At 62.7% G+C, this 44480-nt stretch carries 43 protein-coding genes and 1 tRNA gene; 20 read left to right on the plus strand and 24 right to left on the minus strand.

The annotated features are described in order from the left end of the window. A partial coding sequence (locus tag LVY65_RS12915; protein ID WP_235068681.1) for a hypothetical protein occupies positions 1–498 on the minus strand: 498 nt, incomplete at its 3' end. 307 nt (positions 499–805) lie between these two features. Between LVY65_RS12915 and zwf the strand changes: the two genes are divergently transcribed. From zwf to pgl, 4 genes are all read left to right on the plus strand, one after another. Then, on the plus strand, positions 806–2263 hold the full coding sequence (zwf, locus tag LVY65_RS12920) for a glucose-6-phosphate dehydrogenase (RefSeq protein WP_235068682.1): 1458 nt from the start codon (positions 806–808) through the stop codon (positions 2261–2263). A gap of 69 nt (positions 2264–2332) precedes the next feature. Then, positions 2333–3301: a glucokinase gene (locus tag LVY65_RS12925; protein WP_235068683.1), complete on the plus strand. Its 969-nt coding sequence runs from the start codon at positions 2333–2335 to the stop codon at positions 3299–3301. Positions 3302–3405: 104 nt separating this feature from the next. Then, on the plus strand, positions 3406–4161 hold the full coding sequence (locus LVY65_RS12930; protein ID WP_235068684.1) for an energy transducer TonB: 756 nt from the start codon (positions 3406–3408) through the stop codon (positions 4159–4161). Between the two features lie 57 nt (positions 4162–4218). Next, positions 4219–4920, plus strand: a complete 702-nt coding sequence (gene pgl, locus LVY65_RS12935; protein ID WP_235068685.1) for a 6-phosphogluconolactonase — start codon at positions 4219–4221, stop codon at positions 4918–4920. Between the two features lie 58 nt (positions 4921–4978). On the opposite strand, the gene LVY65_RS12940 is transcribed toward pgl, so the two are convergent. From LVY65_RS12940 to LVY65_RS12975, 8 genes are all read right to left on the minus strand, one after another. Next, positions 4979–6619 carry an MFS transporter gene (locus tag LVY65_RS12940; RefSeq protein WP_235068686.1) on the minus strand — a complete coding sequence of 547 codons (1641 nt, stop codon included), beginning with the start codon at positions 6617–6619 and terminating at the stop codon, positions 4979–4981. 76 nt (positions 6620–6695) lie between these two features. Continuing rightward, on the minus strand, positions 6696–7196 hold the full coding sequence (locus LVY65_RS12945) for a DUF3833 family protein (RefSeq protein WP_235068687.1): 501 nt from the start codon (positions 7194–7196) through the stop codon (positions 6696–6698). Continuing rightward, positions 7193–8248 (minus strand): NAD(P)-dependent alcohol dehydrogenase, encoded by a 1056-nt coding sequence (locus LVY65_RS12950; RefSeq protein WP_235068688.1) that lies wholly within the window; start codon positions 8246–8248, stop codon positions 7193–7195. The genes LVY65_RS12945 and LVY65_RS12950 overlap by 4 nt, the downstream gene beginning before the upstream one ends. 17 nt (positions 8249–8265) lie before the next feature. Beyond that, entirely contained in the window at positions 8266–9153 is an 888-nt protein-coding gene (locus LVY65_RS12955) for an HpcH/HpaI aldolase/citrate lyase family protein (protein WP_235068689.1), read from the minus strand. Continuing rightward, positions 9114–9566 (minus strand): MaoC family dehydratase, encoded by a 453-nt coding sequence (locus tag LVY65_RS12960; RefSeq protein ID WP_235068690.1) that lies wholly within the window; start codon positions 9564–9566, stop codon positions 9114–9116. Before LVY65_RS12960 ends, LVY65_RS12955 begins: the two co-directional genes overlap by 40 nt. 31 nt (positions 9567–9597) lie before the next feature. Beyond that, positions 9598–9855 carry a hypothetical protein gene (locus LVY65_RS12965; RefSeq protein WP_235068691.1) on the minus strand — a complete coding sequence of 86 codons (258 nt, stop codon included), beginning with the start codon at positions 9853–9855 and terminating at the stop codon, positions 9598–9600. Between the two features lie 24 nt (positions 9856–9879). Further along, positions 9880–12201 carry a transketolase gene (locus LVY65_RS12970; protein WP_235068692.1) on the minus strand — a complete coding sequence of 774 codons (2322 nt, stop codon included), beginning with the start codon at positions 12199–12201 and terminating at the stop codon, positions 9880–9882. Positions 12202–12239: 38 nt separating this feature from the next. Continuing rightward, a complete protein-coding gene (locus LVY65_RS12975; RefSeq protein ID WP_235068693.1) occupies positions 12240–12611 on the minus strand; it encodes a winged helix-turn-helix transcriptional regulator in 372 nt (123 codons plus the stop codon). A gap of 134 nt (positions 12612–12745) precedes the next feature. On the opposite strand from LVY65_RS12975, the gene LVY65_RS12980 reads away from it, so the two are divergent. Then, on the plus strand, positions 12746–13285 hold the full coding sequence (locus LVY65_RS12980) for an FMN-dependent NADH-azoreductase (RefSeq protein ID WP_235068694.1): 540 nt from the start codon (positions 12746–12748) through the stop codon (positions 13283–13285). On the opposite strand, the gene LVY65_RS12985 is transcribed toward LVY65_RS12980, so the two are convergent. From LVY65_RS12985 to LVY65_RS13000, 4 genes are all read right to left on the minus strand, one after another. Beyond that, a complete protein-coding gene (locus LVY65_RS12985) occupies positions 13282–14586 on the minus strand; it encodes a dihydrolipoamide acetyltransferase family protein (protein WP_235068695.1) in 1305 nt (434 codons plus the stop codon). The genes LVY65_RS12980 and LVY65_RS12985 overlap by 4 nt on opposite strands. Then, the gene (locus tag LVY65_RS12990; protein WP_235068696.1) at positions 14583–15596 is read right to left on the minus strand and encodes an alpha-ketoacid dehydrogenase subunit beta; all 1014 of its coding nucleotides are present in this window, start codon (positions 15594–15596) and stop codon (positions 14583–14585) included. The genes LVY65_RS12985 and LVY65_RS12990 overlap by 4 nt, the downstream gene beginning before the upstream one ends. Continuing rightward, positions 15593–16879: a 3-methyl-2-oxobutanoate dehydrogenase (2-methylpropanoyl-transferring) subunit alpha gene (locus LVY65_RS12995; RefSeq protein ID WP_235068697.1), complete on the minus strand. Its 1287-nt coding sequence runs from the start codon at positions 16877–16879 to the stop codon at positions 15593–15595. The genes LVY65_RS12990 and LVY65_RS12995 overlap by 4 nt, the downstream gene beginning before the upstream one ends. A gap of 64 nt (positions 16880–16943) precedes the next feature. After that, the gene (locus LVY65_RS13000; protein WP_235068698.1) at positions 16944–20162 is read right to left on the minus strand and encodes an amidohydrolase family protein; all 3219 of its coding nucleotides are present in this window, start codon (positions 20160–20162) and stop codon (positions 16944–16946) included. Here LVY65_RS13000 and LVY65_RS13005 point away from each other — a divergent pair. Both LVY65_RS13005 and LVY65_RS13010 read left to right on the plus strand, forming a co-directional pair. After that, positions 20140–20391 carry a hypothetical protein gene (locus LVY65_RS13005; protein ID WP_235068699.1) on the plus strand — a complete coding sequence of 84 codons (252 nt, stop codon included), beginning with the start codon at positions 20140–20142 and terminating at the stop codon, positions 20389–20391. The two genes, LVY65_RS13000 and LVY65_RS13005, sit on opposite strands and share 23 nt — an antisense overlap. Positions 20392–20401: 10 nt before the next feature. Continuing rightward, positions 20402–20677, plus strand: a complete 276-nt coding sequence (locus LVY65_RS13010; protein WP_235068700.1) for a DUF3297 family protein — start codon at positions 20402–20404, stop codon at positions 20675–20677. Here LVY65_RS13010 and LVY65_RS13015 read toward each other — a convergent pair whose 3' ends face one another. Beyond that, positions 20678–20878, minus strand: coding sequence for a hypothetical protein (locus tag LVY65_RS13015; protein ID WP_235068701.1), 201 nt, complete (start codon positions 20876–20878; stop codon positions 20678–20680). A 236-nt stretch (positions 20879–21114) separates the two neighbouring features. Here LVY65_RS13015 and LVY65_RS13300 point away from each other — a divergent pair, with 236 nt between their 5' ends. The 5 genes from LVY65_RS13300 (at position 21115) to LVY65_RS13035 (ending at position 23802) form a co-directional block, all read left to right on the plus strand. Beyond that, complete coding sequence (locus LVY65_RS13300) at positions 21115–21249, plus strand: hypothetical protein (protein WP_268828792.1); 135 nt, start codon at positions 21115–21117, stop codon at positions 21247–21249. Continuing rightward, positions 21242–22018 carry a phage shock protein PspA gene (pspA, locus tag LVY65_RS13020; protein ID WP_268828793.1) on the plus strand — a complete coding sequence of 259 codons (777 nt, stop codon included), beginning with the start codon at positions 21242–21244 and terminating at the stop codon, positions 22016–22018. Before LVY65_RS13300 ends, pspA begins: the two co-directional genes overlap by 8 nt. 19 nt (positions 22019–22037) lie before the next feature. Then, positions 22038–22430: a PspC domain-containing protein gene (locus LVY65_RS13025; RefSeq protein ID WP_235068702.1), complete on the plus strand. Its 393-nt coding sequence runs from the start codon at positions 22038–22040 to the stop codon at positions 22428–22430. A 2-nt stretch (positions 22431–22432) separates the two neighbouring features. Then, positions 22433–22663, plus strand: coding sequence for a hypothetical protein (locus LVY65_RS13030; protein ID WP_235068703.1), 231 nt, complete (start codon positions 22433–22435; stop codon positions 22661–22663). A 167-nt stretch (positions 22664–22830) separates the two neighbouring features. Beyond that, positions 22831–23802, plus strand: coding sequence for an alpha/beta hydrolase (locus LVY65_RS13035; protein ID WP_235068704.1), 972 nt, complete (start codon positions 22831–22833; stop codon positions 23800–23802). A gap of 55 nt (positions 23803–23857) precedes the next feature. On the opposite strand, the gene LVY65_RS13040 is transcribed toward LVY65_RS13035, so the two are convergent. Both LVY65_RS13040 and LVY65_RS13045 read right to left on the minus strand, forming a co-directional pair. After that, the gene (locus tag LVY65_RS13040; protein ID WP_235068705.1) at positions 23858–25468 is read right to left on the minus strand and encodes a S10 family peptidase; all 1611 of its coding nucleotides are present in this window, start codon (positions 25466–25468) and stop codon (positions 23858–23860) included. Positions 25469–25547: 79 nt separating this feature from the next. Further along, the gene (locus LVY65_RS13045; protein WP_328282529.1) at positions 25548–27689 is read right to left on the minus strand and encodes a TonB-dependent receptor; all 2142 of its coding nucleotides are present in this window, start codon (positions 27687–27689) and stop codon (positions 25548–25550) included. Between the two features lie 114 nt (positions 27690–27803). Here LVY65_RS13045 and LVY65_RS13050 point away from each other — a divergent pair, with 114 nt between their 5' ends. Continuing rightward, positions 27804–29006: a threonine synthase gene (locus LVY65_RS13050; protein ID WP_235068706.1), complete on the plus strand. Its 1203-nt coding sequence runs from the start codon at positions 27804–27806 to the stop codon at positions 29004–29006. Between the two features lie 21 nt (positions 29007–29027). Here the strand turns inward: LVY65_RS13050 and LVY65_RS13055 are convergent, their stop codons facing one another. Further along, the gene (locus LVY65_RS13055) at positions 29028–30251 is read right to left on the minus strand and encodes a glycosyltransferase family 4 protein (protein ID WP_235068707.1); all 1224 of its coding nucleotides are present in this window, start codon (positions 30249–30251) and stop codon (positions 29028–29030) included. A 328-nt stretch (positions 30252–30579) separates the two neighbouring features. Here LVY65_RS13055 and LVY65_RS13060 point away from each other — a divergent pair, with 328 nt between their 5' ends. The 4 genes from LVY65_RS13060 to LVY65_RS13075 are packed head-to-tail and all read left to right on the plus strand — an operon-like array spanning position 30580 to position 36672. Further along, on the plus strand, positions 30580–34062 hold the full coding sequence (locus LVY65_RS13060; RefSeq protein ID WP_235068722.1) for a hydantoinase B/oxoprolinase family protein: 3483 nt from the start codon (positions 30580–30582) through the stop codon (positions 34060–34062). Further along, positions 34059–34733: a DUF969 domain-containing protein gene (locus tag LVY65_RS13065; RefSeq protein WP_235068708.1), complete on the plus strand. Its 675-nt coding sequence runs from the start codon at positions 34059–34061 to the stop codon at positions 34731–34733. Before LVY65_RS13060 ends, LVY65_RS13065 begins: the two co-directional genes overlap by 4 nt. Next, on the plus strand, positions 34730–35683 hold the full coding sequence (locus LVY65_RS13070; protein WP_235068709.1) for a DUF979 domain-containing protein: 954 nt from the start codon (positions 34730–34732) through the stop codon (positions 35681–35683). The genes LVY65_RS13065 and LVY65_RS13070 overlap by 4 nt, the downstream gene beginning before the upstream one ends. Then, positions 35680–36672 carry a DUF2891 domain-containing protein gene (locus LVY65_RS13075; RefSeq protein ID WP_235068710.1) on the plus strand — a complete coding sequence of 331 codons (993 nt, stop codon included), beginning with the start codon at positions 35680–35682 and terminating at the stop codon, positions 36670–36672. The genes LVY65_RS13070 and LVY65_RS13075 overlap by 4 nt, the downstream gene beginning before the upstream one ends. Before the next feature lie 42 nt (positions 36673–36714). On the opposite strand, the gene LVY65_RS13080 is transcribed toward LVY65_RS13075, so the two are convergent. From LVY65_RS13080 to LVY65_RS13100, 5 genes are all read right to left on the minus strand, one after another. Next, positions 36715–36790 (minus strand) — tRNA-Thr (locus LVY65_RS13080). A 46-nt stretch (positions 36791–36836) separates the two neighbouring features. After that, positions 36837–37556: a VIT1/CCC1 transporter family protein gene (locus tag LVY65_RS13085; protein WP_235068711.1), complete on the minus strand. Its 720-nt coding sequence runs from the start codon at positions 37554–37556 to the stop codon at positions 36837–36839. Between the two features lie 3 nt (positions 37557–37559). Next, positions 37560–38408, minus strand: a complete 849-nt coding sequence (locus LVY65_RS13090; protein WP_235068712.1) for a hypothetical protein — start codon at positions 38406–38408, stop codon at positions 37560–37562. Then, complete coding sequence (locus LVY65_RS13095) at positions 38405–39712, minus strand: mechanosensitive ion channel (RefSeq protein ID WP_235068713.1); 1308 nt, start codon at positions 39710–39712, stop codon at positions 38405–38407. Before LVY65_RS13095 ends, LVY65_RS13090 begins: the two co-directional genes overlap by 4 nt. Positions 39713–39730: 18 nt before the next feature. Continuing rightward, the gene (locus LVY65_RS13100) at positions 39731–41059 is read right to left on the minus strand and encodes a replication-associated recombination protein A (protein ID WP_235068714.1); all 1329 of its coding nucleotides are present in this window, start codon (positions 41057–41059) and stop codon (positions 39731–39733) included. Between the two features lie 94 nt (positions 41060–41153). Here LVY65_RS13100 and LVY65_RS13105 point away from each other — a divergent pair, with 94 nt between their 5' ends. Next, entirely contained in the window at positions 41154–41771 is a 618-nt protein-coding gene (locus LVY65_RS13105) for a PadR family transcriptional regulator (protein ID WP_235068715.1), read from the plus strand. On the opposite strand, the gene LVY65_RS13110 is transcribed toward LVY65_RS13105, so the two are convergent. Then, positions 41768–42922: a glycosyltransferase family 4 protein gene (locus tag LVY65_RS13110; protein ID WP_235068716.1), complete on the minus strand. Its 1155-nt coding sequence runs from the start codon at positions 42920–42922 to the stop codon at positions 41768–41770. The two genes, LVY65_RS13105 and LVY65_RS13110, sit on opposite strands and share 4 nt — an antisense overlap. Before the next feature lie 80 nt (positions 42923–43002). On the opposite strand from LVY65_RS13110, the gene LVY65_RS13115 reads away from it, so the two are divergent. Together LVY65_RS13115 and LVY65_RS13120 are read left to right on the plus strand one after the other, a co-directional pair. Then, entirely contained in the window at positions 43003–43479 is a 477-nt protein-coding gene (locus LVY65_RS13115) for a DNA-deoxyinosine glycosylase (protein ID WP_235068717.1), read from the plus strand. Positions 43480–43499: 20 nt separating this feature from the next. Next, positions 43500–43787: a hypothetical protein gene (locus LVY65_RS13120; protein WP_235068718.1), complete on the plus strand. Its 288-nt coding sequence runs from the start codon at positions 43500–43502 to the stop codon at positions 43785–43787. 7 nt (positions 43788–43794) lie between these two features. Here LVY65_RS13120 and LVY65_RS13125 read toward each other — a convergent pair. Next, positions 43795–44480: TolC family protein (locus LVY65_RS13125; protein ID WP_235068719.1), on the minus strand; the 686-nt coding region annotated here is incomplete at its 5' end.

Raw genomic sequence — 44480 nt, forward strand, 5'->3', positions numbered from 1 at the left:
ATGATTGGCAAGCGCCGCAAATGCCTGCGGCTGCCGCGCCATTGCGGCGAAAGCCTTGGACTGGGCCGCATCCGCGTTCCGCGCCACCGCGGAGACCGCTTGCGCGGAACTCAGGGTTGCTTGGAATGCCTGTGGGTTCTTGGCCAGGGCACTGAAGGCTTGTGGATTGGCCGCGATGGCCGCCATCGCCTGGCTGTTTTGCGCCAGTGCCGCGAAGCCCGGATCGCTCGCCAGAGTGCGGAAGCTCGGGTTCTTCGACATCACCTCAAAGGCGTCGGTCTGCATCAGCTTGGGTATGGACGTATCGCCCAGAGCGACGTCGCCTTCCCCGATCTGGGGCGAGACATAGCGTCCGGCAGCGGAAATCGTGCCCTCCGCTGGACCGAGCGGCGGATAGATTCGGCCGAGTCCATAAGCGCCCACGGCCACCGCAATGATAGCGGCGCCAGTGACGAAATATCGCTTGTTGCTAGATTGAGTCGCTTCGATCGTGGCCACGTCGCACCCCCTTGCTGCGTTGAAACCAATCCATGATGGTTTACGCAAATTTAACAAGAGTCAATAAAAGACCGGCTAAAAAGTGGGGAGAATTGCGACCAATTGAGTGTCCATGCGCCAGACCGGCGGGGCCAATATGCCAATCTGATTCACCAACTCATGTGATTAAAGCGTCAGACACCGCTCCCTCTAAGCCTGTTTAAGGCGGCCAAGACATCGCGAAGCGCAGGCTTGGCCCCGCCCGGAGTTGCGGACGTTATGCAATGATAATTTCGCCAGAACGCAAGCGAGCCGCTAGGGAGTGGGAATGACCGCGGACAAGATTTCAACCCTGCTGCTGTTCGGTGCGACCGGCGACCTGGCGCATCGAATGCTGCTGCCCTCGCTCTACGGCCTTCACGCCGATGGGCTGCTGCCGGAAAATTTCAGGGTCGTCTGTACGGCGCGTAGCGAGCTCGATGATGGGCAATTCCGGGCCAGCGCGGTCGACGCTCTCAAGCAATATGTGCCGCATAATTTCTACGACCCCAGGACCGCCTTGGTGTTTTCGCGCAGGCTTACCTACGTGGCGCTCGACGCGACCAATACCGAAGGATTCAAGGCGCTGGCCAGCAAAGTCGATCCCAAGGATGGCCTCGCTATCTTCCTGTCGACCGCGCCATCGCTATTCAAGCCGACGATCGACGGGCTCGATTCGGCCGGCTTGACCGGGCCAAGGGTCCGCCTTGCCCTGGAAAAGCCGCTGGGAAGCGATCTCAGTTCAAGCCGGGAGATCAATGACGCGGTTGCGGCCGCCTTCCCGGAGCAACGGACGTTCCGCATCGATCATTATCTGGGCAAGGAAACCGTCCAGAACCTGCTTGCCCTGCGCTTCGCCAATTCGACATTTGAGCCGCTGTGGAACTCGGCCCATATCGACCATGTCCAGATTACGGTTGCCGAAACTGTCGGGCTGGAGGATCGCGGCGGCTATTATGACAGTGCCGGGGCGCTGCGGGACATGGTGCAGAACCATATGCTGCAACTGGTCGCCCTTGTGGCGATGGAGCCGCCCGCCGACTTCGACGCGACGTCGGTGCGCGACGAGAAGGTCAAGGTCTTTCGTTCGCTACGGCCGATCCGGTCCGATGACGTCGCCGATCATGTCGTCACCGGACAATATGGTTCCGGCGCGGTCGGCGGGGAGCCGGTCAAGGGCTATGTCGAGGAACTGGGCAAGGAATCAGCGACCGAGACGTTCGTGGCCCTGAAGGCCCACGTCGATAATTGGCGCTGGGCCGGAGTGCCTTTCTACCTCCGCACCGGCAAGCGCATGGCGGACCGGAAGACCGAAATCTACATCCAGTTCAAATGCGTGCCCCATTCGATCTTTGCCGCGCGCGGGGCGAGAACCCAGCCGAACAAGCTGATCATTTCGATCCAGCCCGAAGAGAATATCCGCTTGCTGGTCATGGCCAAGACGCCGGGGCTCGATCGTGAAGGCATAAGGCTGCGCGAAGTGCCGCTTGATGTTGGGATGGCCAATGCGTTTGCCGATGCCCGCCGCCGCATCGCCTACGAGCGGCTTCTGCTGGACCTGATGGACGGGGATCCGACCTTGTTCGTTCGCCGCGACGAGGTGGAAGCGCAGTGGCAATGGATCGACCAGGTCCGCGCCGCCTGGACCGAATCGGGCCTAACGCCGAAACCCTATGGCGCCGGGAGTTGGGGACCGTCGGCGGCGATCGCACTCACCGAAAGGGACGGAGTCCACTGGCATGACTAGGATAGAGGCGCGGATTACCGCAGACGCCTTGCGCCACGGCATGTTCGAAGGCTCGATGGAACCCAATTTGTGAGAAGCATCGTGGCCGCGGACGTTGGCGGCACGCATGCTCGTTTCGCCTTGGCGGAGATCGAGGCGGGGCGGGTGGCAAGGCTTGGCGAACCGGTAACGTTGAAGACCGCCGATCATGCCAGCTTTGAAGATGCCTGGCAGGAATTCGGCCGTGCATTGGGGGCTCGTCTGCCCGATGCGCTTGGCATGGCCTTCGCTGGCCCTGTCGGTGACGGCGCGCTGAAGCTCACCAATAGTCCATGGGTGATCCGCCCGGCACTGTTGGAAGAACGCCTCGGCATCACCCAGTTCAAGATCGTCAACGATTTTGGAGCGGTCGCTCACGCTGTCGCTCAATTCGAGGACCAGCAATTCACGCACGTCTGCGGCCCGGAAGGACCGTTGCCGAAGCAGGGTGTCACCAGTGTCGTTGGGCCGGGCACTGGCCTTGGCGTGGCCCAGTTGCTGAAGGCCGCGGACGGCTATCATGTGATCGAGACCGAGGGCGGTCACATCGACTTCGCGCCGCTGGATGCGATCGAGGACAGGATATTAAGCCAGCTACGCCACAGCTTCCGCCGCGTGTCGGTCGAGCGGATCGCCAGCGGCACGGGCCTGTCGAACCTCTACGAAGTCATTGTCGCGATCGAGGGAACGGCTGTGCCGCGTCCAGACGACAAGGTGCTTTGGGCGGCAGCGTTGGAAGGATCCGACCCGTTGGCAAGAGCCGCGATCGACCGCTTTTTCCTGTCGCTGGGGGCAATCGCGGGCGATTTGGCATTGGCTCATGGCGCGAATGCTGTCGTCATCGCTGGCGGGCTTGGGTATCGGCTGAAGGACCGGTTCGCCGCCAGCGGCTTTGCCGAACGGTTCATCGCCAAGGGCCGCTTCCAGGGGCGCATGCAGAAGATTCCCGTCAAGCTGATCAGCCACCCGCAACCGGGCCTGTTCGGCGCCGCTGCTGCCTTCGCGACGGAGTTTCACTGACCGTCGTCGGAACCGCGCATATATTTGCCGCCGCGGCACGGGGAAAAGTCGCCTAATCCGCAGGCGTAACGAAACCCGTAGCCATGCGCTAACGTTGGGCACCCATGTACCAGCCACAGCTAACCCCCCGGGATCGTGCCGCCACCATCTTGATGGTCGTGGCGATTCACGTCGCGCTGGCCTTTGCATTGATCAACCTGTCGCCGCCGCTGCGTGAGCAACTGCCCCAGGACGTGGTCGAAATCTTCGACGTGACCGAGCCGCCTCCGCCGCCAGTCATCGTCGAGGAGCTGCCCAAGCCGGAAGAGACCAAGCCCCAGCGCGAAGAAGGCGCGGCTTCGGCCAAGAATATCGAAAGCAAGGCAACGCCGGTGGTCGCGCCGAAACCACCGATCCAGCTGCCGATTCCGCAACCGATCCCGGTCACCAAAACCCCCAATACCGGCACCGAAAGGACGCAAGGCGCATCCAATGTGGTTGGGCCGGGAACGGGGGCAGGCGGGGTTGGGACAGGGACTGGCAGCGGCGGGGCCGGCAGCGGTACCGGGGGAGGCGGTACGGGTGGGGTCGCCACCCGGCCGGCGGTTCTTCGCGGGATCACCAACCGCGACTATCCCGACGAGGTCGCGCGCTATTGGCCCCGTGGCGGGGCCGTGTTTATTGCGGTGCGCGTGCTTCCGAACGGCCGGGCGACCGATTGCAAGATCAACCGCTCAATCGGCATTCCAGCGATCGATCAGTGGACCTGCAAGCTGGTCGAGGAGCGGGCCGTATTCCGCCCGGCAACCGACGCCAATGGCCGGCCAATCGCATCTTGGTATGGCTATATTCAACGGGAGGTTGGTCGCGACCGTCGCTGAGCGCTGGCGTTTTCCAATTCATTGCGGCAATGCCCCGCTCCGAAAAGGGAGTCGCAAATGATCGAAGCCGAATGGTGGGAATATGACAGCGTCGACGAGATGGCGAACGCTGTCGCCGGCGACATCGGCTTCATCGTCGACAGCGCGATCGAGGCGCGCAATGCCGCGCTGCTAGCCTTTCCGGGCGGCGAAACGCCGATGCCGATCTATACAAAGCTCGCCGAGGCCAGCCTGCCCTGGAAGCGGGTCACGATCATTCCCGGCGATGAGCGGCTGGTGCCGATGGACAGCGAACTCAGTAATGTCCGCGCCATTGCCAAGACTTTCCTGCCGATCGGCGCCCGGGTCGTGCCGATCACCGGCGACATCGCGGACCATAAGCTGGCGGGCAATTCGGCCGACGCGCGGTTGCAGGACCTGTCCTGGCCGCCTGACCTGGTCTGGCTCGGCATGGGCAGCGATGGGCATACTGCTTCGATCTTCGCGGGTCCGGACCTTGATGACGCATTGAATGCTCCAAAGGCGCGCCGCGCTGTAGGCGTGATGCCCGACCCGCTGCCCCCGGAAGCGCCGGTTGCGCGGGTAACGCTAACCCGCGCAGCCATCCTTTCCGCGCGAACGATCCTCATCACCATACGCGGCCAGCAGAAGCGCGAGTTGCTCGAGCAGGCGATCGAAGACGGTCACAGCTCGAAACTGCCGATCGGCCGGGTGCTGGCCGAGGCCGAGCAGCCGATCGACATCCACTGGTGCCCTTGATCGGCTGAAGTCGAACGTCTGCTTCGCCAGGAAAGCGGGAATCGGCGATATTGGCCGATCAGGCCTGATCGAGCGGCTTACCAGCCGTTTCCTTCATGAAAATCAGCGCACAGACGACGCTTAAGGCCGTGAAGAAGATCGGGTACCAGAAGCCGGCATAGATATTGCCCGTTATTGCGACCAGCGCGAAGCTGGTGACCGGCAGGAAACCGCCCACCCAGCCGGTCCCGATATGATAGGGCAGGCTCATTGCCGTGTAGCGGATGCGGGTCGGGAACATCTCCACCAGCGCCGCGGCCTGCGGCCCATAGAGAGCGGTTGCAGCGATCACCAGCACCAGCATCCAGAAATAGAGCCTGATCCAGTTGATCGTTTCCGGCTGTGCACTGGGCGGATACCCGGCGTTGGCAAGATCGGCCTTGAGCGCGGTCGCCACTTCGGCCTTACGGTTTTTCAGGGCCCGGCCATCGAGCGCTTTACCGTCCGCTACTTCCAGCGCAGTGCTGCCGACCAGGATGCGCGTCAAGCCGTCGGCCGAGGCACGTTCCTTATAGCCGATGCCGGTCGAGGCGAGCTGGCTCTTGGCAATGTCACAGCCACTGTCGAAGCGACGAGTTCCAACGGGGTCGAACTGGACCGAGCAGGTTGCCGGATCGGTCTCGACGATTACGGGCGTGCGGGCCTGGGCCGCGACGAGCGCCGGGTTCACCGCCTCGGCGATGGCGTGATAGCCGGGCACATAAGCAATCAGCGCCAGGAGCATGCCGGCCACCATCACCTTCTTGCGGCCGATCCTGTCGCTGAGTCCGCCGAAAAGTACGTAAAGGGGAGCCGAGACGATCGTCATCACCATGATCACGACGTTCACGCTGGCGCCCCGCATGCCGAGCGTCTTTTCAAGAAAGACCTGGCTGTAGAAGAAAGTCGAGTACCAAACCGCGCCCTGAGCAGCCATGAAGGCGAAGAAAGCGACCAATACGATTTTGAGGTTGGCGGAGTCCGCGAAGGCTTCGCGAAGCGGCGTCTTGCAGACCTCTCCTTCCGCCTTGAGTTTGGCGTAGGCTGGGCTTTCGCTCAATTTGAAGCGCATCCAAATCGAGATTGCGAGCAGGAAGATCGACACGAGGAAGGGGACGCGCCAACCCCAGGCGGCAAACGCTTCCTCGCCGATGATCGTTCGGGTGAGGAGGATGACGCCGAGCGCGGCGATCAGGCCGACGGCGGCCGACGATTGAATCCAGCCGGTCGCCCAGCCGCGACGATGATCGGCGGCGTGCTCGGCGACATAGATCGCCGCCCCACCATATTCTCCGCCAAGCGCCGTGCCCTGGCAGATGCGCAGGAAGATGAGCAGGATGGGCGCGAGGATGCCGGCCTGGCCATAGGTTGGCAGCAGGCCGATGGCGAAGGTCGCGCCGCCCATCAGGCTAACAGTGGTAAGGAAGGTCGCCTTGCGCCCTATACGATCGCCCATCACACCGAAGATGATCGCGCCGAGCGGGCGGAATGCGAAACCGGCAGCGAAAAGGCCGAGAGCGGCGATCAGCGCGGAAGTCGGATCGAGACCGGCAAAGAATATCTTCGAGATGACGGTAGCCAGGCTGCCGAAGATGAAGAAATCATACCATTCGAACGCGGTACCCGCCGACGAGGCGGTGACAACGCGGGCCATCGACCAGGGCTTGGCCGGATGCGACATGAAGGGCTCCCCCGAGAATATATCTGCTTTTCAGCTACGACCCTAACGCCCGCACCGGGCGGCGCAAGCAGCGCCGTCAGCGCTTCTCGATGCGCTCAGTGATGCTGGCGACCTTGAATCCCCATTTGGAAAAGCTCGTCCTGTTTTGCACCGTTTGACCGCCCGGCAAGGCGGTCAGCCAGGTTTCGACTTTGATCCCGCCTTCCATCGAATAGCGGATGCGAATGGCCTGGCCCATCGCTTGGGCTTCGACCTGGCTGGTCGCGCTGCTGATCGTCCCGGTATATCGGCCGGGCGCTACTTCGCGCAGCCGCCAGTGCCGGAGGCGCACCGGCTCGCCTTCGACCGTGACTTTCTGGTCCAGGAGCAGCCGTCCGTCCTTGTCGGCATGTCCGACGCTATCCACCGCTACGCGCTTTTCGCGCTTGAACGCCTCCTTGAGCCGACCTTCCCCGTGAGTGGCCCCGGTGAAAAAGGTGACCGGGTCGAAAGCTTCAGCGGCCGCGTACGCCTTGACGGACGCTGCGGTCGCGCCGACGGCAAGAACTGCCGCAAATGCGGCGGGGCCTCGAGTCACAGGCCCTGCGTCACATCGATCACGAAGCGATAACGGACATCGTTTTTCAGCAGCCGCTCATAGGCCTCGTTGACCTTGTCCATCGTGATCGTCTCGGTCTCCGGATAGAGTTGGTGCTCGGCGCAGAATTCGAGCATTTTCTGCGTTTCAGCGACGCCGCCCACACCCGATCCGCCAATTGCCTTGTTGCCCATGATCAGCAGCCCGCCGTGGATCGACGGCAAGGGCTCGATCGCCCCGACCAGGACCATCCGCCCGCCGCGGCGCAGCAGGGTCAGATAGGGCTGGACGTCATGCGCCACCGGAATGGTGTCGAGGATGAAGTCGAAACGGCCCGCAGCCCCCTGCATTTGTGCCGGGTCGCGCGAAACGATCACGTCATGCGCGCCGAGCGCCCGTGCGTCGTCGGCCTTTCCCGGTGAAGTGGTGATCATGGTCACATGGGCGCCCAGCGCCGCGGCGAACTTGACCCCCAAATGGCCCAGCCCGCCTAGGCCAGCAACCGCGACCTTCTTCCCGGGCGCGACCTTGTCCGCATATTGGCGAAGCGGCGACCAGGTCGTGATCCCGGCGCAAAGTAGAGGGGAGGCGCGAGCCGGATCGAGCCCTTCCGGCATCTGGAAGACAAAATGTTCGCGGACAACGATATGGTCCGAATATCCGCCCTTGGTGATGCTGCCATCGACCTTGTCGACGCCATTGTAGGTGAAGGTTGCCCCGCCGAGGCAAAACTGCTCCCAGCCGTTGAGGCACTCCACGCAGGTTAGGTCGCTGTCGACGACGGTTCCGACGGCGACCGTGTCGCCAACCTTATGCCGGGCAACGTTTGGACCGACATCGGTGACGATGCCGACGATCTCATGGCCGGGGATGACCGGATAGCGGCTGTTGTGCCAATCGTTGCGACACTGATGAAGGTCGCTGTGGCAAATGCCGGCATAAGTAATCTTGATCGCGACATCATCGGAGCGAAGATCGCGCCGCTCGAACTGCATCGGCTTCAGGGGTTGGTCGGCGGCCTCGGTTCCCCAGCCACGTGCTTGCGTCGGCATAATGCTTCCTCCTGTAATCAGCGGACCCGGCTAAGCACCCCTTCAGCTTGGACGAGATGGGGCCGGTCAACCATTTTGCCGGCAACCGATAGCACGCCTGCGTCGGGTTCGGCGGCGAAGGCTTCGACGACTGCCCGGGCATGGGCAATTTCCTTCGCCGACGGAGTGAATGCGGCGTTGATTGGACCGATCTGGGCTGGGTGTATTGCAAGCTTGCCGGTAAAGCCTTCCGACGCGGCGGCGCGCGCCTCGCGGATCAGTCCCGCCTCGTCCCGAAAGTCCGCGAACACTCCGTCGACCGGCTGGACCTTGGCTGCCACCGCTCCTGCCAGGCACAGCGATCGGGCCAGCTTGTAGGTAAATGCAAGCTCGCCATCGGCTCCATATTTGGACGAGGCGCCCAGGGCGGAGGACAGGTCCTCTGCGCCCCAGCTCATGGCCACCAGTGCCGAGGCCGCCTTGCGATAGGAAAGAAGGCCGAAAAGCGAGGCCGCCGTTTCGGTGACAATCGCATGGACCGGCAGGCTGCGCGGAGCGAGTGCGGCGCAAAGATCATCGACGTCGTCGCCGCTCTCGGCCTTCGGCAAAACGATTCCGTCGATGTCGAAATCGTCGAGCGCTTCTAGATCCTCGTCGTGCGCCTCGGTGCCGATAGGATTGATCCGCACCCATCGCACCGGCTCTCCATCGCTGCGGGGCGGCAGCAAGCTGAGCATCTCGCGGGCAAGCATCTTCCGGGCGGGCGCAACGCTGTCCTCGAGATCAAAGATGACCGCGTCCGCGTCGCTCTCCAGCGCTCGCATCATCTTCTTGTTGCTGTCGGCGGGACAGAACAGCCAGCTGCGCGGCGGGGGACCGCAGTCCTTCATTGCGGCTTCTTCAACAACAAGGCCGAGCGCGTGCACTTGCACACCAGCTCGCCACGTTGGTTGAAGCTGCGATGTTCCCAAGTGACGATGCCGGCATTGGGGCGCGACTTGCTCTCGCGCACCTCCATGCACTCGGTTTCGCTTCGAAGCGTGTCACCCACGAAAACCGGCGCGGGGAAGATGAGCTTGTCGTAACCGAGGTTGGCAACAAGCGTGCCGAGCGTGGTGTCGGTGACCGACACGCCTACCATCAAGCCAAATGTATAAATCGAATTGACCAACGGCCGGCCAAATTCGCTTTCGGCCGCAACTTCATGGTCGAGGTGCATCGGCTGCGGATTGTGGGTGAGCGCGGAAACCAGCACATTGTCGGTTTCGGTGACGGTGCGGGTGACGGCATGGGCGACTACATCGCCGACCTGCCACTCGTCGAAATATCGTCCTGCCATGCTCCAGCCTTAGGCGACTGGCGGGCACGCCTCAAGCGGCGCCGAGCTTGGTCCTGAGTTCGCACATGCCGATGCGGTCAATCGCCTCGCCCCGATCCTGGGCGCGGACGACGTTGGCAATGTGGCCCAGCATCTGGCCGACAATGTCGACTGCCTGCAGCGCCATGCCATGTTCGGCGACGATTTCCGGGCTCATCGCCAGTTCGTCGCCCATCATCACCAGCAGGTCTCGGGCATGGTCGAGCTCGGCGGCGAGCAGCAGGTCTAGCGGAGTCGTATGGCGGTCCATCCGCTTGGGGTAGAAGGATTATCCTTAAGAAGCGGTATGCGGCAGCAATACTTCCGCGATCGCTTCGGTAATGGCGGCACCGTCGAGGCGGTAGGCAGCATAAAGGTCAGACAGGCTGCCGGTCTGGCCGAAACGTTCGACCCCAAGTGGCGCCACGCGCTGTCCGAGCACCCCGCCAAGCCAACTCAGCGAAGCGGGGGCGGCATCGCAAAGGGTCACGAGGCCGACGCCCGGGGCGAGCTGCGACAGCAATTGCTCGACATGGCTCGGCTCATGCTTGCCTTGCCAGCGGCCAGCTTGGGCAGCGGTCCAGCCGCGGTGCAGCAGGTCCGGCGAGGTGATCGCGAGCAGGCCGAGACCCGGCAGGTCAACGCTAAGTTCCTCCCAAGCCGCCAACGCTTCCGGCATCAATGCGCCCATCGCGACGATTGCCGCTTCGGCGTTGTCACCGGGCTCCTTCAGCCAGTAACCGCCCTTCAGCGCACCGTCCTTCCAGCGGCCGTCAATGCGCTCAACCTGCTCGATCGAGCGAGTGGTCAGCCGGAGATAAGTGGATTCCCCGTCGGGATCGTCGATAAGCCGGAAGGCCTCCTCCATCATCGCCGCCAATTCGTCGGCATATGCCGGCTCGTAATGGCGGAGGCCCGGCTGGCCGAGCGCGATTAATGGCGGATTGATCGACTGGTGCGCGCCACCCTCCGGCCCCAAGGTCAGCCCCGATGGGGTCGCGACAAGCAGGAAACGGGCGTCCTGGTAACAGGCGTAGTTGAGGCTATCGAGGCCGCGGGCGATGAACGGATCGTATAGGGTGCCGATCGGCACCAGCCGCTCACCAAATAAATCTCCCGATAGGCCGAGAGCCGCCAGCATCAGGAAAAGGTTGGATTCGGCGATGCCAAGCTCAATATGCTGACCTTGATTTGTAGCAGACCATTTTTGCGCAGATGCAATCTTTGCAGCGGCGAAAACATCCCTCATTTCGCGCTGCTTGAACAGTCCGCGCTGATTTACCCAGGCGCCGAGGTTGGTCGAGACGGTGACGTCTGGCGAAGTTGTGACGATCCGGTCGGCAAGGTCGCCGCCGGCCCGGCTGAGGTCGAGCAGGATTCGGCCGAACGCGGCCTGAGTCGACTGTTCGTCGGCCTGCGGCGCGGGAATGGCTGGGATGGAAATCCGACCGAAGGAGCGCGACCGTTTCTCGCGGGCGATGCGGCTGCGCTCGATTAGCGCTTCGACCCCGGGTCGCTCATTGCCGCCAATGCCGCCCAGCGGCTCCCATTCTTCGCCTTCCTTGATCCCAATCGCATCCCGCAGCGCCGCGGCTTGCGTGGGGTTCATCAGCCCGGAGTGGTTGTCCTTATGGCCGGCGAACGGGAGTCCGTAGCCCTTGACGGTCCAGGCCACGAACAGGGTGGGGACGTCGTCCCGCGCCGCGTCGAAAGCCTCGACCAAGGTCTCCATGCAATGGCCGCCGAGGTCGCTCATCAAAGCGCCCAGCGCTTCGTCATCATGCTCTTTCAGGAAGGCGGAAGACTTTTTGCCGAGGTCAGTCTCAATCCGCGCTCGCCAGGCCGCGCTGCCCTGAAAGGAAAGGGCCGCGAAATCGGCATTGGGCAACTCGTCCAGCCACCCCTTGACCGTCGGATGCTTGGTCAAGGCTGCGCCCAGTCGCTTGCCGTAGCGCAGATCGATCGTCCGCCAGCCGCAGGAGGCGAAAATCTCGTCGAACCGCTCGAACATCCGGTCGGCACTGGTCGCGTCGAGGCTCTGGCGGTTATAGTCTACGATCCACCAGCAGTTGCGGATGTCGTGCTTGTAAGCCTCGATCAGGCATTCGTAGATATTGCCCTCGTCGAGCTCGGCATCGCCGATGAGCGCGACGAAGCGGCCCCGATCCTCCTCCGCCATCATGGCATGGGCGGTGAGATAGTCCTGCACCAGGCTGGCGAAGGCGGTGATTGCGACCCCAAGGCCGACCGAGCCAGTCGAGAAATCGACCGGAATCTTGTCCTTGGTTCGGCTTGGGTAACTTTGCATGCCGCCGAAGCCGCGAAATTTCTTGAGCTGGTCGAGGCTTTGCGAGCCAAGCAGGTAATGAATCGCGTGCAGCACCGGTCCGGCATGCGGCTTTACCGCTACCCGGTCGTTAGGCCCCAGCGCATGGAAATAGAGCGCGGCCATGATCGCGGTCATGGAGGAGCACGACGCCTGGTGCCCGCCGATCTTCAACCCGTCGGCACTTTCGCGAATGTGGTTGGCATGGTGGATAGTCCATGCCGACAACCAGCGCAGTCGGTCGTCGAGAATCTTGAGCGCGTCGAGATCGGCCGGAGTTTTCTTCAGCATGGCCCGCCACTAGCCGTTTGTGCCGACTGCGCAAATGGTCAGGCAGCGATGTCGTCACGCTCTGCATCGAAACGCCCCTGCGCTTCGTGAATCTCCGGCATATTGGCGATTGCCCAATCGGTGAGCGCGGTGACCGGTCCCTGGAGCGAGTGGCCAAGGCTGGTCAGCTCATAATCGACCCGCGGCGGAATCGACGGGGTCACGGTTCGGCTAACCAGCCCGTCACGTTCCAGCCCGCGCAGGGTGAGCGTGAGCATGCGCTGCGACACGCTGGGGATTTCGCGACGCAGCTCGTTGAAGCGGCGGGGCCCGCCGGCAAGCGTCGAAACGACCAGCACGCTCCACTTGTCGCCGATGCGCGACAACAGATCGCTGATCGTCCGGCAGATTGGGTTGTTCGGGTCTTTCATCGCTCGTTCCAGTTACCTGTTTGATACTGCAGCACAAATTTGTTTCGATCTCACAAAAAAGTGCCTTCTTGCGGGGTCTTCTTTGGTGGTTATTTAAAGTGTCCAGGTAACAAATCAATACTAAGGACAAAAAGATGACCATCCTCAAGATCGACAGCAGCATCACCGGCGAATCCAGCATTTCGCGTCAACTCACCGCCGCCATCGTCGACCAGCTTCTGCGTCAGCGTCCGGACGCGCGCCTTGTGAAACGCGACCTCGCCGCGAGTCCGCTTTCGCACCTGACCGAGCGCGGCCAGGACGAGCATGTGCTCGAAGAGTTCCTCGGCGCGGATGTAGTGGTGATCGGTGCGCCGATGTATAATTTCTCGGTACCGTCACAGCTGAAGGCATGGATCGACCGCATCGCGGTTGCGGGAAAGACGTTTCGCTATGGCGAGAATGGCCCCGAAGGCCTGGCCGGCGGCAAACGAGTGATCGTTGCCATCTCACGCGGCGGTTTTTACGATGCCGACAATGCGTTCGAGCATGTCGAAAGCTATTTGAAGATCATGTTCAACTTCATCGGTGTCGAGCCGGAATTCATTCATGCCGACGGCGTCAACTATGGCCCCGAGCAGCGCGAGGCAGGAATCGCCAGGGGTCTTGCCGAAGTCGAGCGGCTGGCGGCTTAAACGGAAAGAAGCCTGATCGGATTTTCGATCAGCGCCTTCATCGTCTGCATGAAGTTCGCCGCGTCCCAACCGTCGACAACCCGGTGATCGCAGGAGAGCGACAGGTTCATCAGCTTTCGGGCCTCAAGCTCACCATCGACGATCACCGGCATTTCGCGGACCTTGTTGACCGCAATTGTCGCGACCTGGGGCGGATTGATGACCGGGGTCGAAACGACTCCGCCCATCGGGCCAAGCGAGGAGATGGTGATGGTTGGGCCGGTCAGCTCCTCGCGGCTGGCCTTGCCGCTGCGCGCGGCATCGCTCAGGCGGAGCACTTCGCCGGCAAGCTGCCACACGCTCATGGCCTGGGCGTTGCGGATGACCGGGACCATCAAGCCGCCGTCGGTCTGGGTTGCGACCCCCATGTGCACGGCGCCGTGCCGGGTGACTACATTGGCATCGTCGTCGAACGTGGCGTTGAGCATCGGCCATTCCGCGACCGCCCTGGTCATCGCGGTGATGAGGAAGGGTAGCAGGGTCAACTTGGGGTTGGAACCGCGGTCGCGGTTCATCATCGCCCGCGTTTCCTCGAGCGCGGTGACATCGAACTCCTCTACCAGCGCGAAGTGGGGGATGCGGCGCTTGGCGTCCTGCATGTTCTCCGCGATTTTGCGACGCAGGCCGACGACCTTGATCGTCTGGTCGGCGCGCGGTGCAGCGCCGCGGGCCGAGACTCCGCCGCCATTATAAAGGAGGTAGGCGTCGAGGTCCGCGTGGCGGACGCGATCGCCCGTGATCTTTACCTGTGACAGGTCAATTCCGAGGTCTCGAGCGCGCTGACGAACGGTGGGAGAGGCCAGGACTTTGGAGCCGTGCACGGTCGGGAAATCCTGTTGAGGCGGGCTGGCAGCAGCTTCTTTCCCCTTGGGACCTGACGCTTGCGGGGTTGCAGGCTCCGGCTTTGTCGCCATCACCGGCATGGCTTGTTCCTGCTCCGGTGTCGGCACCTCTGCGCCATCGGCCAGCGGTTGCTCTCTTTCGCTCTCGGCCGCCGGCTCCTTCGCCGCGGGCTCTGCGCCTTCGGTCTCAATCTCCACCAGCACCGAACCGATTGCGATCTGGTCACCGACTTCGCCCGCCAGTTTCCTGACCACACCCGCAACGGGCGATTCCATTTCGACCGTCGCCTTGTCGGTCATCATGTCGGCCAGCTGCTGGTCTTCCTCGACCCGGTCGCCGATCTTGACGTGCCAGGCGACGATTTCCGCCTCTGCAATGCCTTCGCCGATGTCGGGCAGCTTGAACTGATAGACGCTCATGCTTCGAGGACCTTCTTGAGGGCGTTTTTCATGCGGATCGGGCCGGGGAAATAGACCCATTCATAGGCGTGCGGATAGGGCGTGTCCCAGCCGGTGACGCGCTCTACCGGGGCTTCGAGATGATAGAAGCAGCGCTCCTGCACCAAGCTGGTCAGCTCGGCTCCAAAGCCGCTGGTCTTGGTTGCTTCCTGGACGACCAGGCAGCGGCCGGTTTTCCTGACCGATTCCTCGATCGTTTCGATATCGAGGGGGACGAGGGTGCGGAGATCGATGACCTCGGCATCCACGCCGTTCTCCTCGACCGCGGCCAGCGCGACATGGACCATTGTGCCATATGCAAGCACGGTCAGCGCCTCACCGGCACGAACCACCTTTGCCTTGCCCAGCGGCACCGAATAATGGCCGTCGGGAACTTCGGACAGCTCATGCTTCGACCATGGCGTAACCGGCCGGTCGTGATGGCCGTCAAACGGGCCGTTGTAGATGCGCTTCGGCTCGAAAAAGAGCACCGGGTCGGGATCCTCGATCGCAGCGATCAACAGGCCCTTGGCATCATAAGGGTTCGAAGGGATGACCGTCTTGATCCCGGCAATATGGGTGAAAAGCGATTCCGGGCTCTGGCTGTGGGTCTGGCCGCCGAAAATGCCGCCACCGTAGGGCGATCGGATGACCATCGGCATGGTCCACTCGCCAGCGGTACGATAGCGTATGCGCGCAACCTCGGAGACGATCTGGTCGTATCCCGGGTAGATATAGTCTGCGAACTGGATCTCGATCAGTGGCTTCAGGCCATAGGCGGCCATTCCGACAGCGGTGCCTACGATTCCACCTTCGCTGATCGGCGCGTCGAAGCAGCGGGTCTTGCCAAACTGCTTCTGGAGGCCGGCCGTGGCGCGGAATACGCCGCCGAAATAGCCGACATCTTCGCCGTAAACGACGATATCGGGATCGCGCTCCATCATCACGCGGTGGGCGTCGTTGATCGCCTCGATCATGTTGCGCGTGGTCATTTCCGGTCCTGCCCCAGAAATTCGCGAGCCTCGGCCAACGCCTGGTCTCGCTGCTCGGCGAGGTGCCAGGGGGTCGAGGCGTAGACATCCTCGAACATCGACGGGATATCGTCGAAGCCCTGTTGCGGCAGAATACCCTGCGTTTCGGCTTCTTTCTGGGCGGCGCGAACGGTGGCGTCGATTTCCTTGTCGAGCGCCGTGTCGCGCTCATCATCCCATTCGCCGAGCGAAATAAGATGCGCCTTAAGCCGCTGAATCGGATCACCCAGCGGCCACTCCTCGGCCTCGCCCTTGGCGCGGTAGCCGGTCGGGTCGTCGGAGGTCGAATGGCCCTCGGCGCGGTAGGTGAAGAATTCGATCAGGGTCGGGCCCTTGTTGGTCCGCGCACGCTCCGATGCCCATCGAACCGCCGCATAAACGGCAAGGGCATCGTTGCCGTCGACCCGGAGGCCGGCAATGCCGTAGCCGATTGCGCGGCTGGCGAATGTCGCTTGTTCCGCCCCCGCAATTCCGGAGAAGCTGGAAATGGCCCATTGATTGTTGACCACCGCCAGGATGACCGGTGCCTGGTAGACGGATGCGAACGTCATCGCCGAATGGAAGTCGCCTTCCGCCGTCGCGCCATCGCCGATCCAGCCCATGCAGATCCGGCTATCGCCCTTGATTGCGGATGCCATCGCCCAGCCGACCGCCTGCGGATATTGGGTGCCAAGGTTTCCGCTGATCGAGAAGAAGCCATGCTTCTTGTCGGAATACATGATTGGCAGCTGACGGCCCTTCACCGGGTCGCCCTTGTTCGAATAAATCTGGCACATCATCGTCACCAGCGGATAGCCGCGCGCAACGAGCAGCCCCTGCTGGCGATAGGTTGGAAAGTGCATGTCCTCCGGGTCCATCGCGGTGGCGGCCGCGACCGCGATTGCCTCTTCCCCGGTGCACTTCATGTAGAAGCTGGTCTTGCCCTGCCGCTGGGCGCGATACATGCGGTCGTCGAAGACGCGGACCGTCTTCATATCCTTCAGCATCTTGCGCAGCGTATCGGGGTCAAGCTTCGGGTTCCAAGACCCGACAGCCTTGCCCTGCTCGTCAAGGACTCGGACGAGATGAGTGCAGAGCGGGAAAGTTTCTTCCGCCTTGGCCGAGACGTCGGGGCGAGAAGCCTCGCCCGCGGCCGGTACCTTAATCGACGAAAAATCGGGCGTGTCGCCCGGCCTGAACGGCGGCTCGGGCACATGCAGCGCCAGCGCCGGCCGGTTGCGGCGGGTGGAGGGTTTATCGCTCATCGCGCGTCCGCTTAGTGCGGACCGGGCGGCGGGGCAACTGGCGGGTCGCTAAAGCTCGATGGGCTCAGTCCTCCGAATGCGCATCTTTGGGTAGGCCCAGTGTCGCTCCCGCGGTGAAGGCACCGCCGGCCTGCTCGTTGAACCAGAAGGGCTTGAACCCACCTTGGCCGCCGGCGACGACCTGCAGGTTCTGATCGAACAGACGCCCCCCGGCCATGGTCATCGCGATATGGTCTGAGTTGCGGATGTTCTCGAGCGGATTGTCGTCGAGTACCACCAGGTCGGCGAGCTTGCCGGACTCGATGCTGCCCAGATCCTTGTCGAGGCCAAGTGCGCGGGCCGGGTTGATCGTACCGGTTTTCAGCGCCTCGAGGTTCGACATGCCGCCCAATTGGAACATCCACATGTCCCAGTGAGCACCAAGGCCCTCGCGCTGGCCGTGTGCGCCGATCGAAACCGGGACGCCGAGGTCGCTGACCTGCTTGGCTGCTTCGGAGATTTTGATGACATTATCTTCTTCAGGCGGGTTCATTACCGGCCGCCGCGCGCGGGCGTCGATCAGCGGACGCGGCGTCCAGCGCGCCAGGATCGGCTCCTTCCAAACCTCCGTGTGCTGGTACCAGTAGTTCTCGCCAAAGGCGCCGCCATAGGCGACAATCAGGGTCGGCGTGTAAGCGGTGCCGCTGCCCTTCCAATATTGCAGTACGTCGTCGTAGATATTCGCCACCGGAAGCGAGTGTTCGATCGTCGTGTGGCCGTCGGCGATCATCGTCATGTTCATCTCGAACAAGGAGCCGCCTTCCGGCACCACTTCCATGCCCAGCTGGCGCGCGGCCTCGATTATCATCTGCCGCTGCTCGCGTCGCGGCTGGTTGTAGCTCTTGACCGACCATGCGCCCGACGCCCGGAGGCGGCGGAGGTGCGTCAGCGCATCGTCGAGGCTGTTAATCTCGACCGTGAAGGGCGTCGTTGCGCCGTAGAGGATAGTGCCGGTCGAGAAGATGCGCGGGCCGAGGATCTTGCCCGCCTTCTGATATTCGGAGGCGGCGAAAATCTCGAACGTATCGTTCGACGGGTCGTGGACCGTGGTCACGCCATAGCCGAGCGCGGCGGCATGGAACCAGTTTTGCTTGGGGATGATCAGTTCGCTGCCCATCGAACCGTGCCAGTGGGCATCGATCAGGCCGGGGATGATCGTCTTCCCGCTGACATCGATGGTGCGCGTTCCGGCAGGAAAAGTAATCGAAGCCGTTGGTCCGACCGCGGCAATGCGGTCGCCTTCAATCAGGATGGTGCCGTTCTCGATTACCTCATCACCCTTCATGGTGACGATGCGGGCGCCGGTTAGAGCGATGCTGCCCGATGGCTTCACCTGGCTGGCAACAATCCCCAGCTCCGCGACCAGCGGTGCCGCAGCCTGCTTCCCGCCCTCGAATGCCCCCGCAGCGGCCAGGTTCTGGCCATAGAGATTGGGCCCCTGGCTCCAGTAAATGGTGCGGCTGTTGCCCGACCAGTGGATCCAGTCGCCCGCGTCAGCGCTGAGCCTCGATTGTGGCAGCGCCTTGCCGTCGGGAGCGATCTCGATCGACCGGCCCGAGCGGACGAAGGGCATGACGTAGGCCTGGTAGCGCTCGGTCCAGGCAACGAACTGCTCGTCGGGGGACAATGCGAAGTCCCCCGCATTTTGCGATATGAGGTGCGTCACCTCCTCCGTGCCTTGAACGGATACCGACTTCAGCAGCCGCTTCTCTTCTTCGCCGGTGGCGGTGAAGAAGATGCGGTCGTTGGTTGCGCCGAACATCGGCTGGGTTCCGGTCTTGGCGACACGCTTGGGCGTTCCGCCCTTGATCGGCACGACATAAATGCCGGGGTCGCTTCCGTAGAGCGGAGTGGTCAGGAATCCATCGGTCGTCTTGCGATAGGCGATCAGGCTGCCGTCGGGCGAGAAGGTCGGCTCGACATAATGGCCGGGGTCGGGGGTGACTATACGACCTTCGCCGCCGCCGACGCCGATCACCTTGATCCGCGCCGCCTTGTCATCATCCCACGCTACGTAGGCGACCTGCCGCCCGTCGCGGGAAAAGGTCGGATAGCTTTCGAAATCGTCGCCCCTGGTCAGTCGCTTGGGATTGTTTCCGCGACCGTCGGCGATCCAAATGCTGCCAAGCGCTTCGTAGACGATTCGCGACCCGTCCGGGCTTTTCTGGGCGAAGCGCACCATCTTGGTCTTGAAGCTTGCGGGGGCGACGTCCTTTTGCTGGCGAACCGCATCCTCGACAAAGCGCGTTCCCGTGACATGGAACGGGATTTCGTTGACCTGCTTCGACGCGACGTCGGCCCGATGAATCCCACCCTTCGCCCAGAAGACGATCGACTTTCCGTCGGGCGTCCAGCTCATGCCCGGATAGACGCCTTGGACCGCCCAGGTTTCCTGCATGTCGCGGTCGAGGATGTCGGTGAGGGGTGTGATGCGGCCGGATTTCAGGTCCATCAGCATCAAGGTCGATTTGTACCGGACCCGGCGGATGAAGGCCAAGCTCTTGCCGTCGGGCGACGGGGTGGGGCGGATGGCGCCACCCGGCCCGCTGATCAGCGTTTCGATCTCGCCGGTCTGCCGGTCGAGGCGCTGGATGACGTAAATCTGGCCGTTGACGTCTTTCGAATATTGGAAGGTATCGCCCGGCGTCGCGTCGTCGGAGAAATAAAGGTAGCGGCCGTCGGGTGAAAAGGCCGGTTCGTTGGTGTCCTTTTGCTTGGTGCGGGCCTTGGTCATCTGCACGCCCGCGCCGCCGCCTTGCCGATGGTACAGCCACATCTCCCCCGCGCCCAAGGAACGGGAAGAGGTGAAATGCTTGCGTGCGACGATGAAGTTTCCGTCCGGGGTCCAGTCGGCCTGGTTCAATAGGCGGAAATCTTCCTTGGTGATCTGTCGCGGTGTCGATCCGTCGCGGCGGATCGTCCAGATATTGTCGCCGCCGCCGCGATCGGACGTGAAGGCGATCTCCTGGCCGTCGGGGGAATAGCGAGGTTGCATGTCCCACGCATGGCCGGTCGAGATGGCGTGCGCTTCGCCGCCTTCGATCGGGATCACATAAAGGTCGCCAAGCAGGTCGAACGCGATTTCGCGGCCGTCCGGCGAAACGTCGAGCGACATCCAGGTGCCGCGGCGGGTGTCGATCGCAGCGTCATGGCCCGGCCCGTGGCGGGCGTTGACGTCCCATTTGGGCGGCTTGACGCCGTCAGCCGCAGGAGCCGCGGGAATGCCCGGTGGTTGCGGCTGCATGATCGGCGAGGCCTGGCCAGGTTCGAGTGGCGGTGGGGCGACCGGCGGCGTCGGCTGCGCCATCGCTGCGGAAGCAGCAAACAGCGAACAGCTGATGAAGATCGGTAGTTGGCGCATTGAAACCCCCGGACGACTGGAATTGCGCCGGACATTGGCGGGGGGTTATGCCGATGACAACGGCGTTACACCGCCGTTCGTCGAATTGACGGAAGGCGAGCGCAGCGGCTAGTGCGCGCACCATGTCCGAAGAGAAGAAACCGCTCCCCGACCGCCTGTCGCTCGACCCACGTAGCCCGCACTTCGACGAGGAAGTGCTTCGCCACGGCGTCGGCATTCGGTTCAACGGCGTGGAAAAGACCAACGTCGAAGAATATTCGATTTCCGAAGGTTGGATCCGCATCGCCGCCGGCCGCAGCCGCGATCGTCACGGCAATCCGATGACGTTGAAGCTCAAAGGAAAGGTCGAGCCGTTTTATGAGGCCGCGCCCGAAGGCGAAGCGGACGCCGACGCCTAACTAGGCCTGGTTTTCGCGCCGCTTCCGCCGGCGCTCGATCAACTTCTTGGCACCCCATCCCGCCGCCAGCACCATGGCCAGCGGGCCCAATCCCCGTCGAGCGATGGTGGGCACTGCGGCGCCGACCAGCGCCCCGGTCAGCTTGCTGTCCTTGCCCGCGATCTTCTCGCCGGCGATTGCTCCCAAAATCTTGCCTAGCATTTCATCTCCCTTGGCGTTGCAGCCCGATTGCAGGACATAGCGCGCAGCGTGCGCGCCCGGTTCCACTCGATTGGCCCAGCATCCCAAATGATGGTGGGAATTTCCGCCAACTTGCCCCGCGATGAACGGATGTGGCGTAATATTTGGCTGAAATCTCCAATTGGCACAACCCTTGTAGAGAAAGGGCCAGGACCAACGGGCCAGGGCCCAGCGGTCCGAAAAAGGGAGATTTAACGATGTCTGGTTCGAAGTTTCAGCGCCATCTTATCGCGGCCTTCGCGTCGCTTCTGATGAGCACGATCGCGGTTGGTGCCGCGGTAGCGCCGGCCCAGGTTTCGGCCGCCAACGTGAAAGTTGTTACCTATGCATGATTTGGAACCGATCGAGGCCCGCCCGGCCATCCGCATCCCGCGGCAGACCGAAGACAGGAATGAGACGGTTGTCCGTTTCGCGCCGCTTAGCGGCATCCTGTCGGGCCCGATCTTCACCCGCACCCGGGACATCATCGCTGCGAACATGTCGGATCTGCTCGACCGGTCGGAAGACCCGGCCCGAATGATCCGCATGATCATCAACGAGATGGAAGAGACGCTGGTCGAGGTACGGGCAACCGCCGCCCGCTCGATCGCCGACATCAAGGAAATGCGACGTGCCTGCGCCCGCCTCGACGATCTCCAGCATGGCTGGACCGAGAAGGCCGAGCTGGCGCTGGGAAAGGGCCGCGAAGACCTGGCCCGAGCCGCGCTGGCGGAGAAGCAGAAGGCGGCCGAAATGGCCGAGAGCCTGCACGCCGAAGTTTCGCAGATCGAGCACGTGCTGCGCGGCTATGAGGCCGACATCCAGCGGCTGCAGGCTAAGCTGGCCGAGGCCCGCGCCCGGCAGAACGCCATTGCCAGCCGATTCGAGAGCGCGCTGACCCGCGCCCGGACCAGCGAACTGCTGCACGGCAGCCGCACCGAGGAGGCTTTCGCCAAGTTCGAGCTCCTGGAGCGCCGCGCCGACTTCGCCGAGGGCCGCGCCGACGCGCTGGCGCTTACCGGGCCGAAGAGCCTTGAGGAAGAAATCGCCGAGCTACGCTCCGCCGATGCGGTCGATGCCGAGCTCGATGCATTGAAAGCCGCGCTGGCGGCCAGGAACTGACGGGAAGGAAAAGAGGGGAATGTCCGTGTCCAATCGCTATTCGATGAACCGCCGCGACAAGAAGCTTGCCGGAGTCTGCTCGACCATCGGGGACGTGTTCAATATCGACCCGACCTTCATCCGCGTCGGCTTCGCCGCGACGGCGATCCTGATCAGCTGGAAATTCGCGCTGATCGCCTATGTCGCCGCCGGCATTTACCTCCACGTCCAGAAAGGACGGGTGATGCGCGGCAAGGATCGGCCTTCGGATTTCGAGCGCATGGGTGAGGTGGGCCGTGGTCGCACTTCGGTCCATGACATGCTGACCAAGCTCGACGTCAATGATCGCCGGATGATGGCAATCGACCACCACCTCAACAGCCAGAATGACGAACTCGCGCGCGAAATCGAGGCGCTGCGAGGGGAGAAGTAATTATGGAACCGCTATCCATCGCGCTGATCGGCGCCAGCGTCTTCCTTGCGATTGGCCTGGCCTGCATCGCCGGCCTCAAGGGTTGGCAATCCTGGCTCGATTACAAGCGGCTCGAACTGGCCAGCCAGACCGGCGATCACGGCCTGCCCCCCGCCTCCGGACGGATCGAGCTCGCGGACCTTAAAGAGCGTGTCCGCAAGCTCGAAGCGATCGCAGCCGGAATCGACCTTTAACGGGACGACCTCTTCCCCACCCCCCGTCCCGGCCTGGGCGGTCCGCACCATCAAGCGGGCCGCCTCTTTTTTGCGGCCCCGCTACCTGCGCAAAAGTCCGCTTTGGAGAAATGCGGACTTAAGCGACGCTTTCAATTATGGTGAAGGCTGCCAACGGGAGGCGTGCGATGCGGAAATGGCTTATCGGTCTTTTGGCTGCTGCATTTGCGGTAGTCGCGGCTTTTCTTCTGTCACCCTGGCCCAGCGTCTATGTGATCCGGGCGGTCTTCGACAAAGGGGCGGCCGAGGCATCGGAGAGGTTGAACAAGCATGTTCCCGACACCGTCCGAACGGTCACCATAAGTTATGACCCCACCGATAAAGACGCTGTGCTTGATGTGCATCGGCCCGCAAGGACCAACCCAAGAACTCCCCTGATCGTTTGGATTCATGGCGGCGGATTCGTGTCCGGCCGCCGCGGTGACATAACCAACTATGCAAAGGTGCTGGCCGGCCAGGGCTTTAACGTCGTGAACGTTGATTACACGATTGCCCCGGAAGCGCAGTACCCGATGCCAGTCCGGCAGGTGAGCAAGGCGCTGGCTTTTTTGAGCGCTCAGGGCGGGAAGCTTGGGATCGACACCAGTCGCATCGTGCTGGCCGGCGACAGCGCCGGTGCACAGATAGCGGCGCAAACAGCGGCAGTGACGGTCAACCCGGACTATGCACGCCGGGTAGGCATCGTTCCCGGGGTGCGACCGTCACAGATCGCGGGGACGTTGCTTCATTGCGGAGTTTACGACGTAACCCGAATGGGAGGTGGAGGCGGCATTCTCGGATGGTTCGTGAAGTCGACGACATGGGCCTACAGCGGCAAGCGCAACTGGCGGGATGCGAAAGGCTTCGACACGATGTCGGTGGCGCCTAACGTGACAGCGGCGTTCCCTCCGTCATTCATAAGCGCCGGGAACGCCGACCCGCTTGGCCCGCAATCGGTCGCGATGGCCGACGCGCTGGAAACAAAGGGAGTGAAGGTCGAGCGGCTATTCTTCCCAGCCGGCTACAAGCCGCCGCTTGGCCATGAGTATCAGTTCGACCTGGATTCCGAGGCAGGCAGGCTTGCGCTGGCACGGTCAACTGCCTGGCTCAAAACGCTTTGACGTTAATGTCCGCCCTAGGCCGAAGGCGGCACTTAAGAGTGCGCCAGCGCAAACCCTAAGGCGTAGCCGTTCGGCGAATGAAGTCGGCGACATTGTCATGCAGCGCCTTCAGTGACGGCAGGTGCGCGTAAACCATGTGCCCGGACTCATAATAACGATACTCGATATTGCCCTTTAGGCTGGCCGGGATCGGCAGGTGCCGCATCTCAAATCGTCCAGCAAAATAGGGCGTCGACACATCATAATAGCCGCCATTGACCATGACTTTGAGATCCGGGTTCTGCTTCATGGCGGTGGCGAGGTCGGGCAGGACATTGGGTAGCGCGATCAGCGCCCGCTCCGCGCCCGGCGGCTTGTGCCTGTAATCCCAGCTCTCATAAATCGAGATACCCGATTTAAAGGCGATGCCCGGCTCGTAATGAAGGCTTCCGCGCACATAGCTATTGAACGCGCCAACATAGGCCGCGCTGATTGCACTGCTTTGCGGATCATAGGTCGCGACCTTGCTCAACGGATCGAGGGTCGCGCCTAGAAAACGGGTATCGAGCGTGCCGACCGTTTGCTCCTGGTCGCCGAGCAGCTCCTTTTGGAAGGCGCCGTACTGGATTCGCAAATTGGTCTTGAGCAGGTAGGAAACGGATAGGCCGGTGAATGCCGACAATTGCTGCGCGACGCGCTGACGCTCTTCGTCGGGAAGGTCGCTGCCCTTGATCAGCGCCTGCAGATATTCGGTCGTCGCGAAATTCTCTACCCGGCCGAGGTAGCTTTGCAGGTCGCCGTCGGGCCGTGCGATTCGATTATGATACCAGGCGGTCGCCGCATAAGTCGGCAGGGTCATGACATAGGGCAGGTCGACTCCGGGGTTCATCTGCGGATCGTCGGGAAGCAGATCCCATGCGAGGATGTCGGACAGGAGGATGACGCCATTCAAATCGATGTCCTGCGACTGCAGCGACAGCGCCATGCCCGCAGCGCGCATCGTGCCGTAGCTTTCGCCGAAGATATATTTGGGCGAATTCCAGCGGTCATATTTGGACAGGAACTGGGCGATGAACTGGGTGAAGGCGTCGATATCCTGGTCGACGCCGTAAAAAGCCTTTTCCTTGTCCTTGCCCGCAATCCGGCTGAAGCCCGTGCCGGGCGCATCCACGAACACAAGATCGGACGCGTCGAGCAAACTCTGTTCATTGTTGACGATGGAATAGGGAGCGGCAGGGGTGTGCCTGCCATCCGCAGTCTGCACCCGGACCGGGCCGAATGCGCCCATGTGCAGCCACACCGTCGAGGATCCCGGACCGCCGTTGAACAGGAAGGTGACCGGTCGGTTGGTGGAAGGTGCGCCATCCTTGAAATAGGCGGTGTAAAACATTGACGCTTCCGCCTTGGGCTTGGCGTCATCCTTTTCCTTGTCCTTATCGGCGTCCGCGGCGGCCTCAAGAAACTCCGTGTCATCCCAGTCCTTGGCATGGACCACCAGGGTTCCGGCCACGGCCTGATAATCGATACGACGGCCAGCGATGGTCACAGAACCACGTGACCGTTGCTCGCTTGTTCCAAAGATCGGTTTAGCCGGGGCCGTGGCTTCCGTGGTGACTGCGGCGGGCACATCTGCCTGCATGGCGGGAGTCGGAGCGAGCAGCGCAGCAACGAGAAGGGACAGGTTCATGCGGGCAAGCGCTCCGGTGCGTGGTGGGACGGGACCGCGCGACTGATTGCAACTGCCGGCGCCGCGCGCAAGCCCGCGCCTATAATCCGAAGCTTGCGGTCAATCGGATGTCCCGCCCGGCCAGCGGCGCATAGTCTTTCAGCAGGCTCGAGCTGCGCCTCGCCACAACATCGAAGATATTATTGGCAGCGATGCTGAGGGTGAGGTCGGGCCTGTCGCTAAGCGGGTGCCAGTCGAGCGAGGCGTTGAGCAGGGTAAAGCCGGCCGTTTCCGTTTCCAGCGGTGCGTTGCGATTCTGGCGGAAGGCATGTTCAACCTCGACCCGGCCTTTGAACGGGCCCTTGGTTCCGCTGATCCCGCCCAAAAGGCGAAACGGCGGGATCTGCGGCGCCGGGCCGAAACTCTTGACCGTAGCGTGGACATAGTCGGCGATCAGGTCGCCGTCCCAATGGATCCCGAGTGCATTGCCAAATTCGGCCTCGGCTTCCAGCTCGAACCCATAATAGTTCGCTTTGTCCTGTTGGGCGACATAGACCGGCAGATTATCCTCAATCTCGCCATTCGGTGCCTGGAAGATGAAGTTGGAGAAGTGGCTGTAATAGCCCGTCGCGGTAAGGTGCAGCGGCCCCGCCAGTTTTCGCAGGCTGGCCTCGAACGAGATGCTTCGCTCGGTGTCGAGGTCGGGGTTGCCGACCTCAAAGGCCTGGGTTCCAGCGTGAGGGCCATTAGCGAACAGCTCGTCGATCGAGGGTGCGCGCGAAGCGTAGGACAGAGTTCCGCCAGCCCGCCATCCTGGCGAGATTTCATATGCTGCGCCGAGCGATCCGGAGACCGTGGTAAAGTTGCGCCTCATTGAAGGCGTGCCGAGGGTTTCATCTTCTGCTGCCGACAGCTTGCTGAACTCGACGCGCGCCCCGCCTTCGATGCGAAGCGGTCCGCGAACCAGGCTCTGCATCGTGAACAGGCCGAATTGCCTTTGCTTGCTGGGCGGAAGGAACTTCTCGTCCCCATCGATGTGCAGCTTGCGATCCAGATACTGGATGCCCGTGGTACCGCCCCAGCCGGCGCGATCGGACTGGACCAGTTCTGCGCGTCCCTCACCGCCTTTGGTCTTGAAGGTCGATCCGATTGCGCCGCTGTCCTCGATCTCGTTATGTCGATAATTGGCGTAACCGGCGCGCGCGCGGATCTGGTTGAAAAGACCAGTCAACGGGATTTCGGCGCGTGCATCGTAGCGGGTCTGCTTGACGTCGATGGTCGGAGCTTCCGCCTCGATATCCGGATCAAGCGAGTAGCGGATGGGGACTCCGTAGAGCGCGTCATGGCGGGTAACCGATACGCCGAGATTTAGGTTTCCATCGACATAGCCAAGGCCCCCCGAGACCTCCCAGCTCTTGGCGGCGCTATTGGGCAGATCGCCTTTGAGATCGGCCAATTCCCGGATTTCCGGGTCAGGGCTGGCGGCAGCCTGATCGCGCAAGGCCTTCGTCAAAATATGACCGCCAGTTCGCAGTTCGTCGCTCTTCGACCAGTTGCCGTCGGCATGGATGATGAAATGGCTGACCACAGGAACGTCGACCGAAAGATTGGCGGAGCGTTCATTGGCTGCAGTGCCATAAGACAACAGGCCGTTGACACCCACGGGCCCTTCCGGCTCGGTCCGCGGAATGCGCCGATCGATGACGTTGACCACGCCGCCGATTGCAGACGATCCGTAAAGCAGGGCAGCCGGCCCTCGAAGCACCTCGATCCGTTCGGCAGTCAACGGATTTAGCGATACGGCGTGATCCGGGCTCGATGCCGAGACGTCGAAGTTGCCGATCCCGTCGGTCAGGATCCGCACGCGATCGCCCGACAGCCCACGCAGGATCGGCCGCGACGCGGTCGGACCGAAGCTGCTAGCCGTGATGCCCGGTTGCCGGGCTAAAGTTTCGCCGATGCTAGGGCGCAAATCCGTGGCCAGGTCGTCGCCGCTGAGCACCGACAGGCCGCCAAGTGCGTCGCCGGCCTTCTTTCGAACGCCGGTAACGACAATCACTTCGTCATTGTCATGATGCTCCTCGTCCTGGGCGCCGTCCGTGGCTGCAGGAGCGGCATCGGACGAAGTCGGAGCAGCATCGGCCTGAGCCAGGGCCGGCGCGGGGCAAAGTGCAACAGCAAGGGCAAGCAACGAAGATGAGCGGGTCATTGTCATCCGGAATCTGCAGGGGATGCCGGTCATTACTTATAATGTTACAACATCGCAAACGATATACCGTCTCTTCGTCGCTTGGAGACCGCCGTTCATCGAATGGAAGGCCTCGCTCGATCCGCTTCGTCGCGCTACGCGTGGGCCATGTTCATGACCCATCTCGAATGTTCGCTGACCGGGGAGCGCTATGACGCCGACCGGCTTCAAAACCTGTCCGGTGCAGGAAAGCCGCTGCTTGCCCGCTATGACCTGGAGGCGGTCGCACGGTGCCTCACTCGCGACGTGCTGGCATCCCGGCCCGCAGGAATGTGGAAGTGGCGCGAATTGTTGCCGCTGCCGATAGGAGCGGACCCGGTCAGCCTCGGCGAGCCTGAGACGCCGCTGATTACACTTGACCGAATCGGCGCGCGTCAGGGCGCGAGGGCGCCGATCGTCAAGGACGAGGGTCGCCTTCCAACGGGTTCATTCAAGGCGCGCGGAATGGCGGCGGCGGTCAGCATGGCGAAGCATTTTGGCGTCGAGCGCATTGCCATTCCGACCAATGGCAATGCCGGCGCGGCGCTAGCCGCCTATGCCGCGCGGGCCGGGATCGGGGCGTTGGTGATTTGTCCGGAAGAAACGCCCGATATCAACATCCGCGAGACGACTGCCCTTGGCGCAGGAGTGATCGTCGCCGACGGCCAGATCGACGAATGCGGCCGGATCGTCGGGGAAGGCGCAGCGGCGGGTCGCTGGTTCGACTGTTCGACCTTGAAGGAGCCTTATCGCCTGGAAGGCAAGAAGGTGATGGGACTGGAACTGGCCGAGCAATTGGGGTGGGAGCTACCCGACGCGATTTTCTATCCCACCGGTGGCGGCACCGGCCTGATCGGGATGTGGAAGGGGTTCGACGAGCTGGAGCAGATCGGCCTGATTGGCTCCAAGCGGCCGCGAATGATCGCGGTCCAGGCCGCAGGTTGTGCGCCGATGGTACGCGCCTGGGAGCAGGGCGATGAGTTTGCCGAGCGATGGGAAGGCGCCGCGACCATGGCCACCGGTATCCGCGTTCCCAAGGCGGTCGGCGATTTCCTCATCCTTCGCACCGTGCGCGACAGCAACGGCGCGGCGATTGCGGTTCGGGACGAGGCGATCATGGAGGCGGTCGATGACGCAGCCCGGCTCGACGGCATGCTGCTTTGCCCGGAAGGCGGGGCGGTGCTCGCCGCCTGGCGCGAGGCGCTCCATCACAAGCTGATCGGAGCGGACGACCGGGTCGTGCTTTTCAACTGCGCCAATGGCAATAAATATCCATTGGCCGACCGGTCGCGACACATGCGCCTCGCGGAGATGGTTGCGAGCGAGATCTGAGCCGCTCCGCGACCTGTCGTATCACCCGATCAGTCGAAGATAGTTTTGGACTACTTCAGTTAGGGTTGCTGACCATGTGAAAGCTGCCGCCGATGCGGCAGCAGCCGCGCCGAGTTGCACCCGCCTCCGCGCGTTATGCACAAGGTCGCCTAACGCATCGACATATCCGGCCACGTCATGGGGCCGCACCAGCACGCCATTGTCGTTGTGGGAAATCAGTGCCTGCGCGCTCGGCACATCAGCACTAATGACCGCCAGGCCTGCGGCCATGGCCTCCAGGTTGACGTTGCCGAAGGCCTCTGTCGTGCTCGGGTTGATCAGCACGTCGGCGCTGGCGATGGCCACGGACAGGTCCGGGCCCGAAAGATGGCCGAGGAAACGCGCACCGCCAGGCAGCTGCCGCGCAAACTCGACCTTGGCGGGTCCGTCGCCGACGATCATCGGACGCACCCTCAGGCCCGCCTCGTTGGCCTGTGCAATCATCGACGAAAATTCGGCGATTCCTTTCTCTCGGACGAGCCTGCCGAAAAACAGTGGGACGATGTCCGCATCATCCCAGCCTTGTGACCGCCGCCACTCAAGATTGCGAAATGTCGGATGGAATCGCTGCCGGTCGACGCCGCGCGACCAGACCGCAATGCGATTATCCATGTTCCAGGATCGAAGCTCTTCCAGGATCTGGGAATTGGGGACCAGCACCAGGTCAGATCGGGCGTAAAAGGTCCGGAGATATCGCTCCGCCCAAGGCCGGAAGGCGCGCAGCCCGTAATATTCGAAATAGGTCTCGAACCTTGTGTGGAGGCTGGTTACGAGTGGGCACCCGAGTTCCCGCGCAAGCTGCTGGGCCTGATATCCCTGCGGATCCGGCGCAGATACGTGGATATTGGTCGGTGCAAATCGGCGGACGTCCGCCTTGGTGCGCTCATCGAGCCCTAGCGTCAGGCGGTACTCGCTTCGCCCCGGCAGAGCCACGGAACGCACCGAAACCAGTTCCCCCGCCGGCTCGAACGCCGGTTCGGGGACAGTGGGCGAATAGACCCGGACCTGTGCGCCTTCCTGCAGAAGGTAGGATACGAGATGGTTGAGCGCATTGTTCGCACCGTCGCGCACGCAATTATAATTGCCGCAAAAGAGCGCGATTCGAAGGTCTCGCGCGCTGGTGCCTGACGCGGGCAGAAAATCCTCGTCGCATTCCGACTCCGCCGCCGCATGTGGAACAGCAGTCGGAAGACCCAAATCACTCATCGCTCGTGATCCGCTCAATCGTTTCAGGCCTGTATCGTCCGCGGCGTCGCTGCTCCGCCCCGCCTGTCTGTACGATGAACGCGGACTTCGCGACCATGAATGTCGCGGTCCCTTAAACAAGTAAACCCCGGAGACCGAAGTCTCCGGGGTTCCATGATTCGCATCCGAAGATTTGAACCACGTGAACAGAACGGTCCGACAGCGGTGCGGTTCCATGCTTCCCAAATTTTTTTGAGATTACCCTCGCCAGCTCTCACTCGGCGTGGCGACTGCGCGCTCTATCAAGCCCCCGGCTTGGCGGCTGCGCTCGGTTCTGCTTGATGGTCCTGTGGAGCACAGCTGGACCTTTGCGATCGATCGCGGCGGGACGTTCACCGACATTGTCGCGAACTGTTCCGATGGACGTCAGCGGGTCGGAAAGCTGCTGTCCGAGAACCCTGGTCAATATGGAGATGCCGCCCTGGAGGGCATCCGCCGTATCCTGGCGGAGGAAGAGGGCGCGCTAGGCGAAGTTCGCATGGGCACGACCGTCGCTACTAACGCGCTTCTCGAGCGTAAGGGCGAGCGGCTGGCACTGGCAATCACGCAAGGGTTCGGCGACGCGCTCAGGATCGGATATCAGGCGCGACCCGAGATCTTCGCGCGGCACATAATTCTGCCGACCATGCTTTATGAAGCAGTCGCCGAGATTAATGAACGGATCGGATCGGATGGATCGATCGTGCGGCCACTCGACGAGGATCAGGCGCGCGGCGAATTCAAGCGGCTTCGCAGCGAGGGATATGACGCGCTAGCCATCGTGCTGATGCACGGCTGGCGCTTCACCGGACATGAAAGCCGCCTGGCCGAAATGGCCCAGGCACTCGGCTTTGCGCAAGTGTCGGTCAGCCATGAGGTTGCGCCACTGATCAAGCTTATTGGGCGTGGCGACACCACCGTCGTCGACGCCTACCTCTCTCCGATATTGCGCCGCTATGTCGACCGGGTCGCGGGCGGGCTGGGGAGTGCAAGACTGCAATTCATGCAGTCGAACGGCGGATTGACCGACGCGCGCGCCTTTCGCGGCAAGGATGCGGTGCTGTCTGGGCCGGCCGGCGGGGTGGTCGGGATGGTCGCGGCCAGCGCACCGCACGGTACGGATCGCCTGATCGGTTTCGACATGGGCGGCACTTCGACCGACGTGTCGCACTATGCCGGCCGCTACGAACTGGGCGACGAGAACCAAATCGCCGGGGTCCGCATCCGCGCGCCGATGATGCAGGTTCACACCATTGCCGCGGGCGGGGGTTCGATCTGCCGGTTCGACGGAATGCGCTTTCGTGTCGGCCCGGAATCGGCCGGCGCACGGCCAGGCCCGGCCTGCTATCGTGGCGGGGGACCGCTAACTGTCACTGACTGCAACCTTTTTCTAGGCCGGATTAGCGCCGAACATTTCCCGGCGGTATTCGGCCCTGGCGGCGATCAGGCCCTTGATCCCGATGCATCGCGAGACCGCCTTCAAGAAGTTGCGGCAACACTTGGTGGCTCCAAAAGTCTGGAGGAAATCGCGGAGGGCTTCCTCGCCATAGCCGTCGACAACATGGCCGCCGCCATACGCAAAATCTCGATCGCGCGGGGACATGACGTAACCCGCTACACACTCGCCTGCTTCGGCGGGGCCGGCGGCCAGCACGCATGTCGCGTGGCCGACGCGCTGGGCATGGAGCGCATACTGATCCACCCGCTGGCCGGCGTACTCTCCGCCTTTGGCATTGGTCTCGCCGACGTAAAATCGATCCGTGAGACGAGTTGGCTGAGACCGCTTGGCGATGATTTCTCGCATTGTGTTCAAGCGCTGGAGAACGCTGCGCGGAGCAACCTCTTCGATCAGGGCTTCCCGGCAGAGCAAATCCGGTTCGAACGCCGCGCAAAGTTGAGAACGCCGGGCAGCGATACGACGATCGAGATCGAAATCGAAGGCCGGGACGAAATGAGATCGGCCTTCGACGCACTCCATCGCAAACGCTTCGGCTATGTCGAGGATGTTGAGCCGGTCGTCGATTCACTTACCGTCGAGGCGATTGGCTTCGCGCCGCATCGGCCGGTTGCGCCGGTTGCCGATACCTCGGCGAGCGGAATTATAGTTGGCCCCTCAGTGATCAACGAGCAAGGCTCGACCACGGTCGTCGACCCCGGCTGGCAAGCAGAACGGGCGCGCGACGGGACCTTGATTCTGACGCGTGCGATCCCGATCGAACGCGTTCATGCCATTGGCACCGAGGTCGATCCGGTCCGGCTCGAGATTTTCAACAACCTGTTCATGGCCATCGCCGAGGAAATGGGTGTGGCGCTCCAATCGACCGCCACTTCTGTCAACATCAAGGAGCGTCTCGACTTCTCATGCGCCCTGTTTGATAAGTCGGGAGCGTTGATCGCCAATGCCCCGCACATCCCCGTTCACCTCGGCTCGATGGGCGAAAGCATCCGGACAATTATCGACACTCGCGGCGGCGGGCGGGACGGTCGCGGTATTCGGCGTGGCGACGCCTATGTGCTCAATGATCCCTATCGCGGCGGCACTCACCTCCCCGATATCACGGTGATCGTGCCGGTATTCTACGGTGACGAGGTCGATCCGAGCGCATTCGTCGCGGCACGCGGCCATCATGCCGACATCGGCGGAATCGCGCCGGGATCCATGCCGCCCGAAAGCCGTACAATCGACCAGGAAGGCGTGCTGATCGACAATCAGCCGCTGGTCGACGAAGGGCATTTCCGTGAAGTCGAAATTCGCGAGCTCCTGGCCGGCGGTCCCTTTCCGGCACGCAACCCTGACCGAAATATCTCCGACCTTCGCGCCCAGCTTGCAGCCTGTATACGCGGCGCGGAAGCGCTGAGAGAAACTGGGCGCGACTACGGGCCTGAGGTGGTCGCGGCCTACATGAACCACGTCCTCGCCAACGCCGAGGAGTCGGTGCGGCGCCTGCTCGGCCGGCTCGACGACGGCGAGTTCAGCTACGAGATGGACAATGGTGCTCTTGTGAGCGTCTCGATCCGCATCGACAAGGAGACGCGATCGGCGACGTTCGATTTCACCGGCACCAGCGCCCAGCTCGAAGACAATTTCAACGCGCCCTATTCGATCGTTCGCGCTGCTTCGCTTTATGTTGTGCGCACCCTGATCGACGACGTGATTCCCATGAACGACGGCTGCTTGCGGCCCATCAAATTGGTCGTACCCGACAGATCGATGCTCAAGCCCGCCTATCCGGCGGCGGTCGTCGCCGGCAATGTCGAGACCAGCCAGGTGGTGACCGACGTCTTGTTCGCCGCGACCGGGCGGCTAGCGCCCAGCCAGGGAACAATGAACAACTTCACCTTCGGCAACGAGCGGTACCAATATTATGAAACGATTGCCGGCGGATCAGGCGCCGGGCCGGACCATGACGGGACAACCGCGGTACAGACGCATATGACCAACAGCCGGCTGACCGATCCCGAGATACTCGAAGCCCGCCTGCCAGTCCGGCTGGAGGAATTTGCGATCCGCCACGGCTCGGGCGGGAAGGGCCGGCATCATGGAGGGGACGGGGTTGTTCGTAGCGTGACCTTCCTGGAGCCGATGCGCGCCAACATCCTTGCCAATCGCCGCAAGGTGCCGCCGCGCGGCCTCAATGGTGGTGGGGATGCCATGCCTGGTCGCAACTGGGTCGAGCGCACCGATGGCTCGGTCGAAATGCTAAGCGCCACTGCTTCCGCGGAAATGGGAATCGGCGACCGCTTCGTTATCGAGACACCGGGCGGTGGCGGGTTCGGCGGGGAAGGGGCATGATCAACTATTGGCCGCTGATCGGAATACTTCTGGTCGTCGCTGGCTTCGCGCTGAAGCTGAACCCCATGCTGGTCGTGACCGGCTCGGCGATCGTTACCGGCCTCATTGCCGGCATGGACCCGGTCGAAGTCGTCTCGACGTTCGGCAAAGCCTTCAACGACAACCGCATTATCGCCATCGTGTGGATCGTCCTTCCGGTAATCGGCCTGCTCGAACGGTTTGGGCTGCAGCAGCGGTCGGCTGCGGTCATCCGGAGCATGAAGAATGCAACCACCGGACGGCTGCTGATCCTTTACCTGGTCTATCGCCAGATCACCGCCGCTATCGGTCTTCATTCGACCGCCGGCCATCCGCAAACGGTCCGCCCCTTGGTGGCACCAATGGCTCTTGCGGCGGCGGAAAAACAGCATGGTGAGTTGACCGAGGACGAAGCGGAAAAGGTGAAGGCCTACGCCGCGGCAACCGACAATGTCGGCCTGTTCTTCGGCGAGGATATTTTCTTCGCCATCGGATCCATCGTTCTCATCCAGCAGATTCTTGCGACCTATGGCTACAATCTTGCCCCGCTCCATTTGGCACTTTGGGCGATTCCTAGCGCGATCGTCGCATTCCTGATCCACTCGACCCGGCTGCTGATCCTCGACCGAAAGCTGGCGAGGCGCGGCGCATGATTACCCTTCACTGGCTCTATGCCCTTGCCGGTCTGATGTTCGCTGCCTTTGCGATACTCTCGGCGCTCGACCGCGCCCATTCCAGGCGCTTCGGCAACGCCGCCTTCTGGGGATTGATGGCACTCAGCTTGCTTGGCGGCGATGCGATCGGCGATTTCGGCAACGGATTGCTGGTGCTGGGCCTTGCCGGACTCGCAGGGTTCGGTTTCATCGGCCGCAGCCATCCGCCAACTACAAGCGAGGCGGAGCGACAGACCTGGTCGGACCGGCTTGGCAACAAGCTGTTCCTTCCCGCGCTTATCATTCCGATCACCGCATTGATCGGCACACTCGCTTATAATTACACCGCGCTCGGCAGCTACGGGTGGGTCGAGCCCAAGCGCGAGACCTATGTCTTCCTGGGTCTGGGCGTATTGTTCGCACTCGGGGCGATCTTTGCATGGTTGCGCCCACCCGCGATCGCCCCGCTGCAGGAAGGCCGTCGGCTGATCGACGCGATCGGCTGGGCGGCGGTACTGCCCCAGATGCTCGCTTCCCTTGGCGTGCTGTTCGCCGCTGCCGGAGTCGGCGATGCGATCGGCTCGCTGACGCGGATGGTCATCCCGGAAGGCAGTATCTTCCTTACCGTGGCGGTATTCGGGCTGGGCATGGCGATCTTCACGATGATCATGGGCAATGCCTTTGCCGCCTTCCCGGTCATGGCCGCGGCGATCGGCGTGCCGTTGCTCATCCAGGGGTATCACGGCGACCCGGCAGTGGTCGGGGCAATCGGGATGCTCGCCGGCTTTTGCGGGACGCTGATGACTCCCATGGCTGCCAACTTCAACCTGGTTCCAGCAGCCTTGCTCGAACTCAAAGATCAATATGGCGTGATCCGGGTGCAGGTGGCGACGGCGCTCCCGCTGCTGATCGTGAACATCCTCCTGATTTACTGGTTGGCGTTCCGATGAAGCTCGAGCCCGATCTCGGCACCCGTTTCGCCCGCATCGCGATGGGTCATGTAAGGCGCCCCTATCCCTATAAACTCGACCATGTGCTGCTCGGCGACGAGGACGCGTGTCCACCGCAAGAACTTCATCCGATCTTCTTCGGCAGCTTCGACTGGCACAGCTGCGTCCATGGCTGGTGGACCCTGCTCACCTTGCGGCGGCTATTCCCCGATAATCCGGAGGCGGTTGCCATCGCTGAATTGGCCGAAGCCAGCTTCACGCTGGACAAGGTGGCGGTCGAGCTCGCCTATCTCGACCGGCCGCTGTCAGCGGGATTCGAACGGCCCTACGGCTGGGGTTGGCTGCTCTACCTCCACCTCGAGGCATCACGACACCCGGACCGCGGCTGGGCAAGGGAGCTGGAACCGCTCGCCCGTGCCTTTGCCGGGCGGCTGCGCACCTATCTCGCCAAGCTTACCTATCCGATCCGCGTCGGCACCCATTTCAACACGGCCTTTGCGCTGATCCTTGCACTGGATTGGGCCGAACGCTTTGAGCCGACACTCGGTGAACCGATCCGTGAATGGGCGAAGGCGTCATTCGCCAATGATCGCGACTGCCAGGCGTGGGAGCCGGGCGGCGATGAGTTCCTCTCGCCGGCGCTGATCGAAGCGCTGTGCATGGCGCGGGTGTTGCCGGCAGAAGAGTTTGCCAACTGGTTCGCGGCCTTCCTGCCGCGAGTGGCCAGCCGCGAGCCCAAAACGCTTTTCGTGCCCGCGACCGTCAGCGACCACAGCGACGGAAAGATTGCGCACCTCGACGGCCTGAACCTCAGTCGGGCCTGGTGCTGGGCCACGATTGCTCCGTTGCTGCCGGCAGCCGAGCGAAAAGCGGCCGAAGCGTCGGCGGCGGAGCATCTTGTAGCCTCGATGCCGCACGTAGCTGGCGACTATATGGGCGAGCATTGGCTGGCGAGTTTTGCGCTGCTGGCGTTGATGAAGGGTTCTTGAGCCGAGGCCTTGGCAATCGCCCGGATAGCCGGGGGGCGAGGCTGGTGCCGGATGCAGGATTTGAACCCGCGACCTTCGGTTTACAAAACCGCTGCTCTACCAACTGAGCTAATCCGGCCCGGCGGCCCCTTTGCGTCAGACGATGCCGAACGTCTAGCCCGGAATTAAACCGCGGTGCCGACGAGCTTTCCAATCCCTGCGGTCAGGGCCATTGCCAGTGCCCCCCAAAAAGCGACCCGCGCCGTGGCCTTGCCCACGGGCGCTCCGCCCGCCTTGGCGCCCAGGGCACCCAGCAGCGCCAAGAAAAGCAAAGAACCTGCCGAGACCGAGAGAATGGTGGCGCGACCGACCGGCGCGAGCCAGGCAATTGTGAGCGGCAACAGCGCGCCCGCGGTGAAGGTCACCGCCGATGTGAGTGCTGCCTGGATCGGCCTGGCGGTAGTGATGTGCGTGATGCTGAGCTCGTCGCGCGCGTGGGCCGCAAGCGCATCTCCGGCCATTAGCTGTGCTGCGACCTCATTTGCGGTCTCGGCCTTTAATCCACGCTTCTGATATATTGCCGCGAGCTCGCGCTGCTCGAACTCCGGATCGGACTTTAGCTCCGCTCGTTCGCGCTCAAGATCCGCATTCTCCGTGTCCGCCTGGGAACTGACCGAGACATACTCTCCAGCCGCCATGGACATTGCGCCGGCGACAAGGCCCGCCGCACCGGCAAGAAGCACTTCGCTTCGTCCTGAAGCAGCCGCCGCGATGCCGACGATCAGGCTGGCCGTCGATACGATCCCATCATTGGCTCCAAGCACCGCTGCCCGAAGCCAGCCGATGCGCGCCACCTGATGTCGTTCGGGGTGAGTGTGCGGGAGGACCATGTCGGCCTTCACCATCGGTCAGACGATGCCAAAGGTCCAGCCCTCGGTTCGCGCCAGCTCCTTCGTCAGGCCCGAGGGGGAGAAGGCGGCAGGGTTGGAAAGATGCGCTCGCATCCCCGCTGCAGTCACTAGCGCGTCTGTCTGATGATCGTTTGGTTCGAAACGCAGGCGGGCCGGCTTGCTGTCCAGGCCGGCGAGCGCCTTGTTCAAATCTGTTCGGCTGCGCAGCTTCTTACCGCTCATCCCGGCATTGCGAAGGTAGATGCGGGTGTAGATTTCGACCACTGCGCTGCCATCTTCGGGTAATGGGTCCATCGGCCATATCGCAACATTGCTACCCAGTCGGTGAAGCAGCCGCATGCCCGAAAAACTCGCCTTCGCTACCTGCGATGCGCCGATCGCGTCATAGGCGCTGGCGGTCTTGCGCCCGCCTTGCGCGTTGAGGACCGCGTCGCAAGTGCGGAAGCGGACGAAGTCTGCCTTCACCCCGTCGGCGATGCCGAAGTAGAAATGGCTGCGATGAACCTGCTCCAGGAATGACGCGGCGCCGAGGTCGTCGTCGTTGCTGTTTCTTTCAACATAGGCCCAGAACTCCCGCGCGTTGTCGGGAACGCCGGTCTCGCCCGGAAGGTAAGCACCACGTTCTGCGAAGGGCGGCGCGAAGCTGAAGTCGAAGCCGAACAAGGTCGGCTCCTTCGCCGCTCGATTAACCAGCCAATCGAGCACCTCGCAGCGCGACCAGATATGGCCAGGCCGAACCAAGCGAGGCGGGTCGTCCGTGCGCGCCTCGGCAATGGCAATGCCCTTGTGCCGGCGCCCCTTGGCGCCCGACCAATCGATCGCGACGCAGCTGCTGAACCGGCTCACACCAGCGGAGGCTGGCTGTCATCCTCGGCGGTAGCCTTTTTCAGGCGCGGCGGCGGAGGGCGCCTTACGGCTGGCGGCGAATTGCTTTCGTGCCATTCCTCCAGAAGGCGCGCGGCATAGTCGCGGCCCCCAAGCCCGAAGGCAATCGCCGTCGCCACGGCTGCCGAGCCGAGGATCAACCCGAATGCCAACATGACGATCTGGTCGGCCAGTCCCATGAAGGTGAGGCCGATCGCCGTGAACAGGGCGATGATCGCATATTTGACGATCACTTCGGCATAGCTGGTTCTTTCCGTCGATGCCCCGACAAGCCCAGCCAAGATGCGGGCGAGCACAAAGCCAACGACGATAATCACTGTCCCGAAGATCACCTTGCCGCCCAGTTCGGTGACCTGGATCACCAAGGCCGCCGTATCGTCTCCGCCAAGGCGATGCAGTGCTTCGATGCCGGCCAGCAGCAGCAGCGCGGTCATCGCGATCGCGCCGGCTACGCGGGACGGCGAAACGTTGCGCGGCATCGCACCGAGCGAATGGATGAAATTGTCGAAGCCAAGGCTAGGCAGGACGGTCTCGATCAATGTCTTGACCCAGCGAGCAATCAAGAAGGCGATCGCCAGCCACAACAAGGCGGCCAGAACATTGGGGATCGCCAGGGCGATCATGTTGAGCATGTTCTTGGCTGGCTCGGACACCGCCTCGATATGCAAGATGTCGAGCGATGCGATCGCGGCGAAGATGATGATCACCGCCGACACCGTCATGCCAACCGCCCGAGCGATCGTGCTGCGCGTTGGCGACACGCCTTCGCTGGCTGTGCCCTCAGCATCAACCGCCACCGGCGTCTCGCTGAGCCTTAGTCCAGCTCGCCCGGCTAACTGCTCGAGGTTGATCGCTCCCAATGCGGCCTCGATGACGTGCCGAACGATCCGCGCCAGGATCAGCCCAGCGAAGAAGAACAGCCCCGCCCCAAACAAGCGAGGAATGAAGGTAGCGACCTCATTGAGCATGGTAGAGACGGGCGCGAGCACACCGGAAAGGCCGAGTGGCTGCAGCGCGGCGATCAGTCCGACCAGCCACACCAGCCAATAGGCCAACCGCCCAAGCTCGGTTCCGATGCTGTCGCCGCCAACGCTGGGGTGCCGCTTCAGCACCGGCATCCGGTCGATCAACTTGGCCACGCCCCATTGCACCGCCTTGGCGACGAAATGGGTGACGACGAGGATGAGGATGGCGAACAGGATCTTTGGACCCCAAAGGATCAGCTGGTCTTGCCAATAGCGGGCTGGTTCGGTGGTCTGGTACATGTGACTCCCCTGTAAGGATCAGTCGGATTCATGCCTTTCTCGGCGCTTTTTGTCCCAGAAGGCAAGCCGCTCCGCGACCTTTGCTTCAAAGCCTCGGTTCACGGGTCGGTAGAAGGTCTGTGCCTCCATTTCCTGGGGCCAATAATCGTCTCCGGAAAAGCCGTCCTCGGCGTCATGGTCGTAGGAGTAACCCTTGCCATAGCCGATGTCCTTCATCAGCCGGGTCGGTGCGTTGAGGATGTTCTGCGGCGGCATTAGCGATCCGGTTTCGCGGGCGGAACGCCAGGCCGCGCCTTGAGCCTTGTAGGTCGCATTCGATTTGGGAGCGGTCGCCAGGTACAGACAGGCCTGGACGATGGCCAGCTCCCCTTCGGGAGAACCGAGGAAATCATATGCGTCCTTGGCCGCGATGCATTGGACCAGCGCCTGCGGGTCGGCGAGGCCGATGTCCTCGGTCGCTGCTCGGATCAGGCGACGCAAAAGGAACAGCGGCTCCTCCCCGGCGACCAGCATCCGCGCCAGATAGTAGAGCGCCGCCTGCGGATCGGAGCCGCGGATCGACTTATGCAGCGCAGAGATGAGGTTGTAATGACCCTCCCGGTCCTTGTCGTAGACGGCAACGCGCCGCTGCAGGAATGATGCGAGGCCCGAAGGATCAAGCGGTTCCTCTAGCCCCACATCGACCAGGGTCTCGGCCTGGTTGAGCAGGAACCGGCCGTCGCCGTCCGCGCTGGCAACCAGCGCATCTCGCGCAGCGGCGGTAAGCGGCAATGGCCGCCCCTCCAGTTCCTCCGCCCGGTCGAGCAACTTGCACAGTGCTCCGGTATCGAGGCGGTGAAGGATGAGCACCTGGCACCGGGACAGAAGGGCGGCGTTGAGCTCAAAGCTGGGATTTTCGGTCGTGGCCCCGACCAGCGTGATCGTCCCGTCCTCGACATAGGGCAGGAAGCCATCCTGCTGAGACCGATTGAAGCGGTGGATTTCGTCAACGAACAATAAGGTGCGCTGCCCTGCTTTCATGGCAACCCGCGCTTCGGCGAACACTTTCTTCAAGTCGGCGACGCCCGAGAAGACCGCCGACAAGGCGACAAAGCGCAATCCGACCGCGTCGGCCAGCAGCCTGGCGATGCTGGTCTTGCCCGTTCCGGGCGGTCCCCAAAGCATCATCGAGGAAAGCTTGCCTGCAGCAACCATCCGCCCGATCGCCCCTTCGGGGCCGGTCAGATGCTCCTGCCCGACCACTTCATCGAGCGACTTCGGCCGCAGCCGGTCGGCCAGCGGCGCGTTTGGCGCCGGCTCGTCCAGCGGCGTCGACGGCAGTGGGTCGTCGGTGAACAGATCAGCCATCGGTCGAAGCAATAGGCAGCTTCGCCGAAAGTTGCACCCGTTGTTGACGTGATGCATCTAAGATATATCTTAGAGCTATCGAGAGGAGCGATTCATGCACTTTCACTATGACTGCGGCGATAACGGCCGGCATCAGCGTTTTGCCGGACGCGGACGGGGTTTCAGCTTTGGGCCCGGTGGCTTCCAGTTCGACTTCGGTGAAGGGTCGAGAGGGTGGGGTGGCCATCGGCGAGATCGCAAGCGGATGTTCGAAGGCGGCGAGCTTCGCCTAGTGTTGCTCAAGCTGATCGCGGACCAGCCACGCCACGGCTATGAGCTGATCCGGGCCGTCGAGGAGATGACCGGCGGCGATTATGCGCCCAGCCCGGGGATTGTTTACCCAACCCTGACGATGCTTGAGGACATGGGCCTGATTGCCGAGGCCAAATCAAAGGATACCAAGAAGGTATATGAAGCGACGGATGAGGGCCGTACCCATCTCGAAGAAAACAGCGACGAGGTCGACGAGCTGATCGAGCGGCTGGAGGGCCACGGCCGTCGCCGGGGTAGCGCTCCGCCGATCGGCCGGGCGGTAGGCAACCTCATGTCGGCCCTAAGCCATCGAGTTAGCAGGGACGGAATCAACGAGGAACTGATGCATGAGATTGCATCCATCCTCGACGAAGCGGCACAGCGGATTGAACGGATAAAAGGCGCCAGTCGCGAAGATTAGCGCTTGCGTCGCCGCCGTTGGATGACCCGCTCGTAGACGTGCATCACGACCGCGTTGATGTCGTCCCAGTCCATTGTCCTGGCAACCTCCAGGCCCGCACCGCCATGGCGCGCGCGTAAGTCCGGGTTGGATTGATAAGTGGCCAGAATCTCTGCGAACGCTTCCGTATCCCCGGGGTTCGCCAGCCGGCCAGTGATCCTGTCGTGGACCAGGCTCGTCGTCCCCGACGCAACCGCGGCGATAACAGGCAGCCCCGAAGCCATCGCCTCCAACGTGACGTTCCCGAACGTCTCGGTGATCGATGGGTTCAGGAATACATCGGCGGACGCGAGCGCAGTCGCCAATTCGACCCCGGTCAGCTGTCCAGTGAAGATGGCGTCAGGCAGACGTTCCTCGAAATAGCTCCGCGCCGGCCCGTCGCCGATGGCCATTACCCGTAATGGGACGTCGATTGCCCTGGCGGCGTCGATGGCATCGGCGAAAACATCGAGACCCTTTTCCAGGACCAGTCGCCCGAGGAAGACGACGACCATGTCATCGTCGGCGATATTGTGACTGCGCCGCCAGTCGAGGCTGCGCCGGTCCGGATTAAACTGCTCGCGATCGACACCCCGACTCCACAACGAGATGTCGCTGTTCATCCGCTGTGCGCGAAAGATCGCCGCGGTCGACTCCGCCGGGACGACGATTGCGTCGCAGCGCCGATAGAAGCGTCGCATGATCGCTCGGGCCGCCGGCTCCAGGAACGCCAGGCCATAATATTGCAGGTAGGTGTCGAACCGGGTGTGGACTGAAGCCACCGCTGGGATATTCCGGCCTCGCGCCCAGGTGATGGCGCGATGACCGACGAAATCCGGACTGGCGACATGAATTACGTTGGGTGCAAACGCCTCCAGGTCGCGGCGGACCGATCCCGGCAGGTGGTAGGGGATTCGATATTCCTGGCGCCTCGGAACCTTGAATGCCGGCACGCCGACCAGGTCGCCGGTCGGCGGAAACGCCGGGTGCTTGACCGTTGGAGAATAGATGCGGACCTGCGCCCCTTGTCGAAGGAGATAGCCGACCAGCCTGTTAAGCGCTTGATTGGCGCCATCACGGACGTAATTGTAATTGCCCGAGAACAGGGCAATGCGGAGTTCTTCGGGCTTCATTGCGCCCCCGCCTTAGCGGCAGCGGCGCGCATGCCGCAACCGGCCGGGAATAGGAGGAGCCGATAACCTTCAAGCGTTCGATGGCACCCGCCGGCGCGACAGATGCGACGTTGCTGGTTCTTGGCAGCTTGCCGGGAGAGGCTTCCCTCCACGCGCAGCGATACTATGCCCATCCCCAAAACCAGTTCTGGAGGCTGTTGGGCGCGGCAATCGGCGAAGAGCTCGCCGGCCTTGCCTACGATCAACGCCTTGTCCGGCTCACGGCGCGAGGAATCGCGCTGTGGGATGTAGTCGGCGAAGCGCGGCGGCACGGCAGTCTCGATGGCGCCATTCGCAATGCGACTGCCAACAGGCTCGCCGAATTTGTCGCAACCCATCCCCGATTGAAGGCGGTAGCCTTCAACGGCAAGACCGCTTCGCGGCTTGGCCGGGCAGAGCTGGCCGGTATTGGCAGCGTGGAGCTGATCGATTTGCCCTCGTCCAGCCCCGCCTACACGTTGGCCCTGGCGCGGAAGGCGGAGTCGTGGGCGGTGCTCGGAGCGCTTGCAAGCCCGTGAGAAGTCGGCAAACTGGCGTTATGAGCGACGCGATCGAGGAAGAGGAAGACCAGGCCCTGACGATGGTCGACGAGGCACTGGTCGCCGGTAATATCGCCAACACCAACGGGCTGCTGGTGATCCTTGCCCGGCTGGTCGCCAAGGGCGTCTTCGACGCCGAGGATCTGCATGCATTCTCCGACAGCTATTCCAAGCCGCTCGACCATGAGCACATGCGAGAGAATGAGCTGATCAGCCAGATGCAGGACCAGATGGAGGCGACCCTCGCCCAGCTCATGCATTTCCTGGCGGACAAGGGCAGCGACTAGCCGATTTTCAGGCGGATTGGCTCCAACCTCCGCCAAGCGCCCGGAAAAGGTCGATCTGGGCTGCTACGACCCGGCCATCCATCTCGGTCAAATCGGCTTCCGCTTCGGCGAAGGTGCGCTCGGCATCCAATAGGGCAAGCGAATCCACCTGCCCTTCGCGTTGCTGGGCGCGAACAATGCGTGCTGCCACGGCCGCCTCGTCGCGTGCCGCCTTCAACGCCTCACGCTGCCGGAGCGCGTTGGCGTAGACGGAAAGCGCAGTCTCGGTCTCTTGGAGCGACTTGAGCACTGTGCCGTCGAACTGGGCCAGCGCCTCCTGCGTGCCGGCTTCGGCTCCGGCAACGCGTGCCCGGGCGCGGGCATGGTCGGTGAAAGCCCAGCTGATCAACGGGCCCAGGACGAAACCGACGGGATTGCTGAACAGATTGCCGATGCTGCCCGCGGAAGAGCCGACGGAGCCGCCGAGCGTGACGCGAGGATAAAGATCGGCAGTGGCAACGCCGATGCGCGCTGTCGCGGCGGCCAGGCGCCGCTCGGCCGCACGGACGTCGGGTCGCCGGGCGAGCAACTGCGCGCCGTCGCCGACCGGGATCGGCCGATCGAGCTTCAACGAAGTGACGCGCGCGCCCGCCGCATGGGGCCGCGCGGCGGGCGCGCGCCCGGTCAACGTCGCCAGCCGGAACAGCGCGGAGT

The organism is Sphingomonas cremea, from assembly GCF_021502585.1.
Lineage (GTDB): Bacteria > Pseudomonadota > Alphaproteobacteria > Sphingomonadales > Sphingomonadaceae > Sphingomicrobium > Sphingomicrobium cremea.

Bases quoted from the DNA above. Each gene is read 5' to 3' on its own strand.
- zwf (WP_235068682.1), top strand. From the start codon at position 806: ATGACCGCGGACAAGATTTCAACCCTGCTGCTGTTCGGTGCGACCGGC.
- LVY65_RS12930 (WP_235068684.1), top strand. From the start codon at position 3,406: ATGTACCAGCCACAGCTAACCCCCCGGGATCGTGCCGCCACCATCTTG.
- pgl (WP_235068685.1), top strand. From the start codon at position 4,219: ATGATCGAAGCCGAATGGTGGGAATATGACAGCGTCGACGAGATGGCG.
- LVY65_RS12940 (WP_235068686.1), bottom strand. From the start codon at position 6,619: ATGTCGCATCCGGCCAAGCCCTGGTCGATGGCCCGCGTTGTCACCGCC.
- LVY65_RS12950 (WP_235068688.1), bottom strand. From the start codon at position 8,248: ATGCCGACGCAAGCACGTGGCTGGGGAACCGAGGCCGCCGACCAACCC.
- LVY65_RS12960 (WP_235068690.1), bottom strand. From the start codon at position 9,566: ATGGCAGGACGATATTTCGACGAGTGGCAGGTCGGCGATGTAGTCGCC.
- LVY65_RS12965 (WP_235068691.1), bottom strand. From the start codon at position 9,855: ATGGACCGCCATACGACTCCGCTAGACCTGCTGCTCGCCGCCGAGCTC.
- LVY65_RS12970 (WP_235068692.1), bottom strand. From the start codon at position 12,201: ATGCTGAAGAAAACTCCGGCCGATCTCGACGCGCTCAAGATTCTCGAC.
- LVY65_RS12975 (WP_235068693.1), bottom strand. From the start codon at position 12,611: ATGAAAGACCCGAACAACCCAATCTGCCGGACGATCAGCGATCTGTTG.
- LVY65_RS12980 (WP_235068694.1), top strand. From the start codon at position 12,746: ATGACCATCCTCAAGATCGACAGCAGCATCACCGGCGAATCCAGCATT.
- LVY65_RS12985 (WP_235068695.1), bottom strand. From the start codon at position 14,586: ATGAGCGTCTATCAGTTCAAGCTGCCCGACATCGGCGAAGGCATTGCA.
- LVY65_RS12990 (WP_235068696.1), bottom strand. From the start codon at position 15,596: ATGACCACGCGCAACATGATCGAGGCGATCAACGACGCCCACCGCGTG.
- LVY65_RS12995 (WP_235068697.1), bottom strand. From the start codon at position 16,879: ATGAGCGATAAACCCTCCACCCGCCGCAACCGGCCGGCGCTGGCGCTG.
- LVY65_RS13005 (WP_235068699.1), top strand. From the start codon at position 20,140: ATGCCCGGTGGTTGCGGCTGCATGATCGGCGAGGCCTGGCCAGGTTCG.
- LVY65_RS13000 (WP_235068698.1), bottom strand. From the start codon at position 20,162: ATGCAGCCGCAACCACCGGGCATTCCCGCGGCTCCTGCGGCTGACGGC.
- LVY65_RS13010 (WP_235068700.1), top strand. From the start codon at position 20,402: ATGTCCGAAGAGAAGAAACCGCTCCCCGACCGCCTGTCGCTCGACCCA.
- LVY65_RS13015 (WP_235068701.1), bottom strand. From the start codon at position 20,878: ATGCTAGGCAAGATTTTGGGAGCAATCGCCGGCGAGAAGATCGCGGGC.
- LVY65_RS13300 (WP_268828792.1), top strand. From the start codon at position 21,115: ATGTCTGGTTCGAAGTTTCAGCGCCATCTTATCGCGGCCTTCGCGTCG.
- pspA (WP_268828793.1), top strand. From the start codon at position 21,242: ATGCATGATTTGGAACCGATCGAGGCCCGCCCGGCCATCCGCATCCCG.
- LVY65_RS13025 (WP_235068702.1), top strand. From the start codon at position 22,038: ATGTCCGTGTCCAATCGCTATTCGATGAACCGCCGCGACAAGAAGCTT.
- LVY65_RS13030 (WP_235068703.1), top strand. From the start codon at position 22,433: ATGGAACCGCTATCCATCGCGCTGATCGGCGCCAGCGTCTTCCTTGCG.
- LVY65_RS13035 (WP_235068704.1), top strand. From the start codon at position 22,831: ATGCGGAAATGGCTTATCGGTCTTTTGGCTGCTGCATTTGCGGTAGTC.
- LVY65_RS13040 (WP_235068705.1), bottom strand. From the start codon at position 25,468: ATGAACCTGTCCCTTCTCGTTGCTGCGCTGCTCGCTCCGACTCCCGCC.
- LVY65_RS13045 (WP_328282529.1), bottom strand. From the start codon at position 27,689: ATGACCGGCATCCCCTGCAGATTCCGGATGACAATGACCCGCTCATCT.
- LVY65_RS13050 (WP_235068706.1), top strand. From the start codon at position 27,804: ATGTTCATGACCCATCTCGAATGTTCGCTGACCGGGGAGCGCTATGAC.
- LVY65_RS13055 (WP_235068707.1), bottom strand. From the start codon at position 30,251: ATGAGTGATTTGGGTCTTCCGACTGCTGTTCCACATGCGGCGGCGGAG.
- LVY65_RS13065 (WP_235068708.1), top strand. From the start codon at position 34,059: ATGATCAACTATTGGCCGCTGATCGGAATACTTCTGGTCGTCGCTGGC.
- LVY65_RS13070 (WP_235068709.1), top strand. From the start codon at position 34,730: ATGATTACCCTTCACTGGCTCTATGCCCTTGCCGGTCTGATGTTCGCT.
- LVY65_RS13075 (WP_235068710.1), top strand. From the start codon at position 35,680: ATGAAGCTCGAGCCCGATCTCGGCACCCGTTTCGCCCGCATCGCGATG.
- LVY65_RS13085 (WP_235068711.1), bottom strand. From the start codon at position 37,556: ATGGTGAAGGCCGACATGGTCCTCCCGCACACTCACCCCGAACGACAT.
- LVY65_RS13095 (WP_235068713.1), bottom strand. From the start codon at position 39,712: ATGTACCAGACCACCGAACCAGCCCGCTATTGGCAAGACCAGCTGATC.
- LVY65_RS13100 (WP_235068714.1), bottom strand. From the start codon at position 41,059: ATGGCTGATCTGTTCACCGACGACCCACTGCCGTCGACGCCGCTGGAC.
- LVY65_RS13105 (WP_235068715.1), top strand. From the start codon at position 41,154: ATGCACTTTCACTATGACTGCGGCGATAACGGCCGGCATCAGCGTTTT.
- LVY65_RS13110 (WP_235068716.1), bottom strand. From the start codon at position 42,922: ATGAAGCCCGAAGAACTCCGCATTGCCCTGTTCTCGGGCAATTACAAT.
- LVY65_RS13115 (WP_235068717.1), top strand. From the start codon at position 43,003: ATGGCACCCGCCGGCGCGACAGATGCGACGTTGCTGGTTCTTGGCAGC.
- LVY65_RS13120 (WP_235068718.1), top strand. From the start codon at position 43,500: ATGAGCGACGCGATCGAGGAAGAGGAAGACCAGGCCCTGACGATGGTC.